The sequence below is a fragment of the Lujinxingia vulgaris genome, assembly GCF_007997005.1.
In the GTDB taxonomy this organism is placed as follows: Bacteria; Myxococcota_A; Bradymonadia; order Bradymonadales; family Bradymonadaceae; genus Lujinxingia.
This window is the reverse complement of the sequence record NZ_VOSL01000059.1, coordinates 57672-115342: the sequence shown is the minus strand read 5'-3', so window position 1 is coordinate 115342 and position 57671 is coordinate 57672. Positions and strand designations below refer to the sequence as shown.

Annotated in this window: 37 protein-coding genes and 1 pseudogene (2 of these 38 cut by a window edge); 19 read left to right on the top strand and 19 right to left on the bottom strand. The window is 61.9% G+C overall.

Going from position 1 to position 57671, the window contains the following annotated elements; genetic code table 11:
* The 3 genes from FRC96_RS15250 to FRC96_RS15235 form a co-directional block, all read left to right on the top strand.
* On the top strand, nt 1-35 hold the end of the coding sequence (locus FRC96_RS15250) for a hypothetical protein (protein WP_230470303.1). Its footprint begins 124 nt before the window's first position; the window shows 35 of its 159 coding nt (coding positions 125-159); its start codon lies beyond the left edge, outside the window; its stop codon occupies nt 33-35.
* 39 nt (nt 36-74) lie between these two features.
* Nucleotides 75-1541 (top strand): FAD-dependent monooxygenase, encoded by a 1467-nt coding sequence (locus FRC96_RS15245; RefSeq protein ID WP_146975660.1) that lies wholly within the window; start codon nt 75-77, stop codon nt 1539-1541.
* Nucleotides 1542-2356: 815 nt separating this feature from the next.
* The gene (locus FRC96_RS15235) at nt 2357-2650 is read left to right on the top strand and encodes a hypothetical protein (RefSeq protein WP_146975658.1); all 294 of its coding nucleotides are present in this window, start codon (nt 2357-2359) and stop codon (nt 2648-2650) included.
* 82 nt (nt 2651-2732) lie between these two features.
* On the opposite strand, the gene FRC96_RS15230 is transcribed toward FRC96_RS15235, so the two are convergent.
* A complete protein-coding gene (locus FRC96_RS15230; protein WP_146975656.1) occupies nt 2733-5753 on the bottom strand; it encodes a serine/threonine-protein kinase in 3021 nt (1006 codons plus the stop codon).
* Nucleotides 5750-7450: a sigma-54-dependent transcriptional regulator gene (locus FRC96_RS15225; RefSeq protein ID WP_146975654.1), complete on the bottom strand. Its 1701-nt coding sequence runs from the start codon at nt 7448-7450 to the stop codon at nt 5750-5752. Before FRC96_RS15225 ends, FRC96_RS15230 begins: the two co-directional genes overlap by 4 nt.
* Before the next feature lie 368 nt (nt 7451-7818).
* On the opposite strand from FRC96_RS15225, the gene FRC96_RS15220 reads away from it, so the two are divergent.
* The 3 genes from FRC96_RS15220 to FRC96_RS15210 all read left to right on the top strand — a co-directional run bounded on the left by FRC96_RS15220 (nt 7819) and on the right by FRC96_RS15210 (nt 16688).
* On the top strand, nt 7819-8508 hold the full coding sequence (locus tag FRC96_RS15220; protein WP_146975653.1) for a hypothetical protein: 690 nt from the start codon (nt 7819-7821) through the stop codon (nt 8506-8508).
* Between the two features lie 453 nt (nt 8509-8961).
* On the top strand, nt 8962-9618 hold the full coding sequence (locus FRC96_RS15215) for a hypothetical protein (protein ID WP_146975651.1): 657 nt from the start codon (nt 8962-8964) through the stop codon (nt 9616-9618).
* A 155-nt stretch (nt 9619-9773) separates the two neighbouring features.
* Complete coding sequence (locus FRC96_RS15210) at nt 9774-16688, top strand: LamG domain-containing protein (RefSeq protein ID WP_230470302.1); 6915 nt, start codon at nt 9774-9776, stop codon at nt 16686-16688.
* 378 nt (nt 16689-17066) lie between these two features.
* On the opposite strand, the gene FRC96_RS15200 is transcribed toward FRC96_RS15210, so the two are convergent.
* Nucleotides 17067-19070 (bottom strand): heavy metal translocating P-type ATPase, encoded by a 2004-nt coding sequence (locus FRC96_RS15200; RefSeq protein ID WP_230470301.1) that lies wholly within the window; start codon nt 19068-19070, stop codon nt 17067-17069.
* A gap of 382 nt (nt 19071-19452) precedes the next feature.
* Here FRC96_RS15200 and FRC96_RS15195 point away from each other — a divergent pair, with 382 nt between their 5' ends.
* Nucleotides 19453-19869, top strand: coding sequence for a DUF302 domain-containing protein (locus FRC96_RS15195; protein ID WP_146975646.1), 417 nt, complete (start codon nt 19453-19455; stop codon nt 19867-19869).
* Nucleotides 19870-19967: 98 nt separating this feature from the next.
* On the opposite strand, the gene FRC96_RS15190 is transcribed toward FRC96_RS15195, so the two are convergent.
* The 7 genes and pseudogenes from FRC96_RS15190 to FRC96_RS15160 all read right to left on the bottom strand — a co-directional run bounded on the left by FRC96_RS15190 (nt 19968) and on the right by FRC96_RS15160 (nt 27370).
* Complete coding sequence (locus tag FRC96_RS15190) at nt 19968-20147, bottom strand: hypothetical protein (protein ID WP_146975645.1); 180 nt, start codon at nt 20145-20147, stop codon at nt 19968-19970.
* Between the two features lie 61 nt (nt 20148-20208).
* Nucleotides 20209-20841 carry a hypothetical protein gene (locus tag FRC96_RS15185; RefSeq protein WP_146975643.1) on the bottom strand — a complete coding sequence of 211 codons (633 nt, stop codon included), beginning with the start codon at nt 20839-20841 and terminating at the stop codon, nt 20209-20211.
* An 87-nt stretch (nt 20842-20928) separates the two neighbouring features.
* Complete coding sequence (locus tag FRC96_RS15180) at nt 20929-21894, bottom strand: copper resistance protein B (RefSeq protein WP_146975641.1); 966 nt, start codon at nt 21892-21894, stop codon at nt 20929-20931.
* Nucleotides 21881-23776 carry a copper resistance system multicopper oxidase gene (locus FRC96_RS15175; RefSeq protein WP_146975639.1) on the bottom strand — a complete coding sequence of 632 codons (1896 nt, stop codon included), beginning with the start codon at nt 23774-23776 and terminating at the stop codon, nt 21881-21883. The genes FRC96_RS15180 and FRC96_RS15175 overlap by 14 nt, the downstream gene beginning before the upstream one ends.
* A gap of 261 nt (nt 23777-24037) precedes the next feature.
* A pseudogene (locus FRC96_RS15170) lies at nt 24038-26404 on the bottom strand (heavy metal translocating P-type ATPase); the annotation flags it as partial.
* Between the two features lie 96 nt (nt 26405-26500).
* Nucleotides 26501-27073: a sigma-70 family RNA polymerase sigma factor gene (locus FRC96_RS15165; RefSeq protein WP_146975636.1), complete on the bottom strand. Its 573-nt coding sequence runs from the start codon at nt 27071-27073 to the stop codon at nt 26501-26503.
* 69 nt (nt 27074-27142) lie between these two features.
* Nucleotides 27143-27370 (bottom strand): copper ion binding protein, encoded by a 228-nt coding sequence (locus FRC96_RS15160; RefSeq protein ID WP_146975634.1) that lies wholly within the window; start codon nt 27368-27370, stop codon nt 27143-27145.
* Nucleotides 27371-27583: 213 nt separating this feature from the next.
* Between FRC96_RS15160 and FRC96_RS22260 the strand changes: the two genes are divergently transcribed.
* The 6 genes from FRC96_RS22260 to FRC96_RS15130 all read left to right on the top strand — a co-directional run bounded on the left by FRC96_RS22260 (nt 27584) and on the right by FRC96_RS15130 (nt 34098).
* The gene (locus FRC96_RS22260; RefSeq protein WP_230470300.1) at nt 27584-28138 is read left to right on the top strand and encodes a hypothetical protein; all 555 of its coding nucleotides are present in this window, start codon (nt 27584-27586) and stop codon (nt 28136-28138) included.
* A gap of 399 nt (nt 28139-28537) precedes the next feature.
* Nucleotides 28538-29392, top strand: a complete 855-nt coding sequence (locus FRC96_RS15150; protein WP_146975633.1) for an alpha/beta fold hydrolase — start codon at nt 28538-28540, stop codon at nt 29390-29392.
* Complete coding sequence (locus FRC96_RS15145; RefSeq protein ID WP_146975631.1) at nt 29367-31025, top strand: fatty acid CoA ligase family protein; 1659 nt, start codon at nt 29367-29369, stop codon at nt 31023-31025. The genes FRC96_RS15150 and FRC96_RS15145 overlap by 26 nt, the downstream gene beginning before the upstream one ends.
* Nucleotides 31026-31238: 213 nt before the next feature.
* Nucleotides 31239-32210, top strand: coding sequence for a hypothetical protein (locus FRC96_RS15140; RefSeq protein WP_146975629.1), 972 nt, complete (start codon nt 31239-31241; stop codon nt 32208-32210).
* 537 nt (nt 32211-32747) lie between these two features.
* Nucleotides 32748-33404, top strand: coding sequence for a hypothetical protein (locus FRC96_RS15135; protein WP_146975628.1), 657 nt, complete (start codon nt 32748-32750; stop codon nt 33402-33404).
* Between the two features lie 61 nt (nt 33405-33465).
* Nucleotides 33466-34098, top strand: coding sequence for a hypothetical protein (locus FRC96_RS15130; protein WP_146975626.1), 633 nt, complete (start codon nt 33466-33468; stop codon nt 34096-34098).
* A gap of 126 nt (nt 34099-34224) precedes the next feature.
* On the opposite strand, the gene FRC96_RS15125 is transcribed toward FRC96_RS15130, so the two are convergent.
* A complete protein-coding gene (locus FRC96_RS15125; protein WP_146975624.1) occupies nt 34225-35562 on the bottom strand; it encodes a hypothetical protein in 1338 nt (445 codons plus the stop codon).
* 508 nt (nt 35563-36070) lie between these two features.
* On the opposite strand from FRC96_RS15125, the gene FRC96_RS15120 reads away from it, so the two are divergent.
* Together FRC96_RS15120 and FRC96_RS15115 are read left to right on the top strand one after the other, a co-directional pair.
* A complete protein-coding gene (locus tag FRC96_RS15120; protein ID WP_146975622.1) occupies nt 36071-38326 on the top strand; it encodes an AAA family ATPase in 2256 nt (751 codons plus the stop codon).
* Nucleotides 38326-39804 carry a hypothetical protein gene (locus FRC96_RS15115; protein WP_146975621.1) on the top strand — a complete coding sequence of 493 codons (1479 nt, stop codon included), beginning with the start codon at nt 38326-38328 and terminating at the stop codon, nt 39802-39804. Before FRC96_RS15120 ends, FRC96_RS15115 begins: the two co-directional genes overlap by 1 nt.
* 148 nt (nt 39805-39952) lie before the next feature.
* Here FRC96_RS15115 and FRC96_RS15110 read toward each other — a convergent pair whose 3' ends face one another.
* Nucleotides 39953-42859 carry a hypothetical protein gene (locus FRC96_RS15110; RefSeq protein WP_146975619.1) on the bottom strand — a complete coding sequence of 969 codons (2907 nt, stop codon included), beginning with the start codon at nt 42857-42859 and terminating at the stop codon, nt 39953-39955.
* Between the two features lie 169 nt (nt 42860-43028).
* Between FRC96_RS15110 and FRC96_RS22255 the strand changes: the two genes are divergently transcribed.
* The 3 genes from FRC96_RS22255 (at nt 43029) to FRC96_RS15095 (ending at nt 46650) form a co-directional block, all read left to right on the top strand.
* Complete coding sequence (locus FRC96_RS22255) at nt 43029-43397, top strand: hypothetical protein (RefSeq protein WP_230470299.1); 369 nt, start codon at nt 43029-43031, stop codon at nt 43395-43397.
* A gap of 174 nt (nt 43398-43571) precedes the next feature.
* Entirely contained in the window at nt 43572-45095 is a 1524-nt protein-coding gene (locus tag FRC96_RS15100) for an AAA family ATPase (protein ID WP_146975613.1), read from the top strand.
* Between the two features lies 1 nt (nt 45096).
* Nucleotides 45097-46650 carry a VWA domain-containing protein gene (locus FRC96_RS15095; protein ID WP_230470298.1) on the top strand — a complete coding sequence of 518 codons (1554 nt, stop codon included), beginning with the start codon at nt 45097-45099 and terminating at the stop codon, nt 46648-46650.
* Nucleotides 46651-46818: 168 nt separating this feature from the next.
* Here FRC96_RS15095 and FRC96_RS15090 read toward each other — a convergent pair whose 3' ends face one another.
* The 4 genes from FRC96_RS15090 to FRC96_RS22250 form a co-directional block, all read right to left on the bottom strand.
* Entirely contained in the window at nt 46819-47499 is a 681-nt protein-coding gene (locus tag FRC96_RS15090) for an EcsC family protein (RefSeq protein WP_146975609.1), read from the bottom strand.
* Between the two features lie 215 nt (nt 47500-47714).
* Entirely contained in the window at nt 47715-48536 is an 822-nt protein-coding gene (locus FRC96_RS15085; protein ID WP_146975608.1) for a tetratricopeptide repeat protein, read from the bottom strand.
* A 98-nt stretch (nt 48537-48634) separates the two neighbouring features.
* Entirely contained in the window at nt 48635-52441 is a 3807-nt protein-coding gene (locus FRC96_RS15080) for a DNA-directed RNA polymerase subunit alpha C-terminal domain-containing protein (RefSeq protein ID WP_146975606.1), read from the bottom strand.
* Nucleotides 52442-52765: 324 nt separating this feature from the next.
* The gene (locus tag FRC96_RS22250; RefSeq protein WP_230470296.1) at nt 52766-53104 is read right to left on the bottom strand and encodes a DUF1153 domain-containing protein; all 339 of its coding nucleotides are present in this window, start codon (nt 53102-53104) and stop codon (nt 52766-52768) included.
* Between the two features lie 195 nt (nt 53105-53299).
* Between FRC96_RS22250 and FRC96_RS15070 the strand changes: the two genes are divergently transcribed.
* On the top strand, nt 53300-53872 hold the full coding sequence (locus tag FRC96_RS15070) for a helix-turn-helix domain-containing protein (RefSeq protein WP_146975602.1): 573 nt from the start codon (nt 53300-53302) through the stop codon (nt 53870-53872).
* 689 nt (nt 53873-54561) lie between these two features.
* On the opposite strand, the gene FRC96_RS15065 is transcribed toward FRC96_RS15070, so the two are convergent.
* From FRC96_RS15065 to FRC96_RS15055, 3 genes are all read right to left on the bottom strand, one after another.
* Nucleotides 54562-56256, bottom strand: coding sequence for a hypothetical protein (locus FRC96_RS15065; RefSeq protein WP_146975601.1), 1695 nt, complete (start codon nt 56254-56256; stop codon nt 54562-54564).
* A 91-nt stretch (nt 56257-56347) separates the two neighbouring features.
* Nucleotides 56348-57019: a hypothetical protein gene (locus FRC96_RS15060; protein ID WP_146975599.1), complete on the bottom strand. Its 672-nt coding sequence runs from the start codon at nt 57017-57019 to the stop codon at nt 56348-56350.
* 244 nt (nt 57020-57263) lie between these two features.
* A protein-coding gene (locus tag FRC96_RS15055; protein ID WP_146975598.1) for a hypothetical protein crosses the window boundary here: on the bottom strand, nt 57264-57671 show its 3' portion. It continues 105 nt past the right edge of the window; 408 of the gene's 513 nt are visible here — the last part of the coding sequence; its start codon lies beyond the right edge, outside the window — the gene reads right to left on this strand; its stop codon occupies nt 57264-57266.

Genomic DNA, 57671 nt, shown 5'->3' with positions numbered 1-57671 from the left:
TCCGCACTCGATTCTCTCCCAAAATCCCATCATAGTCGGCACCTTCATTACCCAATCACCCATAAGGAGGCACCATGACGCACCACGAAGTAATCATCGCAGGAGGGGGCCCCACGGGCCTGATGCTGGCCGGGGAGCTGGCGTTGGCTGGCGTCGATGTGCTCGTCGTTGAGCGCCGCGAAACGCAGGAGCTGGCAGGCATGCGCGCCGGCGGGTTGCATTCGCGCACCCTGGAGTTGTTGGAGCAGCGCGGCATCGCCGAGCGCTTCCTCTCGGCGGGGCAGGTGATGCAGGTGCAGGGTTTTGCGCTGATTCCGCTGGATATCAGTGACTTTCCCACGCGCTTTAACCACGGGCTGGCGATCTGGCAGAACCAGATCGAGGCGATCCTGGCCGAGTGGGTCGGGGAGCTGGGCGTCTCGATCCTGCGCGGCGTGGAGGTGGTCGGATTTCGCCAGGATGAGAAGGGCGTCGAGGTGGAGCTCTCGGATGCGCGCACGCTCCAGGGCGCTTACCTCGTCGGATGTGATGGCGGGCGTAGCCTGATCCGCAAACTCGCCAGCATCGCGTTCCCCGGCTTCGACGCCTCAACGAGCTGGATGATCGCCGAGGCGGAGTTTAGTGAGGTGCCCGAGTTGGGATTTCGCCGCGACGCCAGCGGTACGCACGCCATCGGCCGCCGCGAGGAGGGGGAGCCCTATCGCGTCGTGCTGACCGAGCCGGGAACAGAGGCCACGGGAGAGCCTTCTCTGGAAGACCTTCGCGCCGCGCTCGTCGCGATCTACGGAGACGATTTCGGGCTGCAGAGCGTCCGCTGGATCTCGCGTTTTACCGATATGACCCGTCAGGCTGCGAGCTACCGCGTGTCGCGCGTGCTGCTGGCCGGCGACGCCGCCCACGTGCACCCGCCCCAGGGAGGGCAGGGCCTGAACACCGGCGTGCAGGACGCCATCAACCTGGGCTGGAAGCTGGCCCAGGTTGTCAAACACCTGTCGCCCGAAAGCCTTCTCGACACCTACCATGCCGAGCGCCATCCGGTTGCCGCGCGGGTGCTGCACAACACCCGCGCGCAGGTCTCCCTTAGCCGCCCCGGGGAGCGCCATCAGGCGTTGCGCGACATCATGGCCGAGCTGCTTGGCCAGGATGAAGCGCGCCGGCGCATCGCCGCGATGATGTCCGGCCTTGATATCCACTACGACCTCGGGGAGGGCCATCCCCTGCTGGGAAGGCGCATACCCGATCTCGACATCGCCACCGCCGAGGGGACTCGCCGCGTCTCATCGTGGATGCACGACGGTCGGCCGCTGCTGCTGAACCTCGGCGGTCCCGGCGCCTTCAACGTCGCTCCCCGGGCGCCGCGCGTGCGACAGGTCGATGGCAGCTATGAGGGGACATGGGAGCTGCCCGTACTCGGTCAGGTGGAGGCGCCGGAGGCCGTGTTGATTCGACCCGATGGGTATGTGGCCTGGGTCGGCTCGCTGGAGGATCCGGGGCTGGGCGATGTGTTGACGCGGTGGTTTGGGGTGGGGGGCGATTCGTGAGTGCCGAGCGCCCCAGGACGACGCTGGCTGCGTCGTCTGGGATTCGCAGTAGCGCTGCTACAGCTTCATCCCAGCCTCCTTGCCAGGCCGCCGCCCTGGATGCGCTCGGGTTATAGGGTTCGCGTTGTGGTTGTGTGGTTGTGGGGCGCCGGGGTTTGCGGTGTGGGTCGATTCGTGAGGGGGTTTGGGGGGCGTGCGGGTTGTGGTTGTGTGGTTGTGTGGTTAGGTGGTTGTGGGGCGCCGGGGTTTGCGATGAGGGGCGATTTGAGCGCATTTCTGGCGGTTCACGTGTTTCGAGCCCGAGCCCGAGCCCGAGCCCGAGCCCGAGCCCGAGCCCGAGCCCGAGCCCGAGATCGAGTTCGAGATCGAGCCCGAGATCGAGATCGCGTTCGAGTTCGAGATCGAGCCCGTGATCGAGATCGAGATCGAGATCGCGTTCGAGTTCGAACCCGAGCACCCGTTCGACCAAGAGCGCGCCCCCTGGCCTCCCCCATCCCTCTTCTGAGCCTATGTCGCAACATGCCACACCAGGGTGGGGCGCGCGGGGCATCGGGCATCGTTTCGGGGCGTAGTTTTGACGATCGCGAGGTAATAGCCCTTCCTAACGTGAGGGCGAGTGCCCGGTACGGGGGATGCGTAAGGGCGTTGCGATTCTGCGTCGCGCTGACTTGACCCTTTTCGGTGGCGATGCCACGGTGTCGCCTCCGGTTTACGAGTCATGATCTCAACGAGCGTAGCGCTCGCGCTAAGCTTGATCCCGATCCGGGCGTCGTAGGCCGAGAGTGGATGGTGCAATTCAGTAGACGAGGAAGCGCATGCCTGTATTTCAGCTCGATGGTGGTCCCTGGGAGATTGAACTTGATGGAGAGCTCTCCGGGTATTTCTGGGTCAACGATCCCGGGGGAGATAAGCTTGATTCCTATATGGTGCTCAAGCACGGGATTCCCTTTCCGCTTCCCCACTCCCAGCCGGTGACCTTTAATCCGATGACGGTTCCGGGGGTTCATAACGAGAAGGAGTTTTACGTCTGGGTGGAGAAGATGGGGGATCTTGGGAAGGGGACGTCGAGCTGGGAGATCAACGAGACGTACCAGCCCTGGATGACCTGAGCATCCACGTCGTTGATGTACGAAAAGCGCCCGGGAGGCTCGCCGCAGACGTGGTGGGACTCCCGGGTGTTTTGTTGGGGGGTCAGCCCTCTGCGGGCACGCTGGCGAGCCAGGCGGAGGGGGGGAGGGAGACCGATGGTTCGGAAGGCGGTGGGCGCTTGAGCAGGCGCCGGCATTCGTCGACGCTGAGGATTTCCATGCGCCGGTGGCCCGGAGTTTGGGAGAGGGCGTGCAGGTAGCGGCGCGTGACGTCGTGCCAGGGGTGCGGGGTATGGGGGAGGGAGGTGGTGAGCATGGCGAGGCCCTGAAGGGCGATGCGCGGGGGGGCGTGCTCGATGAGGCGGGTCGCCGTGGTCAGCGCGCTGGCGGGTTCTGCGGGGTGCAGCAAGGCGGAGAAGGCGCGGGCCAGGTCGGCGCCGGGGCGATGGCCGCTTTTTTCCCAGTCGTCGTGGGCGGCCGCGCAGAGCGTTCGCGCCAGGGAGGGCTCTGCGGCCCTCCAGGCGATGGCGGCTTCGGTGAGCGCGGTCAGCGCGCGCAGCTCGGGCATCGCCAGGGGCGCGAGCTCTTCGACGCGCTCGGGCTCCGGTTCAAGATACTCACCCAGGCGGTAGGCGTTGGTGCGGATGAGGTTGTGCAGGCGGGCGAGGTGGTGGGGTTGGTGGCGCGCGTGCGCGCCGGTGATGAGCGCGCGAGCCAGGGTGCGGGAGCGCTCAAAATCGCCGGCCTCCATGCGTGCGATGGCCTCGGCCAGGGTGGAGGCCTGTCGGGCGCTGGGGCGCGTTTTGGTCCGGGCGGCCAGGGCGTGGAGGTCGGCGGCGCGCTCAAAGTCGTGGCGGTGAAAGGCCAGCATCGCCTGCCAGCCCACGAAGCTGCCGCGCACCTCCGGGTCGGGGTGCTCGCCAGCCCAGGGGCGCATGAGGTCGAGGGCGTCTTCAAAGGCGTCGATAGAGAGGTCTTTGCAGGCCCGGGCGATGTACATCTGGCGGCGAAGTTCGAGCCGTGGCAAGGCGAAGGGGCCCAGCGCGCGCAGGGGCGCGATGTAGTCGGCGGCGCGACCACGGCAGCAATGGCGAGCGAGCGCCACGAGCTCGATCAGGCGGCTTAAGGGCTCACTGAGGTGCGCGGGGAGGCGCTCCACGCTGGCGAGCCAGGCTTCCTGGCGAGGGGGGCTGGCGCTGGCCAACACCTGGGACGCCCAGGTCTCGAGCACCCGGGTGATCGCCGCGGGCTCGCCGGTGAGAAAGGCCGCGCGCAGGCTGTTGCGAAGCACGGCGATGGCCTCATCGCTTTGCCCCTGACGGTCGAGGACCTCGGCGGTGCGACACCCCTCGGAGGCGATGGCCTCATCGCTGGCGTAGCGCCACATATGGAAGAAACGGGGCGCCTGCCCGAGCTCGAGCTGCTCGGCGATAGCGCGGTGGTAGGGCATCAGCGCCGAGGGGTCCATCGCGCCGATGAGGCCGACGCGGGCGTGCACCGCCTCGTCGGTGGCGAGGTGCAGGAGGCGTCGGTCGTGCAGGGCGAGGAGGCGGGCGCGCACGCTCCAGGTCGGCTGGTCCAGCCAGCGCGCCAGGCGAGGGAGGGTGGCGGAGTCGCCGGCGATCTGAACCCAGCGTAAGAGTTCGACGTCGGGCTCCCGAAGATCGTCGGGGGCCGGGGGCAGGTGGCTTGCGAGGTTGCGTTGCGCTTCGAGATGTTCGAGGGCGACCGGCGATATCGCAAAGCGTGCCCCCTTCCAGGAGCCCAGGCCCTGGCGGCGCCAGAGTTGCAGGAGGGCGGCCATGCCGCCGAGGCGGCCCGCGCTGCGCCTGGCCAGCAGCGTGGCGGCGCGCTCAGGCACGCCGAAGATGCGGGAGGAGCCGTCGAAGATCGCTTCGAGATCCCTCGGCCCCGGGGCCGACAGCGTGTGGCGCGCCGGGCCGTGCTCAAGGATCTCGAGCAGAGGATGATCGCAGGGGAGCGCGTCGATGAGCTCCAGGCTCCATGGGTCGAGATGCGCGCGCCGCGCCAGCACCGGGCCCCGTTGAAGCTGCGCCGTCAGACGCTTTGCGAGGGCGCGGTGGACCTCGTGCAGTGGCAGCGTTTCGGGGAGGGCGGCCCGCCAGTCCGCCGGCAGGCTCTCAAAGGGGAGGCTCCCACGCTGAAGTTCGACGAGCGGGCTCCGGGAGGTGATGGCGAGTCGCAGCAGCGCGTGCAGATCATCGGGGTGCAGATCTGATGTGCCTGTGAAGGTGTGACGCGAGGTGGGGTCGAGGGTCGCAATGACGTCGCTCAGGCCGCTGGCGCGCAACCAGAGTGCGGTCAACGCGTCGTTCTCGCTGGCGGAGGCACACGACACCAGGGCGTCGAGGTGCGCGAAGCGGCGGTGGGGCTCGGCGTGCATCAGCCCCTCAATGGCCGTCTGGAGCTCGTCGGAGATCGGGATAGTGAGGTGGCTGAGCTTCACGCTCGGGCTCGCAAGGCGCGCGCGCATCAGCGCCGCCCGGCTCTCCAGGGGGTGCGGCCAGCGAGACGTGGCAGCCTGAAAGAGCATCACCCCCAGCGCGTAGCAGTCGCAGGCGGCGGTGGCTCGGGCCCCCCGAAGTTGTTCCGGAGACATGGTGGCCAGGCTCCCGGTTAACCCGCCGGCCGGTGCGCTCGCCAGATCATCATGAGGCAGGGGAGAGAGGTCGAAGTCGAGCAGCGTGCAGTGACCCTCCTCGTCGACCAGGACGTTGTCCGGCTTGAGATCGCCGTGGACCACCCCGCAGGCGTGGACGTGCGCGAGGGTCTCCGCCATCGCCCGGGCCAGCCGCTCCAGGTCGTCGGCGCGCGGCGGCCTGCGGCCGGGAAAGGGGGAGCCGTCGAGGTGGGGGGTGACCAGAAAGTCGACCCCTTGATGGCGCCCCTCGTCGAGCAGCGGGACGACGCCCGGGTGGCGGATCTGACTGAGAATGGCCGCCTCCCGCCAGGCGCGACCAGAGGGCAAGCCCTGCGCACGAACGAGCTTGACGACAACCTCCTGGCCGCTCTCCCGGTCGCGGGCCCGAAGGGTCCGGTTGCGTCCGGTCTCGGCGTAGAGCTCCAGGGCCTGGTAGCGCGGGGGCAGGCCGACATCACTCATCGCGGGGGCTCCTCAAGGATGTGGGACTCCGCCTGGAGCAGGGCCTCAATGGCCTCCTGCGCGCGGCGGTAGCGGCGGTGGTGGTTTTTATGCTCCACCAGGTTTGCGCAGCCCAGCAGGCCGAAGGCCTCGGCTTTGTCGTCGGTCCAGGCCACGGCCTGCTCGATGATGTAGCCCGAGAACGCCTCGCTCAACTCGAGGTCGAGGCCCTCGCCGGGCATCTCCCGCTCACGGGCGCGCAGCGCGAGGTGAATGAAGGCGCGCGCGGCCTGCTCCAGCGGCGCGCTGATGGAGGTGCGCTCCGAGGGCCCCCCAAGGGAGAGGGCGCGCTCGACGGCGCCCGGCGAGATACAACGATCGCCGGCCGACTCCGGTCGGCTGCGGGCGATGATGAACGCGCGGCGCACCACGTTGTCGAGCTCGCGCAGGTTGCCCGGCCAGCGCTGCGCCTCCAGCGTGCGCAGCGCCTCGGGGGAGAAGCTCCAGGCGTCGGCGCCGGCGCTCTCGGCGCAGCGCCGCACCATAAACGCCGCCCAGGCCGCGATCTCATCGCTGCGCTCGGCCAGGGGGGGCAGCGCCACCGGGAGCACGTTGATGCGGTAGTAGAGATCTTCACGAAAGCGCCCCTCGCGGACCTCGCGCTGCAGGTCGGTGTTGGTGCCGACGATAAATCGCACGTCCGCCTGGCGGCGCCCGCCGCTCTCGCCAAGCACCTGGAAGCTGCGCTCTTCGAGCAGGTGCAAGAGCCCGGCCTGGGTCTCCAGCGAGAGCTTGTCGATCTCGTCGATAAAGAGGGTGCCGCCTTCGGCGCGGGTCAGCGCGCCGTCGACGTGGGAGGTGGCCCCGGAGAAGGCTCCGCGGCGCCAGCCCACAAGATGCGCCATCTGCATCGACTCCGGCACGGTGAGCAGGTCGAGCACCTCAAAAGGCTTCTCCGCGCGTGTGGAGTGCGCGTGGCACCAGCGCGCGATGCGCGACTTGCCGCTGCCGGTGGGGCCGGCGATGAGCAGGCACTCGTCATAGCCAGCGAAGGCTTTGAGCAGGTTGACGCGTGGGGCCATCGCTCGCCCCACCACCGGGAGCAGAGGATCGCCGCCACCGATCGCGTCGGGCGCGTCGACGGGAAGGCGCAGCAGGGCGTGGGCGAGCAGCGCGACGTAGCTCTCCAGCGCCTCGACGGTTGAGGGCGGCGGGAAGGACTCGCCGGTGTGGGTGGGCGCGCAGAACTCCAGGGTGATCATGCCCGCCAGCGGGGTCGTCGAGGTGCACAGGGGGAGCACCAGGAGGTGGGTGGCCTCCTGCTCCAGGAAACGGACGACGCTGGCGGTGAGCGGAAGTGGGGAGGCCTCCCCACCGAGATCCAGCCAGTCGTCGGCGGTGTCGTCGGTGAGCCGGAGGCGCTGAAGGCGCGTATCCACGATGAAGGGGCGGTCGAAGCGCCGGGTCCAGTTCCAGAGCTCGGCGGAGCGGGCGCCCTCATGCGAGGGCGTGGTGGCATGCGCGCCGCTGTGGGTCACCAGGCTCACGTAGCTCTGGTCGGTGCGCAGGTGCACCGCGCTTTGATGCACCTCCGCCTCGCGCCCGGGGTGTGCACGATCGAAGACCCCCTGGAGCGCGTCGAGCAGTGCGCCGGCGCCGGCTTCAAAGGTCTTGGCCTCTTCCATCCTGACGAGCGCGCTGCGCAGATATGTGTACATCGTCGCTGACCACAACCGTTTGCGGGACCATCCACCGGAGCTTGCGTTGAGGCTTAAGCTTTATCCGCGACGCGCCAGTGTGCAAGAGCGCATTTCGATTCACGAGGGTTCGTTCCGGTGTCCCGCGTTGACACCGAAGCGTTTCGGAGCGTCAGGGGCGGACGCTGACACGCGGCGTCAGCCTCGTTATGAGATGGTGAGCGAGGTCTTTTTGATGTTTAAGTGTTTGATTTTCATGGCTTTTGTTGATTTTTGGGGGCGTTTGTTCGGGGGTGGAGCACTCTGTGCAATGAGCGGAACGTGAGCGGCGCGAAAGGCGCGGCGCTTTCACCGAAACCAGATGTCCTACACAACCCACGGAGCAGATGATGTCGGAGACGATGAACGTAGAAGGAACCGTGATCGAAAACCTCAGCCGGGATGAGAAGGACCGCGTCTTTGCGCATCTACAATCGCTGGGATACCTCAAAACCCCCGCCGATCGCGGTGCGATGATCGTGATGGGCTCGCCGCTGCGTTACGCATATGACGCCGAGGCAAAGACCCTGGAGGTAGCGCTTCTGATGCCCTCGAAGATCATCACCGCCCCGAAGATCGCCGCGTTGATCGAGCGCGAAGGACGCCGGCCTCAAAGTCTTCTTAAGGATGATGTTGATGAGCTGGCGCCGGCCGACAACCACGTGGAGGTCACCCTTCACAACACGTCTGGAAAGACCCTGATCAACTCCGAGGAGAGCGTCAGCGTCGGTGTGTTGCGCGTCATCGAAGATCGCATCGAGTCCGGGCAGGAGAAACTGGCCTTTGAAGCGCGCAGCGCCAAATGGAGCGTGGCCGGAGCGAAGGGCAGCGTCAGCTACCAGATCGACGGGCAGACCACGCTCACCATCAACTACTTTTTGGATGGTCCGCCCTTTCACCAGTGCAGCGCGACGATTAAGGGAGCGAATGCCACGCGCTACAAGGCCACGGTCACCGGCACCGAGACCCGTTGCGTGTGCGAGAGCGACCGCGGTCCCTGGCTGGAGATGACCCCGACGGTGAAGCTCGAAAAAGCCTGAGCGCGCTCTTAGCGTACTACGCTGTGAGCAGACACAGCGTCAACGATAGCTCACGGCGTAATAAGCCGCGATCATGGAAACGCTCGCCCCCCCACGGGGCGTGCGTTTTTTTTTGTGCGCAGCATGGCCATTCAGACGACTGCTCACGGCGTCATACTCCTGGATATCTACGATGAATCCGCCCCGAAATGAAGGTGTTGATGCGTGACTCTCCCTCGATATCGAGTGTCATGAGATGACACGCAACCGGAGGGTATACATCGTGATGGTCCTGCGTTGAGTAAAAGGCCAGGCGCTTTATCATGCTGATATTGCGGGGCTTTTAGGGTTTGTCTGGGGTGTGTTTTTTATGTTTTTGCTGCGCTGGAACACCTGTTGCTCAGGGGAGGGGGTGAGGTCGGCATGGTGCCGCCTCACTGCGTAATCCCCCCACAGTACGATCAGGAGTTTAAGATGTCTGAAAAAGCAACCTTTGATGGCGTGACCCCCGAAGAGATGAGCTATGTGACCGAGCACTTCAAAGGTCACGGCCTTGTGGAAGGCGACACCACCTCCGGCGTCGCCACGGTGCACGGGGTCCCGATGGATTACAGCTACGACAAGGCCAGCCAGCTGCTCACCGTGGCGATTCGGGAGCCCTCCGAGCGCATGTCGGTGGCCAAGATTCAGGACCTGGTCGGTCGCCTTCGCCAGGCCCACAACAAGACAAACTTCGATGAGCTCGGACCGGGCTACAACCATGTCGATGTGACCATGGAGAACAACTCCGGCAAGACGCTGATCTTTGCCGGGGATGATGTCGAAGACGGCGTGATCGACATCAAGGTCCAGGAGCTTCCCACCGGCAAGAGCGAATACATCTTCCAGGCCAAGAGCTCGACGGCCTCGGTGATCGGGTGCCGGGGTGATGTCACCTACCAGATCGATCCTCAGACCACGGTGACCATGTCCTACCACCTCAACGGGAAGGCGATTCACAGCTTCACGGTGGGAATCAAGGGGCAGAACGCCGCGAAGTACCGGGTGTCGGCGCGTGACACCGACGCCGGCTACGACTGCGGCGGCGCCTACACCTACATGCGCCCGACCGTGGTCGTGAACAAGGCCTGATGGTGCCCGACCCCTTCGCGCCGGGCCCGCTCCACGGGGGGGAGGGGGGCCGGCGCGAGCTCGCACCAGGGGCGCACAGCGCCCGCTTACGCCCGCTCTCACACACCCGCTCTCTCACACCCGTTGCGATACGCGCTGACCCGATGAGGACTGCCATGATTGAGACACCCGGAGTTGGACCTTCTTCAAACGCCTGGGGCGTCACCCTGACCGAGCCGGTCATTGTGAACCTGCAGAACAAACTCGTGGCCTTTGCCCGCGAGAAAGACGCCGCCTGCGACACGATCTACTTTCAGGTGCTCGACCCGGGGGAGGCCGCGGAGAACGACGAGGTGCCGCAGTGGAACGGCTGGTACCGCTACGGGTTCTCACGGCGGGCCAGCGAGGTGATTCACGGGCAGCGTCAGCCCAACGCCGCGCTCCGAGAGATCCGCCTGGCGGGCATGGACCTGCTCACCCTGGCGTCCGAGAGCGTGGAGGCCTCACCGGCCGACGCCACCTTTCAGGTGGTCGTGATCGACCGCTACATCCTGATCTTTCGCCCCTCCACCTCGGGCACCCTCTATGTGGATCAGCTCATGCTCTCGGCCACCAAAGTCGAGGGCGTCGACCATAAAGAGGAGAGCCGCTACGCGCTCAGCCCGGCCTGGGAGGTGCGCTTTCAGCGCAGCGGGGTGCGCGATGTGCCCGCCGGCGACACCGACACCCGCGGGGCGCTTGACCCGGCCGGCGCGCCATTTCTGACACCGACCCTGGAGCTCATCGGGGTGCAGGGAGCCGAGCACGGCCATTTTGCAGTGGCGCGCGTGCCCACCGAAGACGACGAGCTCTTTAGCTGGTACGTGGCCGTGACCGGCGCCGAAGGCGTGCAGCTCTTCTTCTTTGAGGAGAGCGACGGGCTCGATGTGGACCTGGGCCAGAAGCCCTTCGTCCTGCCGCTGCTGCAACCCGCCCTGGCGGGCACTGACGTGACGCTGAGCCCTCAACAGCTCTCGCCAACGCTGGCCTTCTGGGCGGAGCAGGAGCCGGTGGTCGGCGATGAAGGGTCGCCGGTGGAGGTGCAGCGTGCCGGGCGTCTGATGCTGGCGTTTGCAGCCAGCGCCCCGGGGCTTGATCCCTGCATGGTCGTCTACGACTTCGGGCTCACCACCGAGGGGCGCATCGCCGCACTCGCGGCTGACGATCAGCAGGTGGTGCTGATCGACGGCAGCTACGACGCCGCCTCCCACACCTTCACCCCCGACAACGATTCGCCGGCCTTTCCCACTCCCGAAGCGCTCCCCTCGACCGTGAGCGTGGTCGACGGCCTGATGGTCAGCAAGGTGGCGCTCGGGCAGGTGAAAGCTCAGCGCGATCCCCTGCTCTGGGTGGGCGAAGACGGGCTCTTGCACCTCTACCACGCCGGGCCCAACCCCGATCCGCAGCAGGTGCTCGACACCTGGGGGGCGCTCAACCCCGATCTTCCCCAGGCGATGGTCGCGCAGTTCGACACGCGCACCAGCCGCACGCTCATCGCCCTGGACTGGGATCACCCCACCGCCACCGAGCAGCCGGCCGGCGCGGTGTATATGGTCTCGCGCATCAGCGGCCCTCTGATGGAGGGCGCGCAGATCAGCGTTGAAGATGTGGCCGGTCACCCCGACCTCTGCGATCTTCGCATCACCTATCCCACGGAGCTGGGCTGGTCGAACGAGCGCTGGCAGGGGGTTCCGCGCGAGGTCAGCGCGTTCCGCGCCGCGCTTAACGGTCGCGCCACCGATGACGCCGCCGACCCGGCGGCCCTCTCCGGGGCGCGGGTCTTTTATGACTACAACGGCGACCAGCCGCTGGTGCGCGTGCCGCTCCTTCGCCTCAACGGGATGGGGTGGGGCGGGGAGGTCAACGACCCCCGGCTCAACCCGGTGGCGAGCTTTGTGTCCACGCGCTCGGAGCTCGCGCTGCAGACGATCACCGTGGAGGAGCAGGGCGACTCCCTGCAGCGTCGCCGCGCCACCCTGCACCTTGGCAGTCAATCCGCACCCATCACACTCGTCTGGCCCGACCTCCCCGAGCACGCCGGCGCCTACCAGGACATCTTCTCCGGGGCGGCCGACAGCGGCGTCTACGACTACGCGCCGGGCGCGGGCACGACCGCCATCTTTGCCCTGGAGACCGACGCCAGCGCGCTGCCCGCGAGCGTGCTCTTTGTCCCCGGGCCCGAGGCCGGCGATCTCTCCGAGATGACCATCGCCGTGGCCCGCGCTCAGGCCGGCTCCGAGCGCCTCGACGTGACCTTCACCCTGGGCGAGACCGTCACCCGGGTGGAAGGGCTGCCCGCCGAGGTGCACGCCTTTGTGGAAGCGCTGGGGCAAAACGCCGACTTCGCCGCGCTCAAGCTCGTGATCAACAGCCAGAGCACCGGCGGTCGGGTGCGCCCGACCTCGGCGCCGCGCCCGCGCCTGGACCTTCGGGGCTGCGCGGCCCTCTTCGATCTGCTGATGCCCGAGCTCAACGCCGCCAGCGTCACCCTGCAGACCGGTGACCACGCGGCCGTCTCCCAGGGTCACATCTTCGAGGGGGATTTCGCGCTGACCGAGATGATCGGGTTCTACGCCGATGGTCCCACCCCCGATGACGGCGCTCCGGCCTTTGTGAAGAACACGGCCGCCGCCCTCAAGCGCCACACCACCCGCGGGATGCTCGGGCTGGCGGAGGCCTCCGACCCGGCCCACGGCGGGCGCTGGCTGCGTAAGACGCCCAACATCGCGCTGGCCTTTGAGTCAGCCGACGCCATGAGCGTCCCGGTCCACACCGGCCAGGACCCGCTGCCCCGCGCCGCCGCGCTCGCCCCGCAGCACGCCTGGACTCTGGAGGGCTGGATCAAGCCCGAAGGCAGCGCCATGCGCCGGCTGGTCACCTTCCATCAAGACCTCGATCTGCCCGCCGGTGCCCCCGAGGCCGACTACCGCGTCAACCTCGCCGGGGCCGACGTGCTCAACTTCGCGTCGTACGACAAGCAGCCCGACACTCAGGACTCCTCGTTCTTTATGTCGGGCACCAGCGAGAACGCTGACTTTACGCCGACCAGCGACTTCACCTGGGAGTTCTGGGTCAAGCCCGACGCTCAGCCCGCGCCGGCCGGCAGCGGCAGCCATCCGCCCCTGGGCGGTGTGGTGCAGATCCAGCACCCGAACGTCGGCGAGCTCCTGGCCATTGGCCTGGATGCCGGGCGCCACCTTGTGGTGCGCTCGCAGAACTCAGACTTCGAGCTCAACCCCGATGTGCGCACCCCCACCCCCCTGCCGATGGGTAGCGACGGGGCCGACTCCTGGAACCACGTGGCGGTCGTCGGGCGCCGAAACCCCACCTCCGGCACGTGGCGGCTGACGCTGGTGGTCGACGGCATCCTGATGGTCGAGTCCCCCGAGCTGGAGTTCATGGAGACGACGGGCTCCTACATGATCCTGGGGCGCAACGACGACCAGGGCGCCAGTGTGTTCGGTGAGCTTTTTGATGTGCGCTACTGGGGCCGTGCGCGCAGCATCAGCGAGATTCGCGCCGAGTGGTTCCGAAGCCTCACCGGCAACGAGGCCGACCTGCTGGGCGCCTGGCCCCTGGCCGCCCTGGAGACCGGTGGCGCGCACGGCAGCAGCGAGTATGTGCGCAATATCGCTCGGAAAACCGGCGACTTCTGGGACTGTGAGTTGACCGAGTCGTCGGAGCAGGCGGTCGATATGGTCCCCGACAACGCCAAGCTCTCGTTGATCGCCGGCGTGGCCGGTCTGCCGGCGCAGGAGGCCCCGGGTGTGGTCATCAGCGGGCGTTGGAACCATGTCGCGCTCACCCTGCAGAAGGGCGGGGCGCTTGAGCTCAACCCGCCGGCGCGCTTTGACCTGGAGCGCTACGACTGGGCCGAGTGCACCGACGTGGAGTTTGAGCCCGGCCTGGCCTTCGCCATCGACACCTGGGTGGTGATGCCCGAGGCGATCACCGAGAACGCCACGATCCTCTCGCAGTGGGCCTCCGAGCTAAGCCCACAGGATCAGTCCTACAAACTGGAGGTCGACACCGAGGGCAACCTCGTCTTCACCGTGGTCGTCACTCAGACCATGAGTGGCGAGCGCCACAAGGTCAGCATCACCAGCGCGGGCGTGAACATGCTTGATGGCAAGACCCATCACATCGCCGCGCGCTACCGCAGCGTCGACGCCTCCCAGGACGATGACCTCAAGGGCGTTGCCGAGCTGGAGCTCTATGTCGATGGCGTCAACGGCGGCAGCGCGCCGATTCAAGTTGGGCGCAACACCAAAACGCTCGACGACGTGACCAGCGTGCCGGTGCAGGGCTCGACCCGCTCGGTGACCCTGGGGCGGGCGTATGTGCCGCCCACCGATCGCGACTTCACCGAGGGGCAGAACTTCTTCCGCGGCACGGTCGGCCGGCTGCGCTTCTGGAGCGCCTGGGAGGACACCCGCCAGATCTTCTCCGAGCAGTACCCCCGCGACAACATGCCAACGCGACCCCGCGCGCTCACCGCCGAGTGGAACTTCCACGAGCAGGAGGGGCGCGTGGCCGCCGACACCATCAGCGGCAGCGACTTCACGCTGAACACCTCCGCACCCTGGGCGGCGATGCGGGCGACCAGCGAGGTGAAGTTCGTGGTCAACGGTTCCAACGTCGGCCTGCTGCTCAAACCCGACGCCTCGCCAGCGAACACCGAGACGCCGCAGTTCGCGCTGGGACGCCCGGTGGATCAGTCCGAGCAGGGCTTTAAGGGCGCGTTTGGCCGCCTCTCCCTCTGGAGTCGGGTGATGACCCCCACCGAGCTCGCTTCGCGGCGCTTCTCCCCGCTTGTGGGCGACGAGGACGGCCTCCTCGCCGGCTGGGATTTTGCGCAGCGCCAGGGCCTGGACATCACCGGTGGCGGCAACAACGCCGACCCCATCCCCGGGGCCGCGCGCTTCTCCGAGAAGGCGGTGCCCATCTCCAACGAGGGCGGCGCCATCCGCAACGTCTATGGCGAAACGGTGACCTTCTACCACCGCTCGGCCACCGGACGCTTCGGCGTGGGCGCCTACGCGATGAGCGAGCAGACCGAGACCGGTCCGCGCTCGGCGCTTCACCGCTCGTTGTTGCTCGACGCCAACAGCGCCCCCCTTGAGCCCCTCTACCTGGGCGAGCTGCAGCTGACCTACATCGGCCAGGTGCAGACCGACCCGACGCTGATTGGCTACATCGAGGGCGCCCCGCCCGTGCCCTCCGAGAACCTCACCCGCCCCTACTACCTCTCGCCGGGCGGTGGTCCCTTCATGAAGTACCTGGACACCACCAAAGTCACGCTCTCACGGGCCGAGGCGGAGTCGATGAGCTTTGAGTCCTCGATTCAAACCGCGTTCTCGGGGAATGTGAGTGGTGCTTTTGGTCCCTACTGGTCCTTCGAGATCTCCAAAGTCACGCCTTTTATGATGGTCAATGATGGCATTAACGGTGAGCACTCATTGATGTTTAAGGCCGACGTGGCGATTAACTGGGGCGATGATAAGGGGCAATCGCTCGGAGCGCAGTGGTCGCTGACCAGCGAAGATACCCAGGGGGTGACCGGCGACTGGGAGCCCTTTGAGCCCAACCCCGAGAACTACCTCAACCCCGAGGTGGGCCGCAGGTTCGAGGTCAGCAACGTGGGCTACGCGCTGGTGGAGTCGCTCACCGCGGACATGTACGCGATGACCTACCGACCCACCGGGGCGGCCGTGGGCACGGTGGTGCTGCCGAACCCGGCGATTCCGCCGGATCAGAACATCCTGATCTTCCCGATCCGCGACGGCTACACCCACGCCGGCTCGCTCGACGGGCGCATCGGGCTTGTAGACGACCCCCGTCGCGGCGGCGACCCGCCCGGGCGCGCCAGCTACTTCAAACCGGTGCAGGCCTACGCGCTCGCCAGCCGCATCGAAGAGCGCGCCCAGCAGGCCCGTGCGAAGATGCAAGAGTTTGACGCCATCGACCGCGGCCACGGGTTCAATGCCGACCTTTCTCCGATTGAGAGTGAATTGCCCGTCGATTTTGATGGTGAGACCAGTGATGTACGCTCTCTTGCTCTCCCGGCTCAGGGCATCGTTAACCGCTACGTCTGGTCGGCCGACGGCGGCTTCCACGCCGAGTCGCAGTCCTACAGTGCGACGTCTACCCGGACCTACTCCGGCTTCAATTCCATAAGTGCCAGCGGTGGCGTCTCGGTAGCCTTACAGGCGCCTTCGGTGAAGGGCGGGTTCGATCTGATGTTTGGCGTCAGCCACAGAGTCAGCGTCAACAGCGCGCACACCCTCTCGCAGGGCATGAGCCTTAACGTCTCGGTCGATGGCGAGGGCTACCTGCGAGCCTGGGACCCGGGCGGCACGCCCGACTACGGGAGCTCCCCGGGCGCCTACCGCGAGGGCACCGCGCCGGGCAAAGTGCATATGTACCGCTTCATGTCCTACTACCTGCCCCCGGAGCGCAAAAACGCCACCGATTTCCAGTCGATCGTCGACAGCGAGTGGCTGCAGCTCTCCAACGATCCCACCGCCCGGGCGATGCGTGAGATCAACCTCAACAACCCGGTCTGGCGCGTGCTCCACCGCGTCACCTACGTCCACCGTGAGCCGCCGAAGACCGCCTCTCGCCCCGTCACCTCGGCGGTCGACACCGCCCGGCTGCCCCATAACCTGGAGGGCAACGAGGATCTGCTGATGCTGATCCAGGATCAGCTCGGCCAAAACGACGCCCCCACCCCCATCGATGTGGGTCAGGCGGTCGGCGCGGTCATCAACCCGCCGCGTGTCGAGGGCAGCTACCCGACCTCGGTGCTCGAAGGCATCGTTCCCTGGTGGCGCTCCTTCCTCGACCAGGCTCGCCCCGATGCCGATGGAAAAATCCCCAACAAAGCGGCCGCCCGCCAGCTCGATACGCTGATGCGCCGGGTGGTCGACTACTGCCTCAACGGCTACGCCAGCGGGGCGTTGCCGCTGCCGCCGCAGGCCCCGGAGCTTAATGAGGCGCTACCCAAGTCTCGCACCCCGGAGGCGGTGCGGGAGGTGGAGGGCGCGATGTGATGTGAGGTAGAGGCGCAGCGCGCGTTCGGGGGGGCGCGTGTTGTGGTTAGGTGGTTGTGTGGTTGGGTGGTTGTGGGACGCCGGGGTTTGCGATGAGGGTCGATTCGAGTGCACCCCCGGCGGCTCACGCCTTTCGAGTACGAGAGCGAGATCGAGATCGAGATCGTGTTCGAGATCGAGATCGAGATCGAGATCGAGTTAGAGATCGAGCCCGAGCTACCTGTCCGAGCCCTAGCCCAGGCACGAGCCGCCCCCAACGCGCAACATCTCCCTCGAAAGCCGGAAGGCTCCGCCTGTCACGCGAAAAGTTTGCGCAACATGCCGGAGCGTTCCGCCCTCCGAGCCCAGAATTTGCCTCGGATGCCGGAACGATCCGCCTCACCCCTCCAAATCCACTCGCCGCAACAACTGGGCGTTGAGCGCCACGATGATTGTGCTCGCGGACATCAGCACCGCGCCGACCGCCGGCGACAACACGATTCCCCACGCGTAGGCCGCGCCGGCCGCCAGGGGCAGGGCCACGATGTTGTAGCCGGCGGCCCACCACAGGTTCTGCAGCATTTTGCGACGCGTAGCGGCTGACAGGGCGACGATCCTGGGGATGTCCCGCGGATCGGAGCGCACCAGCACGATGTGGCCGGCCTCGACGGCCACGTCGGTGCCCGCGCCGATCGCCACGCCCACGTCGGCGGTGGCGAGCGCCGGGGCGTCGTTCACCCCGTCGCCGACCATCGCCACGGTCGCGCCCTGGGCCTGGAGCTCCTTGACCTTGTCGGCCTTATCTTCGGGCAAAACCTCGGCAAAGACCCGGTCGATGCCCAGCTCCCGGGCTACCGCGTCGGCCACCGCCCGGGAGTCGCCGGTGAGCATGGCGACCTCGATGCCGCGCGCGTGCAGCGCCTTAATCGCCTCAAAACTCGCGTCGCGGATGGCGTCGGCGACGGCAAAGAGCGCCACCGCCGTACCCCCTTCGATCAGATAGATGGCCGTCCGGGCGTTCTCCCCGGCCTCCTCAGCGGCTCTACGCAGCGCGTCGGAAACCTCGACCTCCTCAACCATCGCGGGCCCTCCCATGCGGTACTCCTGGCCATTCACGGTGGCGACGACACCTTTGCCGGTGATGTTCTGAAAGTCGCGGGCCTCGGGGTATGCCAGGTCCCGATCGCGCGCCGTCTCCACGATACCACGCGCGATCGGGTGCTCCGACTCCGCCTCCACGCTCGCCGCGATGCGCAGCGCCTGCGCGTCGCTCCACCCCTCGGTGACGTGCGTCGAGACGACACGAAACTCGCCAAGGGTGAGCGTGCCGGTCTTATCGAAAATCACCGCGTTCAGGTTGCGGGCTTCCTCAAGGCCCCGGCGGTCGCGCACAAGCAGCCCCGAAGATGCGCCCATCGACGTGGAGATCGCCACCACCAGGGGTACGGCCAGCCCCAGGGCGTGGGGGCAGGCGATGACCAGCACGGTGACCACGCGCACGACGGTAAAGTTGATCGACGCGCCCACAAGCCACCACACCGTCAGGGTGATCAGCGCCGCGCCGATCGCCACCGCCGTGAGCCAGCGCGCGGCGCGGTCAGCGAGCACCTGGGAGCGGGATTTGGAGTCCTGCGCCTCGGCCACAAGGCGCATGATGCCCGAGAGACGGGTGTCGTCGCCGGTCTGCGCGACCTCCACGCGCAGGGAGCCCTCGCCATTGACGGTGCCCGCGATCACCTCATCGCCCTTGCGCTTGCTCACCGGCTCAGACTCCCCGGTGATCATCGCCTCATTCACACTGCTCTCGCCATCGGTGATCGTCCCATCGACCGGCACCCGCTCGCCAGGCCGCACCAGCACCCGATCGCCTGGCGAGAGCTGGTCGACGCGCACCTCCTTGCGCTCCCCGTCAACGAGGCGCGTGGCCGTATCCGGCAGGAGTTTTGCGAGCTCTTTGAGCGCGCCCTTCGCGCTGGCGATGGAGCGCATCTCGATCCAGTGGCCGAGCAGCATGATCGTCACCAGGGTGGCGAGCTCCCACCAGAGTGGCGAGGCGTCAAACCCCAGCTCCACCGCCACGCTGAAGACAAAGGCCACCGTGATCGCCAGCGAGATCAAGGTCATCATGCCCGGAAGCTTTGATTTCAGTTCCCCCCAGGCGCTCTTTAAGAAGACCATGCCGCCGTAGAAAAAGATCACCGTACCCAGCACGGGCTCGATCCACGACGATCCCGGAAAGCTCGGCGCCTCATAGCCCAGAAGATGCTGGATATGCTGTGACCAGAAGACGACCGGTAGCGTGAGGAGCAGGCTTAGCCAGAACTTGTCGCGGAACATCGAGACGCTGTGGCCGGCGTGTTTGTCGTGGCCTTCGTGATCGTGGTGGGCGTGGTTGTGGGGCATGGGGGGCTCGTGGGGTCTGGGAGGTGTGTTCGGTGCTCTGGGGGGTTCGCTTTGTGGTTGGGTGGTCAGGTGGTTGGGTGGTTGTGGGGCTCTGAGGGGCGCGGTGTGGGGCGATTCGTGAGTGCGTTGGGTGGGACGCGTTTTGTGGTTGGGTGGTCAGGTGGTTGGGTGGTTATGGGGCTCTGAGGGGCGCGGTGTGGGGCGATTCGTGAGTGCGGTGGGTGGGGCGCGCTTTGTTGTTAGGTGGTCGCTAAGCCGAGCGCCCCAGGACGACGCTGGCTGCGCTCGGGTTGTTGGGTCCGCGTGGGGTGTGCGGCTCGGGTGTTGGTGCTTAGGGTTGGCCCCGATTCGATTCCTTTCCTCACTGACGACGGAGGTCACCATGAGCAGCTTTGGAAACCCGGGCTACGGCATCACCGCGACCCTTAAGGGCGTGAGCTACAGCGACGCGATTGAGCGCACGGAGAAGGCGCTTAAGGACGAAGGCTTTGGCGTACTGACGCGCATCGATATCAAAGACACGCTGCGCAAGAAGCTCGACGTCGAACACAAAAACTACGTGATTCTGGGGGCTTGCAACCCGCCGCTTGCCCACCAGGCGTTGCAGGCCGAGGCGCCGATCGGGCTTTTGCTACCCTGCAACATGGTGGTCACCGAGGACGATGAGGGTAACGCCATCGTCTCGGCGCTCGACCCGGTTAAGATGTTTTCGCTCATCGATCGCGACGATGTGCAGCCGATTGCCCACGACGTTAAAGCTCGGATGGAGCGGGTGATCGCGGCGCTCGGCAACGCCTGAACTTTTTGCAAAATATATTGGCGCACCCAGGGGGCGCGTTTTCGTGAAAAGCGTGAGCCTCTTCGGCTCACACATTTTTTTGGAAATCGGCCAGGAGGTCAGGCTCCGCGGGCATCCGGACCCTCGAGAGGCTCATCGGCCTCGTTCGACTCGGCGTTCGTCGACCTGCTTCGGATGACGATGACGATCGCGGCGATGATCACCAGACCCATCACGACGATCGCAAACCCATCGGTCCACGTTCCGGTCCACATATGCCAGTTCGAGTTGTTCATCATAACGATACTCCTTACGTCTTTCGGCGGTGTGAATCTCCAGCTGCGGCCCTGCGCTTGAGCATCATGTCTTCTGCGCGTCGCCCATCATCGGCATCATCGGGCATTGACCCTCCTGCTCCATCATCCGGGCGTGGCTCTGCATCATCTGGTAGAGCGCGTCGACCTGGGAGGCGTCGGCGGGGGTGAAGGTCAGGCGCATGCCGCCCTCAATGGGTTCTGTCGCCAGGGTGACGTCGGCCATCATCTCCATCATCTGGCGACGCATCTCGTGATGCTCTTCGCTCATCTGCTCGTGTTGCATCTGGCCGCCCTGGCCATGATGGCCGTGGCCCTGCGGCATCTGGCCGCCCTCGCCATGCATCGTCGCGTGACGCTCGGGCATGCGCGCTACGCGCGATCGAAGTTCCTCGACGTCACCGGTGGTGGTGAAGTCCATGGCCACGGCGTTATCGAGCCGGACGATCTCGCGCGTGGTGCCCTCGACCTGCATCGGGCACATCTCGGCCATCTTCTGGCCCATCGCATCGTGTTGTCCTGCCGTAGCGTCCGATCTCTCAGACTCCTGAGCGCCGGTCTGGGCCTGCTCGGCCTGCGCGCTCGTCTCGTCGCTGCGGGGTTCGCCAGAGGTGCTGCACGCGCTCAGGCCCAGGAGAAGGAGAATGGCGTATGTGACGGAAAGAAAACGCATTTTCATAAAACATGCCTCGTAGGAAGTGAGTCTCCAGTTAGCTGTCGAATAAGCCTGCTTTTTCGATGCCAATAACCAACGTCATGTGCCCGCTCAATAGAGCGCGAAGCGCACACCGGCCAGAATGAAAAACCGGCTGGCGCCTTCGCCGGAAGCCTCGGCAAAATCCGCCGTCGCCCCCACGAGCCCCTGGTAGCGAAAGCCGAGATAGGGCGAGACCTCGCGCAGAATCTCATAGCGAAGTCGCACATCGATGAGGGCGTCGGAGAGCCCGATGCCGATGCCGCGCTCCGGGATATCCTGGGCCGCAAAGCTAAGCTCCACGCGGGGCTGCAGCACAACGCGCTGGGTGATGCGCAGGTCGTATTCGGCCTCCAGAGCCGCGAGCAGGTTGAGGTTTTCGGTCAGGTAGAGCGAGGCGTCGACTTCAAACATGCCCGGCGCCAGGCCCTGCAGGGCCAGGGCGCCGGACCAGATGTCCTCGTAAGCATTCTCGGCCCACGCGTTGGCGTATTGGGCGCCGATCTGGACGGTCCAGAATGGCGAGATCAGCCGACCGTAGAGCACATCGAGCTCCGATTCGCCCTCAAAGCCCTCATCCCCCTGCCAGCTCGTTTCGCCCTCACCTTTGAGCCAGAGGCGGTTGTAATCGCCGCCGACGTAGCCCGAGATTTCGGTGCCGATCTGGTCCGGGGCGTCTCCGAGGTCGTAGCGGTATTCGAGCTGGTCAAAGAGCAGAAAGGCGCGGATCGCATCGTCGTGCATCGCGTCGGGGAAGTCCTCCGGCGGCGGCTGCTCGGCGCTCTCCAGCACCTCGTCGAGGGTCATGCCTTCGGGGAGCGCGGGTTCTTCGCCCTGGTAGCTCTCGACATCATCGGGATCCTCTTCGGCCTCTTCGGCCGGAGATTCTGGCGACTCTTCGGGCTCGGGGGCGTCGTCGCGCTCCTCCTCCATCTCGTGGTGCTCGTGGCCTTCCTGGCTCCAGGCCGGCGAGTCGGTGAGGAGCAGCAGAGAGAGGGCAAGTCCCAGGGCCCGGGCGTAGCGTTTAACGGTCGGCATAAATGGGCTCCCCTTTGAGGTCGCGCACCACGGCGACGGTGCGGAACATGCCGGCCTTCATGTGGTAGAGAAGGTGGCAATGAAAGGCCCACTGACCGGGTGCATCGACGCTGATGTCGACGGTCAAAAGCTCCGCCGGCTGCACGTTGACGGTGTGTTTGCGTGGGTTTTTTCCATAGGCATGGCCCGCGTAGAGGTCCATCCACATGCCGTGCAGATGCATGGGGTGATTCATCATCGTGTCGTTGATGAAGTTGATGCGCAGGCGCTCGCCATACTTAAAGCGTAACATCTCGGATTCAGACCACTTTTTGCCGTTAAATCCCCAGATGTAGTTATGCATGTTGCCGGTGAGATGCAGGTTGATCTCCCGGGTCGGGGGTCGGCGATCCGGAGGCGTTTCCAGGATGCGAAGCTGGCCGTAGGTGAGCACGCGGCGATCGTCGTCGCCCAGGCCTACGCCAGGATCGTCGAGCTGGCGGTAGGCGTTCATGGCCATGGTGATGCTGCCCGCGCCGTGCTCGTCGGGGCCGTGCGGCACGCTCATCGGCAGGTCGCTGACGGGGAGCGGGTGGCGATGGGCCAATGGCGAGACCTGATGTTCGTCGTGCGCCGGATAGCGAATCTCGGCATTCTCATCGCCATCTTGAACTCCGCCGTGCGCGCCATGGTCCTCGCCATGGTCCTCGCCATGGTCCATGCCCTCCATATCGCCATGCATCATGCCCATGTCGGCCATGGTGAGGTAGGGGCGAGCGCGGCGGTCGGGAATCGCGGCGGACATGCCCTGTTTCGGAGCGAGGGTGCCGCGGGCGTAGCCGCTGCGATCCATGCTCTCAGCAAAGATCGTGTAGGCCTGGTCGTCAGGGAGCGTCACGATGACGTCGTAGGTCTCCGCCACCGCGATGCGCAGCTCGTCGACCTCCACCGGCTCCACGTTCTGCCCGTCGGCCTGCACCACGGTCATGGCCAGGCCTGGGATGCGCACGTCGTAGTAGGTCATGGCCGACGCGTTGGTGAACCTCAAGCGCACCTTTTCGCCGGGCTGGGCGATGAACGTGGGGTTCTCGCCGGCCGTGCGCCCGTTCATCAGATAGCTGTACGTCGCACCGGTGACATCCGCGATATCCGTCGAATCCATGCGCATCCGGTTCCACCGAAGCCGGCTGGCGATAACCTCACCTAACCCTTGATCCGTGGCGTCGGCTTGCTCCCGCAGGTTCGCGAGCGTGGGCCGCTGAAAGTTATAATACCCCTCAAAACTCTTGAGCTTTTTGTAGACCGTGGTCGGGTCTTCGAAGGTCCAGTCTGAGAGCACGATGGTGTGCTCCACGTCGTAGTCGACGGGATCTTCGTCCCGCGGCTCGACGATGAGCTGCCCGTAATGCCCCATCTGTTCCTGAAGCCCGCTGTGGCTGTGGTACCAGTAGGTGCCGTTCTGGCGCAGACGAAAGCGGTAGGTAAACGTTTCGCCCGGCGCGATGCCCGCAAAGCTGATGCCCGGCACACCGTCCATATCAAAGGGCAGGAGGATGCCGTGCCAGTGAATCGAGGTCGCCTCCCGCATGCGGTTATGCACGCGGATCACGGCTTCTTCGCCCTCCGTCATACGGATCGTCGGGCCGGGCACCGAGCCATTGATCGTAATCGCGCGCCCCGGAAGTCCGTCGATGCGCAGGGTTTTTCGCTCGATGTACAGGTCGATGCCGCCGGGCGCGGTGGCGTCGAGCTCACCGAAGTCGCCGGCGGGCTCAAGGTCCCCTTCGCTCGCCAGGAGTTTTGGCGAGAGCGTGAGGCCGGCCAGCGCGGTGGCGCCGGTGAGCAGAAAGCGGCGGCGAGTCAGGCCTGAGCCGGGGTTGTGTGGTGCGTCGTCGTCCTTCATGGGGTGGGTCTCCTCATGTGTTTTGTGGCGACCTACGTCTTCCTCATGTGTTTTGTGGCGACCTACGTCTTCGGGTGAGCGTTGGGAGCGCGGGGAGAGGCGCAGCGCGACCCCCTGCGATGCGTCTCGCTGTATTTTCGCGCTCGGGCGTCCTCCAATCTGGGATACGTCGTGTGTGGCTGCGTTTGGTGCGCACCAACACTTGGAACGAGCGTGTGGAAGTCAAATGTTCAGGGTGGTTCGAAGCACGAAGATCACGCTTTACATCGCCGGGAGCGGGGCCGCCGAGGGGCGAGTGTTTGAGGGCGCAAACCCCCGCAACCTCAACCCGTTCATCAGCACAAAGGTACTGCTCATCGCCATCGCACCGGCCGCAAACATCGGCGAGAGAAGCACGCCGAAGAAGGGGTAAAGCAGGCCGGCAGCGACCGGAATGAGCGCGGCGTTGTAGGCAAAGGCCCAGAACAAATTCTGTTTGATGTTGCGCAGCGTGGCCTGCGAGAGGGCGATGGCGCTGGGGATGCCGCCCAAACTCCCGCTCATCAACACCACGTCGGCGGCCTCAATGGCGATGTCGGTGCCGGTGCCAATGGCCAGTCCCACGTCGGCCTGGGCCAGCGCCGGGGCGTCGTTGATGCCGTCGCCCACGAAGGCGACCTTGAGGCCTTTGGACTGCAGTCGGCGCACGGCGTCGGATTTGCCCTCGGGCAACACCTCGGCCAGCACCTCGTCGATGCCGAGCTGCGCCGCAATCGCCTCGGCGGTGCGCTGGTTGTCGCCGGTGATCATGGCCACGCGCAGCCCGAGTTTCTTCAGCGCGCCAATCGCCTCGGGCGTCGATGTTTTGATCGGGTCGGATACGGCCAGAACCCCGGCGAGCGCGTCGTCGATCATGATGTAGAAGGGCGTTTTGCCCTCGGAGGCCAGGCGTTCGGCCTCTGCGGCGAAGAGCGAAGCGTCGAGCCCCAGACGCGTGACGTAGCGGTCTGCGCCGATGGCCACCTGGCGTTCGCCAACCTTCGCGCGGACGCCAAAGCCCGCGACCGCCTCAAAGTCGCTCGCCAGCAACCCAGGCAGCTTGTCGGCTTCTGCCGCCTCCACCACCGCCCGGGCGATGGGGTGCTCCGAGCCCTGCTCGACGGCGGCGGCAAGCTGCAACACCTCGGTTTTCTCAAAGCCACCCTGAACAAAAAAATCGGTGAGGGTGGGGCGACCCTCGGTCAGCGTGCCGGTCTTGTCGAGGGCGACGATGTCGGCTTCCTGGAGGGTCTGCAGGGCGTCGCCTTTGCGGAAGAGCACGCCGAGCTCGGCGGCTTTGCCGGTGCCCACCATAATGGAGGTGGGCGTGGCCAGGCCCATGGCGCAGGGGCATGCGATGATGAGCACAGACACCGCGGCCACGAGCGCCGAGGTCAACGCCGGCGCCGGACCCAGCCACAGCCAGGCGCCGAAAGTCAGCGCAGCGAGGACGAGCACAATGGGCACAAAGACCGCCACGACCTTGTCGGCCAGCGCCTGAATCTGCGGCCTGGTGGCCTGGGCCTGCTCCACGGTGCGAATGATCTGCGCGAGCACCGTATCGCCGGCGACCCGCGTGACCCTGAACAAAAACGTTCCGTGGGCGTTGATTGTGCCGCCGACGACCTCGCTTCCCGGCGTCTTTTCGACGGGCACGGGCTCTCCGGTGATCATCGACTCATCCACAAAAGATGTGCCCTCGACGACCTCGCCATCCACCGGCACGCGTTCCCCGGGGCGCACGCGAATCACGTCGCCCAACCCGACCTCAGCCAGGGGCACTTCCTGCTCTTGGTCGCCGCGGACGACGCGCGCTGTTTTGGGCTGCAGGCCCACCAACTTGCGAATCGCCGCGCTGGTGCGCCCCTTCGCCAGCGCCTCCATGTATTTGCCGGCGAGTATGAGCGTGATGATGACGGCGGAGGCTTCGTAATAGACGTGCAGCGAGGCCGCGGGCAGCAGGCCGGGCAAAAAAGTCGCCACCACCGAATAGCCGTAGGCCGCGCTCGTCCCCAGCATCACAAGGGTGTTCATATCCGGGCTAAGGCGCCGCAGAGCCGCCCAGCCCGCGCGGTAAAAACGCCACCCGGGGCCGAACTGCACGGCCGTCGCCAGCGTGAAAAACAGATACCAGAGCGTCTGCCGCTCAATGAAGCCCATCAGCCAGTGGTGCGCCGCCGGAATCATCATCGGGATCATCTCCAGGAGCAGGAGCGGGGCGGTCAGCAGGGCGGCGACGCCCAACCTCTTTCGCAGCGTCCGTAGCTCGCTCTCCCGCGCAGCCTCCTCCACCTCGCTGCGCGAGCTATCGTCGGCCAGGCGCGTGGCCCCATAACCCGCCTCGCGCACGGCGGCGGCGATGGCCTCCAGGTCGATGGTGCGCGGTAAAAATGCCACCGTGGCCCGCTCCGTCGCCAGGTTCACCGAGGCCTCGGTGACGCCGTCTAAGCCCGCAATCGCCTTCTCGACGTGGCCGACGCAGGACGCGCAGGTCATGCCTTCAATTCTCAATGTTTCCGTCGTGGTGCTCATGCTCAAAATCCTCGCGCTGCCTGTGAATGGGATGGTGGTTCGCGCCTTAACGCGCTTCACCCCTGCAGACGCGGCCCCCCCGGGCCACTTACAGCGCGATGGCAAAAAAAGACCCGCAACCACCGAGGTGGCTGCGGGTTTTTTAATCCGCAAAAAGCGTTCTGAAACAAGGGTTTAGTGCTCGCAGGTGCAGTCCAGGCACCCGCTGGCCGCACACGCCCCGCAGGTCTCCTCAAGACGCCCTTTGAGCTGCTTGCGCGCCCGGTGCCGCCGCACATTGAGGTTGTTGGTCGTGATGCCCAGCTCCGCGGCCAGCGCCTCGGTCTCGGCCTCGCCAAGCTCCACCGCCTCGATCACCTCCTGGTACTCATCCTTGAGCGTCGGAATCAGCTTGCGAAAACACTGGCAGACGTTGGCGCGCTCCTCGGGCGTCTCCACCCACTCCTGCTCCTGCCCGTAGCGCTCCGCGTACTTCCTCCGCGTCTGCACCCGGCGCTGCCGGTCGATGATGCCGTTGCGCAGGATCTGATAAAACCAGGCGATGAGCTTCTCCTCGTCCTCCAGCTGCTCGAACGACCCCATCGCCTTGATCAGGCTGTCCTGCAAAAGATCTTCGGCGCTCGACGCATCCAGGCCCCGCGAGCGCACGAACGCCAAGAGCTGCTCGCGATGCGCCAGAAGCGTCGATTCGAGCGCGGTGTGTGAAGGGTTTGAAGCGTTTGACGTGTCTGAAGATGCGGTCGTCATGAGGGGCCTCGTTCAGGGCGGAGCGGTGCGCTGGCAAAAGCTTAAACGTTTCAGGGGGCGCAGGTCTTTCTAGGCCTCGACCTCGCCAGCCACCTCGTAGTCCGCGTCCTCAATGGCCTTCGAGATGGCACCCAGGGTCGTGGCGTCGTCGCGGTAAACGACGGTGACCTGTTCTTGGTCCAGGGTCACCGCGACCGTCTCAACGCCGTCGAGCTCGCCGACGGCTTTTTCGACGTGTCGGGCGCAGTTTCCACAGCTCATGCCTTTGACGTGCAGGGTTTTCTGGAGGGTGGTCATTTTGAAACTCCGATGTGTTGAGTGCGTGAGAGGCGACGCATCGTCGTGTTGCGTCGATGACTTCGGCAGGTCTCTTAGCGCGTAGTGGCGTTGACGTCAGCGCGTGGCAGCGAGCCTTCTACCTTCATAGACGCGCGCCGGCTCGCGTGGTTACAGTGCCGCACATCTTTTTCAGCTCCACCGCCTACTTTTTTCATCGCAAAAAGGCATGCCATGATACGTCGCCGAACGTTCGTTGCCCTCATCACCGCGTCTCTCCCGCTCATCGCCTGCGACGCCTCACCACCCGCCGAGACCGAGCGCGCGCCCGAGCCCGAGAACGCGATCGAGCCCGAGAACGCGATCGAGCCCGAGAGCGCGATCGAGCCCGAGAACGAGTCTGAGATCGAGCCCCCGTGCTTCATCCCCGACGAAACCACCTACGGCTCCCTCGACCTCCGGGACTCCAACCTCACCATCGCCCTGGCCGCCGACCTCAACAGCGACGGCCGTCTCGAGGTGTTGGTGCCCAAACGCTCCACCTGCCGCGACTTCGCCGTCTGCCCGACCGATGTGCTCCGAGCTTGCGAGGGCGGCGGCTACGAGGTGGTCGCCGAGCTCACCTACTTCCTCCCGGGCGCCATCACCGCCGGCCCCGACAGCACCCGCGGCTGGCTCGACCTCCATGCCTCCACCGCCACACGCGACGAGGAGGAGCTCTGGGAGACGACGCCGGTCAGGTTTGTGTGGGATGGGGAGACGTATGTAGGGGGTGAGGTCGAGGAGTGAGGTGAGGCCGGGGGGCGCGATGTTGGGAGGTGCTGCGGGCGTCCGGTGGCGTGCGGGTTGTGGTTGTGTGGTTGTGTGGTTGTGCGGTTGTGGGGCGCCGGGGTTCGCGATGTGGGGCGATTCGTGAGGGCGTCCGGTGGCGTGCGGGTTGTGGTTGTGTGGTTGTGTGGTTGTGTGGTTGTGGGGCGCCGGGGTTCGCGATGTGGGTCGATTTGTGAGGGCGTTTGCGGGTGCACGGGTTGGGTGGGGGGGGCGCCGGTGGGGCGCGTGGGGCGTCTTTGTCCCTTAGCGGGGACAGAGGTATAGAGCATGCTCCTGCCAGAGCTGTGAGTCGCGCCGACGAGCGCGACGCGGCGGTGGTTGCAGACGCCCTCTACCGCGCCACGCGAGGAGCCACCGATGATGGAGACCTTTCCCTTCGAAGAGCTGTCGATCCGCTACCGGCGCACGGGTTCCGGGGCGCCGGTGGTGATGCTGCATAATGGCGGCACCTCGCATGTGATCTGGAACGAAGTCATTGAGAGGCTGGAGGGGTTTGAGGTTTTTGCGCTGGATCTGCTGGGGTTTGGGGCCTCGTCGAAGCCGGGTAAGGGCTACGAGTTGAGTCGTCATGTGGCGATTCTCAAGGCGTTTATCGAGGCTCATGATCTGGCGCCGGTCCGCCTGGTGGGGAACTGCATGGGGAGCGCGACGAGCCTGGCGTACGCGATGGCCCATCCCCAGAACGTGCGGGCGATGGTGCTGATCAACACGCTGACGGCGGCGACCTTTGAGACGGGCATCTACTCGCTGCTTTACGGGCTTCCCGAGCGCGCGCCGGGGGTGGTGGAGGTGATGTCCAGGATTCCGCTGGGTTCGCGCTTTGGGGCGCTGGGTGTGCGCTCGCAGCTGGGGCGGCGCGGGCTTGCCAGGAAGGTGCATCGCCAAAAGGAGCTGGCGTCGTGTTACGCGAGCGCCTCGCAGTCGCGGGCGCTCCTGGAGGTCCTGGCCGACATTCCCAACTACAGCGTGCTCGATGCCTTTGAGCCGCCGGCCGACTTTCCGCCCATCTGCACCGTCTGGGGGCTGGAGAATCGGGTGCTGCCCCCCGGGCCGGGGCGAGTGTGGGTGGAGGGGTTGCGCCCTCAGCGCGAGGCGTGGTTGGAGGGGTGCGGACACCTCCCGATGCTCGAAGATCCGGAGCGCGTCGCGGCGATCATTATGTCATTTATGTCATCTGAACCCACCGATGCAGGTCATGACCATGCTCTTTGAAAACGATGTTTTTGATCTGGCGAGCCTCGTTGGCGAGGTGGCCCACGAAGAACCCGAGCGCGTGGCGATCATTGAGCCGAGCGGTCGCGACGGGCAGGGCCGGCGAACGTATGCGCGCTTCACCTACAAAACCCTCTCCGAGGATGCGGAGTCGGTGGCCGTGGGGCTGCGCGAGCTGGGAATCGCCGAAAAGACGCGCACCGTCTTTATGGCGCCGCCGAGCTACGAGGCCTGCGTGGTGTACGTGGCGCTGACGCGGGTCGGGGCCACCGTGATCATGATCGACCCGGCGGTGGGATTGAGGAACGTGGGGGAGCGCCTGCGCAGGCTACAACCTACGGCTTTTGTGGGGGTGGGGCTTGCCCATGTGGCGCGCCTGATCTTTGGCTGGGGCCCGCGCTTTTTGAAAAAGAGCATCGTGGTGGGGCCGGGCCCGGGCTTCCCCGGCGCGCGCACCGTGGCCTCGCTACGCCGCGCGCGGCCGGAGCGTCCGCAGCTCGCCAGTGTGGGACCAGACGATCCGATGACCGTGCTTTACACCACCGGCAGCACCGGCCCGGCCAAGCCGGCGCTCTACACCCACCGAAATTTCTGTGGAGTGTTGCGCATCGCCCACCAGAGCTGGGGATTTGCCGGGCGCGAGGGGCTGCCGGTGGATATGGCCGTCTTCCCGGCCTTTTTTATGATCGGGTTGAGCGCCAAAGGCACGGTCGTGGTGCCGCCGATTCAATTCGTGCGCGAGCCGCCGGCGAAGACCGATCCGGCGCCCCTGGTGGAGGTGATCAACGACTGCCAGGTGCGCTCGCTCTTCGCCTCCCCGATCATTTTGGAGAATATGGCGCGTCACGCCGAGGGCAACGCGCTGACGATGCCCTCGCTGGAGGTGATCATCGGCGGTGGCGCGCCGATCACCGGGCCGGTCATGGGCGCGCTGACCCGCGTGATGCCCAACGGAGAGGTGTTTGCCAACTACGGCGCCACCGAGGCGCTGCCCTCCACCGCGCATAGCGCCCGGGAGACGCTGGCCGAGACCTGGGAGAAGACCGAGTGCGGCCACGGCATCTGCGTGGGGCGGCCCTTCGAGGGCGTGGAGCTTCGGGTCGTGGCGATCGCCGATGGCAGCGCCGAGGAGGCTCAGGATGTGCCCCCTGGCGAGATTGGCGAGGTGCTGGTGAAAAGCCCCCATATCAGCGCGCGCTATATGGATGACCCCGAGAGCACGCACAAGAACAAAATTGGCCCATGGCATCGCCTCGGCGATGCGGGTTACCTCGATGGGCAGGGGCGCCTCTGGGTGGTGGGTCGCGTAGGCCATCGGGTGCGCGGGGAGCAGGGGCCGCTCTTTCCCCTTCTGTGTGAGCCGATCTTCAACGCCGAGCCCCGCGTCAAACGATGCGGATTGGTGGGCGTGCCCGGCCTCACCCATGATCAGCCCGTCCTCTGCGTCGAAGCCCACCCCGGCGCCGACCACAGCGAGCTTCGCCAGACGCTGCTGCAGCTCGCCAGCGACCACGAGGTCTCCCGTGAGATTCGCGACGTCCTCTTCATCGACCGCCTCCCGGTGGACCCCCGCCATAACTCCAAGATCGACCGTCCAAAGCTCGGGAGGTGGGCGGCCAGGCGTCTTCGTTAAGCGCCTCCAAACGCCGCAGACCCACAGCCCATCAGCCCGGACAACGCCCGCATCTCCGGGTCGATGTTAAGAAAGTAAAAGTTCACTCGATCGGGGGGGAGGCGTCCTTGCTCCCCCACCGGACTCGCCACTAAGCTGGACCCCACGCGCGTGTGTGTGTTTTGGACCGGCCGCCATCAAGGGCCGCCCAATCCATCCTGCGGAGAAGTCGTTATGTGGAAACTGCAAAACGCTCTTTTGTGTGTGCTGCTCGTCACGTGGGCCGGCTGCGGCGAAGATGCCCAGACCCGTGGCCCTGGCGAGCCCCCGGATCTGCCCTGGCCGGAGGTGCAATGCGACGAGGTCAACGAGGGGCTCAACACCATCGACGTCAACGGCACAGAACGACGCTTCTGGATCGCCTCGCCAGCGACAAGCCACGATGAGCCCCTCTCGGCGGTGTTCTGGTTCCACGGCTTCTCCGGCTCCCGGAGCCCGGAGGTCGACGCCGAGACGAACGCCACGCTCCTCGACAATCTGGGAATCCACCCCGACGCCGACCCCGATTTTCCCTTCGTGCGCGTGCTCCTCGAAGATTTGAATTTGCAGCCCTTCAACGGCCTCGACTGGGATATCCGCACCCACGACCCCAACCACGATCTTGAGCTTTTTGATATCGTCGTGGGCTGCCTGCGCACCCACCGCAACGTGGGCACCGACCGCATCTTCGCGGCGGGATTCAGTGCGGGGGCCACCATCGTCAACCTGCTGCACGCCACCCGAAGCGACCACGTGCGCGCCATCTACACCGCCTCCGGGCTGTGGATCAACGAGCCCGAAAACCTCGCCGCCGCCCAGCGCGTCACCATCCTGCCCGGCCTCGTCGCCTGGGACTGGCCCCCCCTCGACCCCATCGACGCCCGTAAGGGCGCCGTTCTGCTGACCCACGGTGGCAGCAGCGACAACGTTCCCGGCACCCCGGTGACGGTCAACTTAAGCGACGCCGGGCGCACCGCCGCCCAGTGGCTCGTCGAACACGACCGGGTGGTCGTCGAGTGCGAACACGACCAGGGCCACACGCTTCATCCGGAGGTCAGCGCCGAGCTCGTACTCGACTTCTTCGCCTCGCATATCGGCACCGGACCCTCGCCATGGGCGGGGGGGCGAGGGGGGCTGCCGGAGTCGTGTGTGGTGCATACGCCTTGAGGTGGGTGGAGCGCGATGATGGGGGGAGCGTGCGGGTTGTGGTTAGGTGGTTGTGGGGCGCTCGGGTTCGCGATGTGGGGAGGTGCTGCGGGCGTCCGGTGGCGTGCGGGTTGTGGTTAGGTGGTTATGAGGTTGTGTGGTTGTGGGACGCCGGGGTTCGCGGTGTGGGTCGATTCGTGAGGGCGTCCGGTGGTTCGCTTTGTGGTTGTGGGGCGCCGGGGTTCGCGATGTGGGGCGATTTGTGAGGGCGTCAGGTGGAGCACGAAGGGTGTAAGCGTCTATTGTCCCGCTCGACCTACGAGCCATCTTCACCGGGGGCATGTCGCGAACCCCTTGAGGGCTGGCCGAGAGGCACAAGGTGGCTGTTTTGATCCCCTCGACGGGTAGCCGAGAGGTAGGAGGTGCCTGTTTTGACCCCCTCGACGCCCCGCTTGGGGTATGGCTTTGGCGTCTTCCCGAGTGTCTGGCACCGGGACGGGCAGAGCGTGCTGGGGAATGCCAGATGAGCAAAGCGCAGCATGCTTAAGGGGCGGTGCTGTGGTAGATAGACTCTTCCTCATCCCACCACCACCTGTTTCGCCGGGGGTCGACGTGCGCGTCAGCAAACCTGGAAATCCGGGGCATCAAGGCATCATTCAGGCCGCCATCTATATGAGCATGTTGGCGGGCATTCTGGCCTGCACCCTGGCATGCGACCCCGGCGCCGAAGAGCGCGCCCGGGCGATTCGAGAGGTCGTCATCGCCGCGACCGAAGAACGCGCGGCCGAGGCCGTTGAGGCCGCAGAGTCGGAGGCGCGCACCACCCTGGCGCGTACCGAAGCTCTCCAGAATGCTCAAGAATCGATCGTGCATGCAATGGCGGAGGGCAGGGAGGCGATGGCGAGGCGCAAGCGGGTTGAAGAGGGAATGCAGAGGTTAATGGCCAAACAGCCGGAGTCGGATCCGAGCGCTGATACCATGTGCGAAAAGTTCAAGTTCCCGTGCAGTTGGACGGATGTTCCAAGAGAGATTTACTCGCGGACACTCACGATAGGCCACGAAATCGCGGCTCGTATGAAGCGGGGAGATAGCGTCGATGCGATCGTGGAGTGGCTTCTAGACGTAGAGGGGATTCAATACATCAACGCGGAGCCAGGAAGGGTATTGATTCAACTTGAAGGAGGAATGCCGATGCCAGTGATTTCCACGCACTAGGTTTTCTCAACGTATTGGGGTGTGTATGCGTGCTCAGGAACCAGGATTATCAGGCTCTGCCATGTTGATTAAGATCGTGAGTTATGGGGTTGTTCTGATTAGCCTCTTTGCCTGCGCCTGGGGCTGTGACCCCGGCGCCGAACAGCGCGCCCGGGCGATTCGGGAGGTCGTCATCGCCGCGACCGAAGAACGCGCGGCCGAGGCCATTAAGGCTGCGGAGGCCGAGGCGCGCCACACTGCACTCGCCGCAGAACGGGAGAGGCAGAACGCGATCGCGAGGCGCGAAGCCCACCGCTACGCCGAGGCTATAATCGTGCTGGCGGTTGCCGACGCTGCCGAGTTTTCCGCGAGGCGAAAACGGGTGGTGGTAGGCCTGCAGCGTTTACGCGACGCATTGCCCGAACCTGATCTCAACGCCGAGTGGAAATGCGAGCGATACAATTATCCCTGTTCGGTGTTGGACGTTCCGTCCGAGATCTTGCAGCGCTCAAATGATTTGAGTGAGGAGGTCGACCTCCGAATCCGTCGTGGAGATGACATCGACGAGGTTCTGGAATGGCTTCTGATGCAGAAGGACATCATCGATATCCGTGAACAGCGGACTGGAATTGACTTTCAAGTCCGGGGCGATATGCCGACGAGGATGCGATTTACACGTTTTGGAGCCGGCAGACCCGATCCCCAACAACCTTAACGGCCAACCAACCCGCCCGTGCGCGGTCGTCTGCAGACAAAGGAACCTTTCGGGGAGTAAATGTTGACGACGGCAGGCAGCGCTTCCCCCGCACCTTCACCCGATGGAGCTGTGCCCCCCTCACACTCACTGTACACGACCCTCCCGCTGATACTCCGACTTCGTCACCACCACCTCAATCTCATACGCCATCCCATCCAACTCGAACTCCAGCGCCATCGCCTCCCCCAACGCGACCTGCGCGTCGATGGCCTGCGCAAGCTCCACCTCCTCGCCAGCTTTGCCTTCGAGCGAGCCGGCGAGCGCGATGTCCTCGCCGACAAAGGTCGGGGTGATCTGAAGTTGCATGTGAATCGGGCGTTCGCCGCCACTTTTCTGGCTCACGGATACGGGCTTGCCCGGCATGGAGATGATTTGCGGGCGAGACTTCACGTCTCCATCCACCTCGATGGTCATTTTGATGTGCAGTTGGGTGTAGCGGTTGGGGTCTTCGGGTGGTGCAGCGCCCTCCGCGCCGCTCGGCCCGTCCATATAGATCAAACGACCCCGCGCATCGACATCGGGGCAGTCTTCGGGGCTCAGCCGGTAAAAACCTTCGCTGAGCGCATAACGCACACATCTCTGAACAGGCCCTTCCGCGCTATCATCGCGGACCTGAGCAAAGAGGTCCGCGGGCTCGCCCGAGCCGTCTGATAGCGGCCCGGCCCACAGGCGCCCGTCGACATAATCGATCTCGTTTTCCACAAACATCCCCGCCTCGTTCTCGAAAAATAGGCTGAGAAACACGCCGGAGGTGATCCGGTCACTCCCCACCACGAGAACTTCGCCAGGCAGGCCAAGATCGACCGACCCCACATAGATGTAGGGCATCCAGGCGTCTGCACCCGGCACAAAGACCTCATGCTCGCCAGGCTGATTAAAAAGCGATGGCACGACGCGCTCGCGCACCTCCGGCGCCTCCAACGCGGCGAGCTCCCCAGGGTCGGGAGCGTCGGCCAGGGCGAACGATCCGATGATCGCATCGCAGTCCGTCTCGCTGGCATCGCTCTCGGAGGGCACCCAGGTGTCGCACACAAGGCGCGCCTGAGTCGGAACCTCCGATGGGAGCTCCAGCGTCTTCACATAACGCCAGAACTGGCACGCATCTCCCGACGTCTTCACCTCGTCGCGGTCCAGATGCGTGACCACATAGGTCACCTCCACCCGGGCCCCGCCGCACTCCTCACCCCCATAGGGCGTGCTCGCCCACAGCCCACTCTCATCGACGCGCACCTCGAAGCCTTTTCCCAGCGCGATGCGCGCTAAACGAAAGGGGGTGATGGCCGCCGTGTCCACGTGCGCCAACTCGCCCACACCCGGAGCGCCGGCGCGTGAATTCGACTCGGAGGTGGAGCAGGCGAGCGAGCCGGCTGCCAGGGTGAGGGCGCACAAAGCGGGGAGGAGCGTGGCGAGTTTGGTGGGCATGGTGGGGTCGTGGGTGGGGACGGATGGGGCGTCGCGGGGTCTTGGGTGGTGTTGGGCGGCGAGGATGGCAGTTGCCTGGCGATCTGCCACCTGGGCGGGTGACGCGTTTCAGAGGCCGTGAACGATGTCACGATAGTGCGATAAACGATCGCCAACACAAGAAAAATAGCGTTCGAGACGTCTCGGTGAGCATCCACTCACAATCGTCGCTGGCCGACCTTCCGCCAAACTGCTACAAAGTGTAACGCCTCAAGGACATCACCGTTCCGGGTGGGGCCTGGTTACTTAGAGACTGGCAGTGCTGCGCGTGGTCGTGTGCGCCTGTCGTAATCGCGTAGTTAGGAAGTGCGATGCTGCTTGTTGAAGCTGATGCTTTGGATAAGATGTATTCCATTGCTCGAAATAGTGATTTATTACCGTTGCTGCAGGCACAGATCTGCTGCCGTTGGCGCGTGTTTAATGGGTGTTTTGGACATTGGTTTTAATGTTTTAAGTATAAGGAGTGCTGATGGGTGTCGATGAAGCTGTTGCCGACAAAGAGGTTGAAGCGTCCTTCAATGAAGTCGAAAATGCCGAATCAGGTTCGGGGCCGGCTGCGCCGAATCAAAACCCAGAAGGGAGGGGTGGGGAGTGGGATGAGACGGCTGCATATGCTAGCGAGATTCGGGATAAGGTTACAAATAGGATTCATGAAGGGTTAAAATCTTTGCATGGTAAAGAGGTCGTTTGTTTCGGCTGGCGGTATAGGTCGGACGGGTCTCCAAATAAACTCGTTTTCAAGCTGGTCTCTCGAGAGGGGCAGCAAGATAAGAAACGAATTGAACTCGTTATGTATCAACCTGACTCCCACGGGACGCTTCAGAAGGTGGACGTTCGGGTGGAGACGTGGACTTTCACTCACGTGAATAATAATAAGGAAGATGGGGTGTTGAGGCTTGTGGGTAACCCATCCCATATAGATTGCTTTGAATACGAATACCTTGACAAGGTTCGAACAAGTAATGAGGCGTGGAAAGTCGGGGACGAACGAGAAGTTAAGATTCCTCGACCGCGAGGATTTCGGCAGCCTGAATATTTTGCGCAAGTTTGGCATCGCTCTAAAGAAGAAAAGAGCAAGGCACAGGCGTTGAGTCCTGAAGTTGAGAAGGACCCTTCGGTTGAGTTTTTTCCAAATGGTCTCGGCGCAAAGATGCATAAATATTGGCCGACGTATAAACGTAAGTCCAATCAATGGTATACGCGCGTGCCCCATCCGGACGCTGATCCCGAGGACTGGGCATGTCTTCTTTTGGTCACGATGATCTGGAGGGTTGCAGTCAGCTACCATTCAGGAAATGGCGCAAATATACCTCAAGATCAAACGCTTGAGTTTCCCGATGAAGAGTCCTACACGCCGAGGAGAGCAGTCGACTTAAGTCCAGGGTTGGTGAGTGGCGAACTGGCGAAGGCTGGTCTTCGCTTACCATGGCATGTTGTAGAGGCGGCATGCGCGGCGCTGAACTCCGGAAAAAACATCATCCTCACCGGACCTCCTGGTTGCGGTAAGTCAAAGTTTGCAATTCAGCTGGCGCGTCTCGCGCGCAGTAAGGAGCCACTTGTGGCAACAGCTTCGCCCGCCTGGAGCACAGGAGACCTGCTGGGACGTTATATGCCGGATAACCGAAACGGTAAGGGGTTGATGTTCCAGCCGGGTTTCTTCCTTCGCGCGTTAAACGATGGTCAGTGGTTGGTGATTGATGAGTTTAACCGAGCAGACATCGATCGTTGTTTCGGGGAGCTTTTTTCAGTCCTGGCGGGGGACGCCGTCGAACTTCCCTTTGAAGAATTTATTCCTTCCAAAGAAGACTCAGGTAAGGAAACAAATGCTGAAGACAGAGAAAAAGGAGATTGGAAGCGTGTCCGTATCGTCCCGGCGGGTCAGGCGCGTCGAGAAGATAGTGAGAGTGTGAAATACTCCGACTACTTTGTGGAGCGCGATTTTCGCCTGATTGGAACCATGAACGATGCCGACCGTTCGCAACTCTACCAACTCTCTTACGCCTTGCAGCGGCGGTTTGATTTTATTGCGATTGAAGCTCCTGAACCCAGAATTGTAGAAGCAATTATAAATGATAGGTTGGCGAGTACCCACGTTCGCTTGGACCTGAATAATTTCTGTTACAAACTGAAGGTAGATGGAAGCCACGGTCAGGTTATCGCGGATGACGCTAGAAATGCCTGGCTCACAAAGACGCTTGGCGCAAAGCTAAACATTCTCTTTGCTCGAAAAGTGGAAGGGGAAGAGGGGGGGAGATTCTCCGGGTTTGGCGACCTTGTCTCAGAAAGGGTTGTGGGTATTGCCACGGTTATTGATGTAGTTAATTTTGTGCTGGAAGGCGTGAGGGCTCCCGGGAAAGAGTGTATGATTAGTGGAAAGAGAACAGACTTGAAGTCGAGTGGAGTTGCCGAGGAGCTTGTCTTCTCTTACTTGGCGATGGCTGTGAGTTTGTCTGTTTTGCCGCAACTTGATGCTCTAAGTGCCGAGCCGAGGCGGCTTGAACATGCCATGAGATTAATTTTTGATGTTTTTAAGGGCCGGCAAATGCGGCGCATCGAGATTGACGAGTCGAAGAAGGAGACGGACCCTCCCCAGTTTAAAATTTCAGAGGATACATCGATACAGATTGACGAGTTTCTCGCGCGCGAGCTCTCCCGTCAGTTCCGTGGGCTACATCAGTTCGAAAACCTTATTCAAGAAGCGCGGCGTGCCGGGGAAGGCGGCTGATGCTTGCGCTGAACGAATGCGGGGAAGACCTACACGTCACGCTCACGTCAGATTCGTCGTGTGATGCCATCGACGCCTACATGCGGGAAGCTTTCGTGCGTCATGTTTGCCACCTGTTGGGTAGCGAAGACGTGCATCACGACCGCATGTGGGTGCTGGGCTTTGTTGCGGCTGCGCTCGACGCGGATTCATCTGCTCGCGAGGAGCTGATGCGAAGGATGCCACTGGAGAGTGTGGAGCAGCGGCAGGCCGAGGATGCGATGATCGCTTTTCTTGAGTCGGCGGACCCCCGGCGGGAGCAACGTATCAGCGCGGTGGCGAGCATACCCGGGCGAGGGGTGGATTGGGCCGAGTCGTACCTGCGGGCCTATCCGATGGAGGTACCGCACGAGTATGTCTTTAATACGACCATTCGGCGGCCCGATGAGGAAATGCTCGGGGCGCTTGTGAGCCTGGCGCGAGGTTGGCAGCTAACGCTGGAGGGGCTTCACGATGACGGTGTGGGTTTTGGAGAACGGGCCCGCCGCCTCGAGCGTGCGGTAGCGGCTGCTCGCCAGCGGTCCATTGTTCCGCGCGCGCTGAATACCGGCGTTGTTCGTCGCTTGATGAACTTCGGTCCCCCGGGGCGGAAGCTCGTTGAAGCCATACAACTCGCCGCACATTTCTGGAATCAAGTGCTGGGAGAGGAGCCCGAGACGTTTGCGCGGCAATTGATTGATGCGCTCGCAGGTAACGACCCTGCCAATCGCAATGATTTTTTTGAAGTGGTGTCACTCTTTGCAGTGATTCGAGCAGCCGGCCAGCTCGGTCATGGACCAGATTGGGGTGGACCGGCCTGGAAGCTGGAGCGGCTGAGTATTAAAAGGAACCATAAGCCTGAAGCCACCCTCCGCTCCGGGGCGCTTTTATGCGCGATCAGCAAAGGCGTACCCACCATGCCCTCTGGCACACTCTGCCGAGATCGTCTCTTGGAACTTAAAAAGAGCATTCTAGGCACGGGTGGGTCGGATGAACCCGATATTGTGATCAGCTTTTGGCCGGAGAAGCATCCGGAGCGAGCGCTCTTTGCCATCGCTGATCCCAAGCGCAACAGCTCAAATAGCGGTCGCGGTTATCTGACAAGCTCGATACGTCGGATGATCGGTTACCACGCGAGTTATGGATATTTGATGGGGTTGCGAGACGATGTGCCAGTCGATGGATACTTCCGTGATGGGCAAATGAACCCCTCAACCACACTCTTTGTTTATCAGGATGGCGGGAGTTTTGCCGGCGGCAAGATCGACGCGAAGAGCGTCGTTGGGCGTCTGCGTGATGACGAGCGTGCGTTACCCTCTGTGATCGCGCTTGATGCGCGCAATCACTATGGTGGATTTGACCCTTCAGGGGCGTGGGACGGCAGCGTGCTGGAGGCGTGGTTTGCGCGGCTTGCCCGGAACGCCCGTAGAGCGTTCTCGCAAGAGTTGGGTGACGCGTGAGCACGGGCGTCTCGGTCCTCGTCTAGTCGTCGGCTGTTTCGCACGTTGTCCATCTGTTACCGCTGTGACCGTCAGCTTTTGCGGCGGTACATGGTGAAATCAATATATGCTCGGGAAAAACGCTCACTTATAGCAGATGGTTGGCACGTTAACTGTCAACTCCATCACCTCTTGGATCCTCCATTAACCAACCCCATAGTTTGCCTCCCCACTTCCCACTCTTCGGTAAGAGATCAAACAACAAGCTTCGAAACGAAGGTCGACGCCGCAGTTCCGGTTGCTGGGAAAGTAACTCAAATATCCAGTTCATTTCGGCCGGCGGTGCTCGCCAGAGCCAATATTCAGCATGTTTGGGGGATTCTTTGACGAGGACTCGGATGAGTTCTTTTACCTCGCGAGAGGATGTGCGCCATAGCTGATCCCTTGTGTCGCCTGAAAACCCGAATCCAATCTGCGCATAACCAAGAAAGAGTTCCGGCAGCTTTGGGAGTGTTGATTGAAAACTTCCGGGGAGTTGTTCGAAGCTGTGAAGATAACTGTCTTTGTATAAACGTTGGTAGTGGTTGAAAATCCATTTCAATAATGGCTCCGTCAGGCGTTTGTTAAAGCTGTCGTAGGAGAGCTGGCGACCCATATATTCGTTACTGTGGCGGTCAAAGCCTTCCAACACGTTCTGGATTTGATTGTGGTTGATGTCTGAAAGCGGTAGTTGTTCGATTACGGTTCTCGTGGGCACATAGTCGAGCACGATTTGGCCGAGTTCTTCGTACGTTTCTAATGTGCTAAAAATTGTTTTGAAGGGCATCGAAGTGCCCTGGTAGTTTTGAATGATGCTTCGCCAGATGAGCGTCGCAAAGTTTAACCGTGCTTCGTCGTCGGTGTGCTGCGTAAGTTTATGGGCAAGTCTTAAACATAGTTCACTGTTTTTCAATAACGACGCCACATTGTCCGAGAACACTACTCGCGGGGCCGTCGGCTGAAGTTTGGGATGATCTGGTTGTGTGAGCAATAGCGAGGGGAGGAGAAGAGTAGGGATTGCGACTTGCTCCGAGGGGATCTTTTCTAGAAGTTTGTTGAAAAGCGAAAAGGCATCGTCGGACACGAGTGGATCGTATGGAAACGTCTGAAACCATGACGGCAGTTCGTCAGGAAACTCGTCGGCCCATCCCGGCGTCAGCCAGGAGTCTTGATGAATCTGCCAATTCGCAGGGCGAGGTACATTCGCACTCCATTCCCACAGCCTTATGAGCGTGGTGAAGTCGATGTCTTGTCCTTTCGGATGTCGATAGAAGAGTGGCTTTAAGAAACCCATCCGCGGGTTGGACTCTTCTCCGAGCGTCGCGTTGCGGAGGTCTCGGTACGTGTTCCAGAGCCTCTTTAAAATATCGTCGGAGGCGAAGGTGGGTGATGTGGCGCGCGAGGGCGCGCAGAAAAAGAGCGCTTCGAGCGCTGCCACGTGGGCAAAGTTTCGGGCCTCGAAAGCCCGCAGTGTGGCGGCGAGCGTGGATTTGAATGCCGCATCGTCGAGTTCTTCGAGTGCCTCAATGATGAAGTATTGGCGGCTCGCATCGGCAGCCAGCCGTCCCCATCGCGATGTATCCCCGCTTGCGATCTCCTCGCGGACGAGTTTGCGTGCGAAGGCTTCCAAGACCCATTGCGGTTGGGCGTCGAGTTGGTCGTGGTGGGTCCAGACCAGCAACTCGAGGTCGACGTAGGCCTGCAGCAGGTCGTCTAACGTCCTTTGTTCATCAAACGAATCGCGGACTTTCTCGCGCTCTTCGCGGTCTTCAGATTCAACGATCTGATCCAGAAGTCTGGCCAGGTCTTCGTGGATTGCGGATTGCGTGGTGGAGAGAAGGAGTCCCCGCCACTGCTCGGCGGTGAGTGAAGAATTCCACGCAAGATGCGGGGAGAGGAGCCACCGCTCAACCGCGGACAGGAACGCGTTCGCGCCCTTGGATTCCATCGACCGTTTTCGTGGGTGGGTGTCGTCTAACGTTTCGCATGTGCGCTCCAGCCAGAGGCGGACCTCAGTCGTCTTTAGGAACCCGTCGAGCGCCTTGTGGCCCTCACGGAACGCAACCCGACATATGTGGCGAAGGTCTGCTGGCGTCTTGAAGCGTTTGAGGTCCGGATCGTGGCGTTCAAGCCACTTAAAAGTTTCGGTTGGGTTGAAGCGACCGCCTCGACCGTCACTGTCGAGACGGCTACCTACCCACTCGAGGTAGCCGTGTCGCCAGATATGGTCTGGATCCCACGGCGCGATGCACCAGCCGTGTATGGCAGCGTTTGGCGTAGTGTCGGTTTTCCATGGAGGGGCAAAGGTCGCGACGACTGTGAGCGGTGGTAACAATAGCGCGCGCCTGACGATGACGTTCGCGGACGCATCGCGCGCCAGCTCTTCCGCAAATCTCGTCCCATGGCCCGGGTCACCAGGTCGTTGAGGGAGAACAATACAGGTGTCGGTCGTGTCCGCGCCGATGTCCGCTCTCTCAAAGTACTTGGGCCGCTGGATGTTTCGTGGGTTGTTCACGGTCAGGTGGGCGGCGAGCAAAGAAGCGTCGGTGCTGGTCGGCGCTTGAATCCAGATGAGCTCATTGGCGGTGTGGAGCTGAAACTCCTGAGAGTCGGTCCAACCGAAGGGCCCTAGAACAACCGGCTTGCTCTCACCGCATGTCTCGCATCGTGAGGTGTATCTGGCCGGCATGAATTCATCGTCCAGCGGATCGAAAGGGGGAAGCTCAGGGAACTCCGGGAAAGGAATTCTGCGGTCGGCGGGAGCTGTCGACTGGTAGAAAGGCAACACTTCTGCCTTCACGTTCAGCGCGTCCGCCAATGCTCGGCAAGCGGCGGGGAAGTTCTCCCACCAGGTCGCGTCGCCATTCTGCAGCTTCGAGAGGTAGTTGGCGATGCTTCCTGAGGACTTCGAGAGCTCTCTTCCATCTTCGCCCACTGTGAAATGCTCGCGAATCCTGTTTTCCAACTCCCGCAGGGAGGGATCGCCTGCGCGTTGCTTGGCGATCGTGAAGTCGAATGTGTCGCGTGTGATGGGCATGGTAGCTCGCTTGAAGTAATGTGTATTGATCCGAATCAGTCTGAATCATACGGATTGATTTGACTCTTGGCTAGCCGCCGCTATCCTTCTGGTGCGTCGACCATAGCTGGACCCTTCACCTCGGTGGGCGGGGTATAAAGGGCCAGCCAAACTTTTCGGGAGGTACATCATGAGCAAGAAGAGCAGTGGCAAGCCCGGCGGATCGAGTAAGGGAGGCAATGACAAACAACGCGGGACGAGCAAGGGAGGCAATGACAAACAGCGTGGGACGAACAAGAAGAGCAACGGCAAGACCGACGGGATGAGCAAGAATGGCAACAACAAGCGAGGCAAAATGAGCAAACAAGAGCGCGATCATCACGCCAACCAAAATAACCCCAACAACCGCGCTCATCGTGAGCGGATGAACCACCAGGCCGAGCAGAGTAACCCCAATAGCGAGGCCAATCGCAAGCAGCGGAACAACCGCGCCGATCAACTCAACCCAAACAACCCGAAGTACAAGAAGGCGCGACAGAACAACAAAAAGAAAAAGTGAGACGCGGTAATGGATGTACGGCGGCGCGGGCTCTAAGGCCCGCGCCGCCTTTGAAATGATGGGCAATTTCGAAGTTTCAATGATTCGAATTTGAGAATTCAGGAGCAATGAATGTCAAAACCCGTACAGGCAGAAGGTTCGGTTGTAGCGAAGTAGGGAGAGCACTGCGACCGATTGGAAAGCCTCATCGCCGCCCTCACGCACGGGCTGGTGGAGCGCGACCAGGTCGTTCGCCTGGCGGTTCTCGCGATGCTCAGTGGCGAGCACATTCTTCTTATCGGCCCCCCGGGGACCGCCAAGAGCGAGGTCGCTCGCCGCCTGGTCCAGGCCCTGCGCGATGGGGATATTTTTGAGCGTTTGTTGACGCGTTTTTCGGTGCCCGAAGATGTCTTCGGTCCGCTCTCGCTGAAGGCGTTGGAGGAGGATCACTTCGAGCGCAAAGTCGATGGCTACCTGCCTTCGGCCTCGGTGGCGTTCATCGACGAGATTTTCAAGGCGAACAGCGCCATTCTCAACGCGCTGCTGACGCTCTTGAACGAGCGCAAGTTCGACAATGGCAATCAGCGCCTGGACGCGCCACTTCTGGCCCTGGTGGGGGCGAGCAATGAGCTGCCCGAGGATGAGGTGCTGGAGGCGCTCTACGACCGCTTTTTGGTGCGCTGCCACGTCGGGCCCGTCAGTGATGAGGGGTTCGCGACGTTGCTCAACCTTCGGGCGGAGGGCGTCCAAAACGTTGAAAATGCACTGAAGATTTCGCGTGAGGACCTGGAGGCGATTCAGGCCGAGGCGGCGCGTGTGGCGATTCCGGAGTCGCTGATCGACTTCTTCGGAGCTATGCGTCGCTTTCTGGTCGACCAGAACATCTACGTGTCCGACCGCCGATGGATGAAGGCGCTCAAAATGCTTCGCGTGGCCGCTTACACCAACGGGCAAGATGAAGTGACGCTGTGGGAGTGCTGGTTGCTGCAGCATTGCTTGTGGAGCAAGCCCGAAGAGCGCGACGTTATTCGGGAGTGGTTCGAGGAGCGTGTGGGGGCAGAGTCCGTAGAGGGAGCAGGGGTGTTTGAGCGGCTTGTAGTCTTATGGGAGCTTACACTGACACAGGATCGTACGAGCAAATCTCAACAACGTGATGCGAAGGGCCGCCACCTTTTTTGGGGGCAAAAACGCAAGAAAATTACGAAGGGCAACCAGGACATTCATCAGATGGACTCCAACGGAAACCTCCTCTATTTGGCTCCGAGTGGAGACGAACGAACGAATAAACAGGGGTTCACGAGGGAGGAACTATTGGCCAAATATGCGCCTCGATATTCTGGCCATAATCGGATTCAAACGCCCCGTGGAGAGCTTTCCATCGATAGGTATTGCGACGACGAAGAGAATCAATTGCGCGCGACGCCTGATCCGGTTCTCGAACCCACCGCGTACTCTCAAGGGCATATCGATCATCGAGTTGGGGAGACGACGCGTGTTCTTCACCAAATCAATGAGCACATCGCCACGCTGGAATCTGAGATGGAGAACTTAGAGGCGCGTATTGAGGCGCATCTCTGGGTAGATACGGTATTTTCGGTGAAAGCACTGGCAAATTTACGAGAGTCGTTTGAGGCCACAAAGGCGCTCAAAGAGCGTATGGAAGATGTTCGAGAAGGCTTCGAGCAACTCCCGGTAAATGAGCCTGAGATGGAGGTGTGAGATGAGCGCCTTCGATATCAACTATCTGGATCGCCGTTACGAGTTTATCGACGCAGTGCCCGAAGAGCTCTTCGAACTCGTGCTTCGCCAAACATCCGGCTCGCTTGAAGAGCGAACTGCCTCTGTGGCGGCGCTGCGCGATGGACTTCTTAGCGGCGAGTTGCCGGAGAAACATGAACTGAGCTGGCCCTCAGCCGAAGTTGTTGAGCTTGTATGGAGCTTTTTGGAGGAGACGGAGTTGCCGTCCTTCTGCAAAGCGCAGCCGGAGATTGTCGATGCGCTCATAGGCAGCATCCTCGGGGAGCTTACCGACCTGGAGGGGAACTATGAGGCGGGCGTGCAGAGCTGTTTGCGCGAGCTGCAGCGGATTGCAGAGGAGCGGCTGCGTGCCTCACAAAACGCGAAGAGCTTGGAAGGGGAAGAGCAAGACGATGCAAATGAGGAGCCGCCCGTTGAGTTGAGCGCGGACGACTACGCGGAGCTCCGAGACGAGGCCGAAGAGGTTGAAAGAAAACGCGCGCTGGACGCGATGCGGAAGGGCCTGCACCAGGCCTGGGCTGAGCGGACCGCGGCCTACAAGCAGGTGTTGGAGGTGTTTGGGTCGTTGAGTGGCATCCTTGGGCGCGGGATGGACTACGCGCGAGGGCTGGTTCGCTCGCAGGGGTGGTCTGACATCGTGCGCCTTCGCGCGTTGATGGAGCAGCTTCCCCAACTCCAAGAACTCATCGCGACACTCGGCAGGATGCACATCTCTGACGATGACTCGCCACCGGTCATGGAGACGATCTTTGAGTCGATTCGCCATGGGCGAGTGGATGAGGTGGAGGTGCGCACACCTCTGGCGCCGATGGAGACGCGCGGCGTTCGTCGCTCCAATGACTTGAGTCGGCTCCTACCCGCGGAAGCCCTGAACCTCGCCCATCCGCGTCTGCGGACCCTCTTTTATGCCCGTATGCACGAACACGCCCTGGCCACGTATCTGGTCGACGGCGTGCTCCCGCAGAAAATCGACAGCTTTGAAGATGTCGAGGAGGAGCAAACGCGAGAGAGGGAAAAGCCACCGCTAAAGCGAGGGCCGATCATCGCCTGCCTCGATACCTCCGGCTCGATGCACGGTACGCCCGAGCAGGTCGCCAAGGCGCTCGTGCTTGAGGCGCTTCGCGTGGCACGGGAGCAGGGGCGGCCTTGCTACCTGATCGCATTCAGCGGTCCGGGGCAGACTGAGGCGCTGGAGCTCTCATTGGATATGGAGGGGCTGGGCGATCTCTACGCGTTTCTCGGGCGGTCGTTTCACGGAGGCACGGACCTGGTCGCGCCGATGAACGAGGCGATGGCGTTGCTCGACACTCAGAACTGGGAGAAGGCCGACATCCTGCTTGTGTCTGACGGGGAGTTCGCGGTGCCGGAGTCGTTACGACGGGATCTCAACAGCGCGCGGGAGGAGTCGGGTTTGCGAGTACACGGCGTGTTGATTGCCAGCCGGAGGAGCGAGGTGATGGCGAGGATTTGCGATGAGATGCATGCGTTTGAGTCGTGGGATGCGATGCGGGGGTAGTGGGGCCGGTGTTCTACCCACCCTGACAAACAAGCCGTTCACTCTCTGTGCGCAAACGTCAGAGCAGAACTCAGGCTTGTCAGAGTCATTTGTGCGTACGGAGGTTTCAACGCAACCCATTAATGGATGCGAGTAGCTCGGGCGCGAATGGCGCCCGAGCCTCATCGCTTACATCTGTGAATCAATTACGAACCACTCGCGTGCTTGCTTGCCCACATAGCGAGTCAGCGCGTAGTTGGCACTGGAGCCGATGACCACCCCGATCCCGAAGGGCAACGCTTTTTCCAGCGCCTTGCGCGTGAAGACGATCCCCAACGTCTTGAACATCTCTTTGAGCGCCTGAAGTACGGCGCCCTTAAGGTACTGCCGCACAAGGTTCACACCCGCTTTGGAGGCGAGTCGGGTTCCCGCCTGAACTCCGGCTTTCTCCAGGGCGCCGCCAGCCGCAATAATGAAGCTGAGCTGGCGAGCATCTTCGGAGTTGAGATCGTAGCCGTACGCCGCCGCCATGCACATCACCATATCCACCTGAAGTTTCATGCAGGCGGCCGCGTCGGCGGCCGCGCCGCCCGTCAGGGCGATCGCGGTACCAAGGCCGGGCACGACCCCGGCTAGAGCCGTCGTTCCACCGACAGTTCCGGCGAGTTTCGCATAGCGTGCGACGATCTTGTCGGCTACCAGCGCGCGGGCTGTTGCGTCGTCGATACCGGGTGACTTCTTTCGCACCTGAGCCAGATATTGATCGGCGATGTGATGAGCATCTGCCGGGGCGATTGAGATCGCCTCTACCGCTTTGAGCAGGCGGCTTCCGTCAACAACTTCTTTGCTGTCGTTTTTCATCGCAGTCATCTCCTGATGAATGTGTCTGTTCCGTGTGAGATGTCGGTTTGGGAGAGCGACAACGCCATAGCTTGAACACGCCCTCAGGAGGCAATGCGTTTCCCCCCTGGGCTGTTGTTCGATGTATGATGAATGTAACAATGTGTTGAGGTGGCTGCAACCCGACCGGAGGTGACGCGGATTGACCGGGCGATATGCGTCGCTGGTCGGGAGGAGATAGCAGGTCAGTACTCCAGATGTTCCAAGCGCTGACGTGCCGTCTCGGTGTAAAAGGTCTGAGTGCCGTCAGCGACCTCGATGATGCGATTCAGCCAGGTGCGAGCTTCATTCCACTGACGCTTGCCCCAGTAGGCCTGTGCGATCTGAAAGCGAAAGCCCTGAAGTTGGGGATTCTCGGGGAATTGCTCCTCAAACTCTGCGAAGGTTTCGGTGACTGCGGTGATGAGTTTGAAGTCGAGTTTCAGGCCGTAGGAGCTCCCGTAACGACCGGACGTCTCCCATCCCAGTAGTGCGAAGAGCTTGCGGGCATAAGCCGCTTCGGCTGCGGGCGTGCCGGGGAACTCGGCGATGACCCGATCATACCAGTGGAGTGCTTGTTCCAGTTTAGGGAGCCACGAGGAGTCAATCGTGAAGGTGCGATCAGACCCCGACCAGAAGTCACCGTTTCGCAGCCATGAGCTTGCAACAGCCGACAGGGCGCGATCGGAGGTGTGTTCGGCGAGGACCTCACCCAACTCGGAGAGGCGCGTCTCGATTTCGTTGGCTCGCTCGGAGTTCGGGTAGTCGCTCACCAGCGCCTCCCACTCTCCGAGGGCCACTGCATAGCGAGATTCCTCAAACGCGATTTGGCCGAGCCAGTACATCGCCTCGGAACGATGCTCATTGGCCGCGCCCCGATCGTGCTTGATGGCCAGAAACTGTAGTTTGGCCTCGTCGTTGAGGGCGTGGTTGTAGAGGTCGATTGCGTGGTCGATGTTTTGCGCAAATGCGGGAGAGGAGACGAAACTGAGGAGGAGGGTGAAGATAAGGGCTGGGTAGAACTTCATGAAAACTCCGTTGCTACGGGAAGGGATACTCAAACGACTGCGATGCAACTTCGTTCAATCGCTCGCTAGTGTCACGTGAATGAATTATCGTAATACGGTCATTGTTTGCCCGCGTCGGTCAGCCGCTCCACCAGCTCCGGCCGTGGATCCCACTCCTCAAAAAACCTGCAGAGCTGGCGTCGAACCTCGTCGTCCACGTTGAGGATATCGGGATGTTCCGCGGCTTCGCGCACCAGCGCAGGGCGCTCCGCCCAGCGCTCCGGGAGTGCGTCAAAAATGTCGGGTGTCAGGGTGTAGGCGGCGTTGGGGAGGGCAATAACGCGGCCTTCGTCACGCAGTTTGATAAGCGTGGTGTTGATCGATCCGCTCGTGCCTCCGAAGCCGACCTCGTCGCGAAGGTAAGCGGTGATCTCCCGCGGGTAGGCCACGTAAAGCGCACTCAAGGCGTCGAGGATGGCGCTGTAGAGCAGGCTTCGGCCCTCGGTGACGTTGTGGTGCGAGACCAGCAAGCCGCTGCCGGCTACCAGGCTTGAGAAGTTACGGGCCAGGGCCCAGAGCAGACGGTCGCCATTCTGCCGAGCGCGAAGTTTTTCGGCAGCCGGGCCATCAAGCACTTCCAGCGCCGCCGTGCAGCTGAGCAGGGCATCGTCGGGGGTGAGGTCCACCAGCTGGGTCATGAGCTCGTCGATCTCGTCGCGGGTCAGGCCGCAGCGCTCCACGTGCAAGAATCGGCCTTTGCCCATGGAGAGGGAGAAGTCGCACTTGGCTAGATTCTGGGAGATCCCGGTGAAAGCGTAGCTAAAGCGACTCAGGTCACGGGCGATCTGGCGCGCGTTCACGGGGGTTGTATGGCTCGCCAGAGCTGTGCTCAGCCGATCGAGCATTGAGGTGCCAATATCGTCGCAGGTGGGGGTGTGGGCGACGAGCAAGGTGTTGGTGAAGGTGACGACGTCCGGGTGGCGCGAGAGCACATCTTTGAGAAGGTGGGCCGTCATCCCTGCGGGCACGCGACGTGTCAGTTTAAGGGTGTCGATAAGGTGGTCGACGCTGACCTGACGACGCTGTCGGATGAGCACGGCGAGGGCTTCGTCGGCAAAACGCTCCAGCTCATCGAGAGGCAGGGGGAGGTGGTCGAGGTGAACGTAAATGCCGTGACCGTAATGGTAGATGTTTTCGCAGCGCTCCATGTGCGCGCGCACGTTATGAGGACGGAATCTCGGCAGCTCCCCTCCGATGTCGGCGTTGAGTTGATTGTAGGCCTGGCGGATATCTTCAGTAGTCGCGGGCTTGCCGATGCGCTGCACAATGCCCTCAATAATACCGACGAGACTGAGCCAGGGGAGGAGCACCGCGTCGCCTTCGATGTGAAGACCCCAGGCATCTTCAACAAACTCCATGGCTTCGGCTTCGGTGAGCATCATACCCAGCGCGTCGGTGCAGAGATGAACGTCCTCCGGTGAGATGCGCACCGTCTCCAGGTCCATCAGCTCCGACTTGAGGTCGGCTACAAGTCCGTTGCGCTCGTCGGCGTTGAGGGTGATCAAGAATCGATGCCAGCAGTTGGTCTCAAAGCCCGCAATTGCCAGCACCAGACGGGCGCGCCCAACGCACACGCTCATGTCGCCGGCGGGAGCGCCACAATAGGGAGGAAGCGCGCTGGTGGGCAGGATTCCACGACCCTTTCGCAGGCGAGTGATGAGATCTTCAGCCAGCTCCCGGGCCACACTGGCGTAGCGCGCTTGCAGATGCTCGATGAGTTGGTTGACGATCTGGCGCACCCGCTCCCGGGTCAGGCCCAGGGGCTCAGCGACCTCTTCGAGCGTCTGGTCCTGGTAGAGACGGCCGCGCAGCACAACCTGATCGCGCTCACCCAGGGTCGCCCACACCGCCCTCACCAGCGACTCGATACTTTCCGGACGTCCTGACTCGCCGAAGCGCAGATAATCAAGGCCGCGATGCGCCAGGGTCTCCAGGGTGTCGTCGAGCTCCTGGAGGGTCTGGCGGCCAATGCCCGGGAGGGCGATGAGCTTGCCGGCGGCGCGGAGTTCCAGAAGATCGTACAAGGTCTGGGCATCGTAGGCCTCGATGGCCCGGTGGGAGCGCGTCGGCAGAAAGGGCAAAAGTTCCTGGAGCGAGATGTCATCGCGTTGACGTGCGGCTTCCAGCGCTTCGACAGCGCGCAGGTGTTCTTCGCTCATGCGCGAGCGTCGGGACCCGTCGGGACCACTGGCCGATGCCGCTTCTGGAAGAGGCGCCTGACCGTGAACAAACTCGTAGGCGCGCGCGTAGAGCGTGCGGAGTTCATCGGCGCTCTTTCGGCCGACGTGGGGGATGGACCGCACGTCGTCGATGGCGAAATCCACCATGTCGCCGACGGTTGTGATCTGAAGTTGCTCGAGCTTGTTGACGATGAGCCCCGGAGGCTCAAGGAACGCAATGTCGACCTGCCGTCGCGTCTCCTCGGTTGAGGACGTGTCGTCTTCACGTTCGTCCTGACCGTCGAGATGTTCGCGGGCGGTGAATTGAAGCCTCGCAAAGAGCGCGCCTTCGAGGGCGCTCATGCCGGTGAGTTCTTGCGCTTCATTGGCATCGAAATCCAGGAGGTCAGCCAGGGTGATGATCTCCAGATCGGCCAGGTGTGAAGCTAAAAGGGGAGGCGGATTGAGGACATTAATCGGGTCAGTGAGGGCATAGCCAGCAGCCGCATTCGTGTCTGCAGAAGGCGCCGGGGCTGGCGGGGTTGTGGGCTCAAAAAGAGGGGAAAGTTCTGGAGCTGAGGGCGAGGAAAGAGGCGGCGTCGATGAGACTTCAGGCAGCGAAAGGGGTGAAGGCGTCGGGTTGTGGGCAACGACACCATTCCCGGGCTCGGCCTGGTCGAGGTCTTCCGCAGCGGAATCGACGGCAGCAAATCTGGGCGAGGGATCCTCTGGGATGCTACTCGGCTGAACGCCTGGTGTGAGCGGATGATTGACCGCGTCGTCAAAGGACTGCGCTGACGTGCGTGGCCGATCGACGGCGGGCGCGGGCACGTAGGGCTCTGACAACCGTTCCAGGCGCCGCGCGGAGTTCCACAGATCGATGTAGGCGCGGGCCTCCAGATCGTTGATTCCCTGAAGTCGCACGAAGATCGTGGGTTTGAGAGCAAGCACATCGCCCACGGTATGGATCGCCAGCGTGGCGAGGTGGGGAAGCAACATCAACGCCGGGTTCAAAACGCTTAAGGGAGCGCTCGCCCAGCTCACCGGCAGGGGGGGCTCGCGCCGCAACTCTTCAAGATCTTCAAAATCTTCATAGTCTGCGTAAAGGGTGCGCATCAGAAGGGTGTTGAACTCGCTCTCCCACGGATCATCACTAAATAATATATCGAAGGGATCGCCCCACTCCTCCTCGTCATCCACATCGTCGGTGACATCCTCAACGGCGGGCGTGCTGTAGGACGTGAGGCTGGTTCGAGAAAACATCCATGAAATCAAACTCGTGAGTGCGTCTGCTCGCCGTAACGCCGTGCTCTCCGCGAGCTCACCATGATGTCGAACGGTGGCCAGCACGGCCTCATCCAGCGACGCGCCGGCGCACCAACGCGCGATGGCCTCACGCACCACCTGATGCTCCAACATCGCATCGCAAACCATCCGTACGCGTTGCTCAGTCTCCCGCACATAACGCTCCCCCCTGGAGCTCAACGAGAGCGCCCCCCGCTCGGTGCGCCGCACAAATCCCAGGCTCTCACCAAGCGCCGCATAATAATGAATTGTCCGCAGACTCTGCCCACAACGCTCCGCCAGGCGAGTGTATGTGATGGCATCTCCGCCTTCATCAGCGAGGCCTTCTAAAAGCGACTCGAGACGATCTGGCGAGTTGGCCTGAGGGAGAAAGGGCGGCAGGGCATAAGCGTGTTCGGACATCGAGAGACTCGTTGCTCTGACATTGGGTGCGGGGTGCGGGGCGGGTGTGGACGCGCAGCCCCCCCGGGGGGATTGAGGTTGAGGGAGTGTAGCGTGGGGTGGGGGAGGGGGGAAGGGCGGACGCGAGCGAACTATCTCAACACAATCTTGAGTTTGCCGGTCGTGTTCTCACGCCAAACGCTCCAAGAGCTCCCGCTTCGCGCGCTCCTTTTCGAGATTGACCACCCGGCGGCTCACACCCTTCTTTCTGGCGCCAGACCGTGGAGCGGTTCAGCGCTAAAAGTCCACACAACCTCCGCTCACTCATCGCCGGGTGACGTTCCATCAATCCTCGGAGCGCCACCCTGAGCCAAAAGGGTCCAGCTTGGACATGTGATGGACCTCCTTGATGATGTCGATGTCCATCACCAGCTCGCCAATCTTCTGCTGCAGCTTCGCAATTTGCGCATCTTTACGCTCAATCTCTTCCTTCGGGCGGCTCTTCAACCCGTTCTCACCCGCATCCAGGAAGGTCTCGTACGACTGCTCAATCTCGCTGGGCTTGAGGTCGTACTGGCGCGCAGCCTCGTTCACCGTGGTCTCTCCGCGGATAATCTGCAGCACCAGCGCGGTACGACGTTTTGAGGTCCAACGTTTGATGTCTTCCGGTAACTCTTCGCTCATCTCACCCACTTGAACGGACGTCCCGGCCAACACCCGCCTCAATTCTGACAGGACTGGTTTAGCTTGGTCAGCCACCGTTGTCCTAGGTGGGCGGATTGCCCGCGGAACCGAACCTGACAGCGATTGACACTGCCGGGCAATTGTTAGACGGTCTTCGCGCCGGGTGCGTTCCGTTGACTTACACATGGAGACCTTATGTCCAACAATCCAACGCTCAGCGACGTTATCATCCAACTGAGAGAAGACCTGGGCTTCAGCCGTGACGATCTAGCCAACCAACTGGGAGTACACGTGCGAACGGTGACACGTTGGGAAGAGGAAGGCGCGGAACCTCGGGGCGATGGTATCCGAGCGAGGCTGGCTCTACTGGCACGCAACACGTCGGTTGAAAACCAGATAACGAAAATCTTAAAGCCATCCAGCGTGACAATGAATCGCATGATGGGCGTTGGGGTAGCTACCGCGGCGGCTGCGGGTGTGCTTGGAGTTACGGCCTTGCACGGCCTTAGTTCGGTTTTGGGGGGGCTAAAACAGGTCAGCGACGCCAAGAAAGGGACGGATGAGCCAATCCTGTTGGAGGCAACGCAACTACGCCTGGTGACCACCGTAGCCGCCAATCAAGCCGAGCTGCTCGATGTGGATCTCGGGGACTTGGGCGTTGCACTACAGGAGGTCATTCTAGCTTCTTCCGCGCTGGGACTGGGCCTGCAAGACTTGATTAAGCTCTGCGCATCCTGGCGACTTGAAAAAGATGACGAGAAGCATTGACACCGCCGTGCGGTGTCTGTACGCTGTGTGACGTGTCGAGGGCTCGACACGAAACGCCGTGCACTTATAGGACGGCCAAACTAACGAGTAGGTGCGGTACTACGCACCTCCTGTGACAAGGAGAAATTCGATTATGGGCTCATCTTATCAGAAGAAGCGTCGTCGTAAGGCAGAGGCAGTGGGCACAGGAGGGGGCGTCCTTGGTGGCGCTGCTGCGGGCGCCGCATTGGGCGCGAAGATTGGAATCGTAGCGGGACCGTTGGGTGGGATGGCGGGCACGATTCCAGGCGCAATTGTGGGAGGTATTATTGGCGGCCTCTCGGGGAACAAAGTTGGAAGCGAGTTTGACCGCTCCAAGGAGTAAGCCCAGCAACTTTTCATTGCCGCCCCTTTGTCTTTTGGGTCGCATTAGCCTCTTAGATGATATAATGCGAGGCGTAGTGATAGAAAAGCTCAGGGCCAACTAAAGCAATCTGAGAAATGTTCAGGCGGGAGAACTATCGCGACTGAAGAAAGCTCACGATAGTTCTCCCGCCCTATTTTTGTGCGAAGCAAAAAATACGTGAAAACTCAAAAATAACTCGAGTTCCTAGACGCAGACTCAGACCGACGTCGACACGATAGGTTGGCTGGGGGAATGATACAGCCACCAACCCTTCGGCTCGAACGCACAATCAAAACTATGAGTACTACCGATCGCGACTTATTCTAAAATGCCGATCTACAAGTATAAAGTTATACTCTTTTGCCCGGCGAGTGTGGTCAAAAAAAGACTCGTCGCATAGCGCACCCCGAAGTATCCGTCGGTACCCTTCTCGAAGACGGCGGCCGTCATAGCTGCCAGGTATGGACTCATAGACTGTGTAATGACCGTAGCCGTGCGGCAAGTTCTTATTATATTCGAACGCAGCTTGCTTCTTGAGCCCCAGTGAAAGTTTAGACAACGCACTCTTCCAATAGGAGTGAGGTTTGCCCAAAAACTCGTCGTGACGTAGCGCTTCGAGCATGTACTGAAATGTAGATATGCTTTTCATTTGGTGGGAGGTGATCTTTCCAAACGACAGTAAAGCGAACGCTGGCCAGCTTTTTACTGAAGATTCGCCGTAGCTCAGTGGTGCACTGTAGTGGAAGGATGTGAGCGCAGCTTTGGCAGCTCCAATTTTAGCGTCATCCAAGTCGTAAAATTCGGTAGAGTGAGTTTGCATATCATCAAGGATCTGACTTAAACAAACACCTGCGGGCGACGGAAGTAATAATTTTTCCATTCGCTTGAGGGTTGCGCGATACACACTCTTAAAATCCTCGCTCCCATGTAGATCCTGAATAATTGACTCTGCATGCATAATTAAAGGGAGCCAATCGTCAGGCTCACGGATGGGTTTCTGGCAAAGAGCGCGAAGTTCATCCCATTTATCACCCTGGCTATTTATGTTGTTTCGAGATTGAGTGTTCTCAACTCGGAGCCTGTCATTCTGCTCCTGCCATTCGATAACGTCAGCCATCGTGGGTGTGTTTTTCTGGAGATGCGTATCTTGGAAATATTTCGCATCTTGGCCCAACCACTTTTCGACTTCCTGATCTATGTTAATTGGATAGTCGATAAGCTCGGGGGAGTTCGCTTGTAGCGGGTTCATACGATCAGAGAAAATGTTAAAGAAGCGTAAGATATTATGTTCACCTCGCTCGCCCTTAATCAGAGCAGCGGGACTGCCATTTATATATAGAACTATACTCGGAAGAGACTCTATACGCTCCTGGATCACAAATTCCAAAAAGTCGCCTCCGGAGACTTGTTTAATCTCTAACTTGCCGTGAAGAGTAACTGCGATTTTGGGAAGGTTTTGAGCGAGAGAGTGAGACGGATCCGGACCTCTAAACACAACAGCCACCGGAACCTTAGACTTGTCGATTGCTTCTGACAGTTCTGATAAGGAGTTGCAAGAGATGCTCTGGAAGGGCCACCACTCGGGGTGTGTATACTCCTTTTTTGGTTGACCACAGCCGGAGCAAACGTCAGGCTGTCGCATCAGCCATTCAATGTATCGATTTATCGGTGGTTCGGTTTGTGCTTCAGTGGTGGCATTTGCAACCCATTCTTTCAATTGGTTGACTTTTCGGATGTATTCTTCGTGTTTATGATATGCAGCATAATCAAAGTTACTACTGCTTCTAATTTGATAATGACTTGAGCATCGTGTGCCACCTTCACACGGAAATCCCCCGTATTGCCTTTTTAATACCCTTTCCTCGTGTAAGATTTCGTTGGCGAGGGTGATTATCTCAAGTTCGTCGTCGTTTTGAATGTGTTCTTTAATCCAGCCATGTACCATGCTTAATAATGTTTTGGCTTCAACATCGCGAAGGGGTTGGTCCCTGAAATTCATTGAAACATCTCTCGTTAAGTTTTCATTGTCGTGATTTAAAACTCGATCTTCCTCCAGAGGAGACTACGAGCATGAATCGCGTTTTTGTCGCCTAAAACTCCACCAACGTCGTCACGCGATACTCCGTCGACTGCATCGTCTTTAACTCGAACGTGCTGCCCAGGGACAGTCCGTTTGGGAGTCGAACTTGCATAGCAAGCTGGAGGCGATTCTTAAGCTCCTGAGTCAATGAGACGGTGAATTCGCGAGATTCCAGGCGATTTCCGGCATACTCGGCCTGTTCAATCAGGGAGGTGAAGACAGGATCGTTGGCGAGCCCATGTTTTCGGATAAGTGTGCGAGCTGCCTGGATATTTGCGGTTCCCCCTTGAAAGGTATCATCGAGCGTCAGGCTTTTGGCGAGTGAGCTCTGTTTTGATGACGAAGGTTTGACCGACCCGCGAACACCTGCATAGCTTGCACTCAACTTGACTGACGATTCCTGACCTTCGGTCTCGATTATGAGTTGAGTCGTTTGAACGCGTCGCGCGCCCAATTGCTGGCAAAGCGTTGAGAAAAGCGTAAATTTTCGGATTGCGAAGAAGTTGTCTGCGTTGGTTGGTGAAGTGTAGTCGTCATCAAAGGGGCTCTGGAGCAGCACGGTATTTGGAGCCAGCAGGCCTCGCTGGTCCAATTCGAGCAGCTTCTCATCATCACCAACAAAGGGGAATTCGAGGACGGCAACATCGCGGCGGTTTAGGAGCGCGCGGCCCTCTTCGCTCAAGTAGAGATCCTCGTAATCGGGGGAGTCGACTACAACGAGTATGCGTCTTTCAGAAGGGGACTTGGATAGTATGTTAGTCGTCATTTTTTTCTCTTTTTTAAATGGCGTTTTAAGGTGGGGTCAGATTGCGGAGAGCGTTTGTGTAAAGGGATGACCAATGTTTCGAGGAGTCGCTTTCCACCTCGGAAAAGCAATGAGTTTCTTTCTATTGTAACCTGAGGCAGAGCTTGGCTAACTTCTGATTTTATAATGCGCGAAGAATCCAGATCAGAATTAGCGCAGCGCTCGCTGCTAATACTCCTCCCACCGTGAGTTGGATGTTTCTCCGCGCTTTTTTTTTGTCGGCGATTTCGTTGAGCACATGGCGAAGTTCACTGTCATCGACATTTAAAGGGAGCGATTGTTCGGTCGTGAAAGCGTCAATCGCAGAAATGATTTGATCCTGCCACACAGCTTGGTTTTCCGCCTTCGTGTCACCATGACAGGTGATAATAACGCGACGTCCAGCAACGTCTTTGCTTGTCGTAGCGAGCTGGAGAAGGAACTCGCCGTCATTTGCTAATATAGGCGGGAAATAGATGTCGGCTTGAATCTGGTCGGTGTCGCGAAGCCGTTGGCCTTGCTGCCGGGTTCGTGCAATAGCCTGATTTAA

Coding starts and splice junctions, on each gene's coding strand:
- FRC96_RS15215 (WP_146975651.1), top strand. CDS start 8,962: ATGTCTGAAAAAGCAACCTTTGATGGCGTGACCCCCGAAGAGATGAGC.
- FRC96_RS15070 (WP_146975602.1), top strand. CDS start 53,300: ATGTCCAACAATCCAACGCTCAGCGACGTTATCATCCAACTGAGAGAA.
- FRC96_RS15125 (WP_146975624.1), bottom strand. CDS start 35,562: ATGCCCACCAAACTCGCCACGCTCCTCCCCGCTTTGTGCGCCCTCACC.
- FRC96_RS15115 (WP_146975621.1), top strand. CDS start 38,326: ATGCTTGCGCTGAACGAATGCGGGGAAGACCTACACGTCACGCTCACG.
- FRC96_RS15180 (WP_146975641.1), bottom strand. CDS start 21,894: ATGCCGACCGTTAAACGCTACGCCCGGGCCCTGGGACTTGCCCTCTCT.
- FRC96_RS15150 (WP_146975633.1), top strand. CDS start 28,538: ATGATGGAGACCTTTCCCTTCGAAGAGCTGTCGATCCGCTACCGGCGC.
- FRC96_RS22260 (WP_230470300.1), top strand. CDS start 27,584: ATGATACGTCGCCGAACGTTCGTTGCCCTCATCACCGCGTCTCTCCCG.
- FRC96_RS15095 (WP_230470298.1), top strand. CDS start 45,097: ATGAGCGCCTTCGATATCAACTATCTGGATCGCCGTTACGAGTTTATC.
- FRC96_RS15085 (WP_146975608.1), bottom strand. CDS start 48,536: ATGAAGTTCTACCCAGCCCTTATCTTCACCCTCCTCCTCAGTTTCGTC.
- FRC96_RS15185 (WP_146975643.1), bottom strand. CDS start 20,841: ATGAAAATGCGTTTTCTTTCCGTCACATACGCCATTCTCCTTCTCCTG.
- FRC96_RS15130 (WP_146975626.1), top strand. CDS start 33,466: ATGTTGATTAAGATCGTGAGTTATGGGGTTGTTCTGATTAGCCTCTTT.
- FRC96_RS22255 (WP_230470299.1), top strand. CDS start 43,029: ATGAGCAAGAAGAGCAGTGGCAAGCCCGGCGGATCGAGTAAGGGAGGC.
- FRC96_RS22250 (WP_230470296.1), bottom strand. CDS start 53,104: ATGAGCGAAGAGTTACCGGAAGACATCAAACGTTGGACCTCAAAACGT.
- FRC96_RS15120 (WP_146975622.1), top strand. CDS start 36,071: ATGGGTGTCGATGAAGCTGTTGCCGACAAAGAGGTTGAAGCGTCCTTC.
- FRC96_RS15230 (WP_146975656.1), bottom strand. CDS start 5,753: ATGAGTGATGTCGGCCTGCCCCCGCGCTACCAGGCCCTGGAGCTCTAC.
- FRC96_RS15190 (WP_146975645.1), bottom strand. CDS start 20,147: ATGATGAACAACTCGAACTGGCATATGTGGACCGGAACGTGGACCGAT.
- FRC96_RS15195 (WP_146975646.1), top strand. CDS start 19,453: ATGAGCAGCTTTGGAAACCCGGGCTACGGCATCACCGCGACCCTTAAG.
- FRC96_RS15145 (WP_146975631.1), top strand. CDS start 29,367: ATGCAGGTCATGACCATGCTCTTTGAAAACGATGTTTTTGATCTGGCG.
- FRC96_RS15110 (WP_146975619.1), bottom strand. CDS start 42,859: ATGCCCATCACACGCGACACATTCGACTTCACGATCGCCAAGCAACGC.
- FRC96_RS15210 (WP_230470302.1), top strand. CDS start 9,774: ATGATTGAGACACCCGGAGTTGGACCTTCTTCAAACGCCTGGGGCGTC.
- FRC96_RS15220 (WP_146975653.1), top strand. CDS start 7,819: ATGTCGGAGACGATGAACGTAGAAGGAACCGTGATCGAAAACCTCAGC.
- FRC96_RS15090 (WP_146975609.1), bottom strand. CDS start 47,499: ATGACTGCGATGAAAAACGACAGCAAAGAAGTTGTTGACGGAAGCCGC.
- FRC96_RS15235 (WP_146975658.1), top strand. CDS start 2,357: ATGCCTGTATTTCAGCTCGATGGTGGTCCCTGGGAGATTGAACTTGAT.
- FRC96_RS15080 (WP_146975606.1), bottom strand. CDS start 52,441: ATGTCCGAACACGCTTATGCCCTGCCGCCCTTTCTCCCTCAGGCCAAC.
- FRC96_RS15165 (WP_146975636.1), bottom strand. CDS start 27,073: ATGACGACCGCATCTTCAGACACGTCAAACGCTTCAAACCCTTCACAC.
- FRC96_RS15160 (WP_146975634.1), bottom strand. CDS start 27,370: ATGACCACCCTCCAGAAAACCCTGCACGTCAAAGGCATGAGCTGTGGA.
- FRC96_RS15200 (WP_230470301.1), bottom strand. CDS start 19,070: ATGCCCCACAACCACGCCCACCACGATCACGAAGGCCACGACAAACAC.
- FRC96_RS15225 (WP_146975654.1), bottom strand. CDS start 7,450: ATGTACACATATCTGCGCAGCGCGCTCGTCAGGATGGAAGAGGCCAAG.
- FRC96_RS15140 (WP_146975629.1), top strand. CDS start 31,239: ATGTGGAAACTGCAAAACGCTCTTTTGTGTGTGCTGCTCGTCACGTGG.
- FRC96_RS15175 (WP_146975639.1), bottom strand. CDS start 23,776: ATGAAGGACGACGACGCACCACACAACCCCGGCTCAGGCCTGACTCGC.
- FRC96_RS15245 (WP_146975660.1), top strand. CDS start 75: ATGACGCACCACGAAGTAATCATCGCAGGAGGGGGCCCCACGGGCCTG.
- FRC96_RS15065 (WP_146975601.1), bottom strand. CDS start 56,256: ATGAATTTCAGGGACCAACCCCTTCGCGATGTTGAAGCCAAAACATTA.